Source organism: Sphingomonas sp. S2-65 (genome assembly GCF_021513175.1).
Lineage (GTDB): Bacteria > Pseudomonadota > Alphaproteobacteria > Sphingomonadales > Sphingomonadaceae > Sphingomonas.
Genome location: NZ_CP090953.1, coordinates 1,980,639 through 2,037,500, shown reverse-complemented (window position 1 = coordinate 2,037,500; position 56,862 = coordinate 1,980,639). Strand labels below are relative to the sequence as shown.

The 56,862-nt window shown below is 65.0% G+C and carries 45 protein-coding genes, 2 tRNA genes, 2 rRNA genes and 1 pseudogene (2 of these 50 running past the window's edge); 28 read left to right on the top strand and 22 right to left on the bottom strand.

Annotation, left to right across the window (positions count from 1 at the left end):
- From LZ586_RS09625 to LZ586_RS09615, 3 genes are all read left to right on the top strand, one after another.
- A 23S ribosomal RNA gene (locus LZ586_RS09625) occupies positions 1 to 1,063 on the top strand (it extends 1,731 nt beyond the left edge of the window).
- A 147-nt stretch (positions 1,064 to 1,210) separates the two neighbouring features.
- Positions 1,211 to 1,325, top strand: a 5S ribosomal RNA gene (gene rrf, locus LZ586_RS09620).
- Positions 1,326 to 1,506: 181 nt separating this feature from the next.
- A tRNA-Met gene (locus LZ586_RS09615) sits at positions 1,507 to 1,583 on the top strand.
- A gap of 93 nt (positions 1,584 to 1,676) precedes the next feature.
- Here LZ586_RS09615 and LZ586_RS09610 read toward each other — a convergent pair.
- Together LZ586_RS09610 and LZ586_RS09605 are read right to left on the bottom strand one after the other, a co-directional pair.
- Entirely contained in the window at positions 1,677 to 3,008 is a 1,332-nt protein-coding gene (locus LZ586_RS09610) for a metal-dependent hydrolase family protein (protein WP_235076083.1), read from the bottom strand.
- A 109-nt stretch (positions 3,009 to 3,117) separates the two neighbouring features.
- Positions 3,118 to 3,747 carry a helix-turn-helix domain-containing protein gene (locus tag LZ586_RS09605; RefSeq protein ID WP_235076082.1) on the bottom strand — a complete coding sequence of 210 codons (630 nt, stop codon included), beginning with the start codon at positions 3,745 to 3,747 and terminating at the stop codon, positions 3,118 to 3,120.
- Positions 3,748 to 3,894: 147 nt separating this feature from the next.
- On the opposite strand from LZ586_RS09605, the gene LZ586_RS09600 reads away from it, so the two are divergent.
- The 7 genes from LZ586_RS09600 to LZ586_RS09570 all read left to right on the top strand — a co-directional run bounded on the left by LZ586_RS09600 (position 3,895) and on the right by LZ586_RS09570 (position 14,531).
- Complete coding sequence (locus LZ586_RS09600; RefSeq protein WP_235076081.1) at positions 3,895 to 5,868, top strand: serine hydrolase; 1,974 nt, start codon at positions 3,895 to 3,897, stop codon at positions 5,866 to 5,868.
- Between the two features lie 10 nt (positions 5,869 to 5,878).
- Positions 5,879 to 6,910, top strand: a complete 1,032-nt coding sequence (locus LZ586_RS09595) for a dipeptide epimerase (RefSeq protein ID WP_235076080.1) — start codon at positions 5,879 to 5,881, stop codon at positions 6,908 to 6,910.
- 218 nt (positions 6,911 to 7,128) lie between these two features.
- A complete protein-coding gene (locus LZ586_RS09590) occupies positions 7,129 to 9,471 on the top strand; it encodes a TonB-dependent receptor (RefSeq protein WP_235076079.1) in 2,343 nt (780 codons plus the stop codon).
- Between the two features lie 8 nt (positions 9,472 to 9,479).
- Complete coding sequence (locus LZ586_RS09585; RefSeq protein ID WP_235076078.1) at positions 9,480 to 10,517, top strand: DUF1611 domain-containing protein; 1,038 nt, start codon at positions 9,480 to 9,482, stop codon at positions 10,515 to 10,517.
- Positions 10,514 to 11,644, top strand: a complete 1,131-nt coding sequence (locus LZ586_RS09580) for a hypothetical protein (protein ID WP_235076077.1) — start codon at positions 10,514 to 10,516, stop codon at positions 11,642 to 11,644. Before LZ586_RS09585 ends, LZ586_RS09580 begins: the two co-directional genes overlap by 4 nt.
- Positions 11,641 to 13,218, top strand: coding sequence for a serine hydrolase (locus LZ586_RS09575; RefSeq protein WP_235076076.1), 1,578 nt, complete (start codon positions 11,641 to 11,643; stop codon positions 13,216 to 13,218). Before LZ586_RS09580 ends, LZ586_RS09575 begins: the two co-directional genes overlap by 4 nt.
- Positions 13,215 to 14,531 carry a dipeptidase gene (locus LZ586_RS09570; protein WP_235076075.1) on the top strand — a complete coding sequence of 439 codons (1,317 nt, stop codon included), beginning with the start codon at positions 13,215 to 13,217 and terminating at the stop codon, positions 14,529 to 14,531. The genes LZ586_RS09575 and LZ586_RS09570 overlap by 4 nt, the downstream gene beginning before the upstream one ends.
- On the opposite strand, the gene LZ586_RS09565 is transcribed toward LZ586_RS09570, so the two are convergent.
- Positions 14,528 to 14,995, bottom strand: coding sequence for an Lrp/AsnC family transcriptional regulator (locus LZ586_RS09565; RefSeq protein ID WP_235076074.1), 468 nt, complete (start codon positions 14,993 to 14,995; stop codon positions 14,528 to 14,530). The two genes, LZ586_RS09570 and LZ586_RS09565, sit on opposite strands and share 4 nt — an antisense overlap.
- A 125-nt stretch (positions 14,996 to 15,120) precedes the next feature.
- Here LZ586_RS09565 and LZ586_RS09560 point away from each other — a divergent pair, with 125 nt between their 5' ends.
- From LZ586_RS09560 to LZ586_RS09545, 4 genes are all read left to right on the top strand, one after another.
- The gene (locus LZ586_RS09560; RefSeq protein WP_235076073.1) at positions 15,121 to 16,188 is read left to right on the top strand and encodes a Glu/Leu/Phe/Val family dehydrogenase; all 1,068 of its coding nucleotides are present in this window, start codon (positions 15,121 to 15,123) and stop codon (positions 16,186 to 16,188) included.
- 9 nt (positions 16,189 to 16,197) lie between these two features.
- Positions 16,198 to 16,443 (top strand): hypothetical protein, encoded by a 246-nt coding sequence (locus LZ586_RS09555; protein ID WP_235076072.1) that lies wholly within the window; start codon positions 16,198 to 16,200, stop codon positions 16,441 to 16,443.
- Between the two features lie 167 nt (positions 16,444 to 16,610).
- Complete coding sequence (locus tag LZ586_RS09550) at positions 16,611 to 18,098, top strand: ATPase domain-containing protein (protein WP_235076071.1); 1,488 nt, start codon at positions 16,611 to 16,613, stop codon at positions 18,096 to 18,098.
- Complete coding sequence (locus tag LZ586_RS09545) at positions 18,095 to 20,125, top strand: ATP-binding protein (RefSeq protein WP_235076070.1); 2,031 nt, start codon at positions 18,095 to 18,097, stop codon at positions 20,123 to 20,125. Before LZ586_RS09550 ends, LZ586_RS09545 begins: the two co-directional genes overlap by 4 nt.
- 68 nt (positions 20,126 to 20,193) lie before the next feature.
- Here the strand turns inward: LZ586_RS09545 and LZ586_RS09540 are convergent.
- Positions 20,194 to 20,435: pseudogene (locus tag LZ586_RS09540) on the bottom strand (transposase); the annotation flags it as partial.
- Between the two features lie 132 nt (positions 20,436 to 20,567).
- Here LZ586_RS09540 and LZ586_RS09535 point away from each other — a divergent pair.
- Positions 20,568 to 21,584 (top strand): NAD-dependent epimerase/dehydratase family protein, encoded by a 1,017-nt coding sequence (locus tag LZ586_RS09535; RefSeq protein ID WP_235076069.1) that lies wholly within the window; start codon positions 20,568 to 20,570, stop codon positions 21,582 to 21,584.
- A 383-nt stretch (positions 21,585 to 21,967) separates the two neighbouring features.
- Here LZ586_RS09535 and LZ586_RS09530 read toward each other — a convergent pair whose 3' ends face one another.
- Positions 21,968 to 22,186: a hypothetical protein gene (locus LZ586_RS09530; protein WP_235076068.1), complete on the bottom strand. Its 219-nt coding sequence runs from the start codon at positions 22,184 to 22,186 to the stop codon at positions 21,968 to 21,970.
- 692 nt (positions 22,187 to 22,878) lie between these two features.
- Here LZ586_RS09530 and LZ586_RS09525 point away from each other — a divergent pair.
- Positions 22,879 to 23,538 (top strand): polysaccharide biosynthesis/export family protein, encoded by a 660-nt coding sequence (locus LZ586_RS09525; protein ID WP_319938056.1) that lies wholly within the window; start codon positions 22,879 to 22,881, stop codon positions 23,536 to 23,538.
- A 150-nt stretch (positions 23,539 to 23,688) separates the two neighbouring features.
- Here LZ586_RS09525 and LZ586_RS09520 read toward each other — a convergent pair whose 3' ends face one another.
- Positions 23,689 to 24,858, bottom strand: coding sequence for a hypothetical protein (locus LZ586_RS09520; protein ID WP_235076066.1), 1,170 nt, complete (start codon positions 24,856 to 24,858; stop codon positions 23,689 to 23,691).
- On the opposite strand from LZ586_RS09520, the gene LZ586_RS09515 reads away from it, so the two are divergent.
- From LZ586_RS09515 to LZ586_RS09500, 4 genes are all read left to right on the top strand, one after another.
- Entirely contained in the window at positions 24,842 to 25,762 is a 921-nt protein-coding gene (locus tag LZ586_RS09515) for a polysaccharide biosynthesis tyrosine autokinase (protein ID WP_235076065.1), read from the top strand. The genes LZ586_RS09520 and LZ586_RS09515 overlap by 17 nt on opposite strands.
- Complete coding sequence (locus LZ586_RS09510) at positions 25,725 to 26,996, top strand: hypothetical protein (protein WP_235076064.1); 1,272 nt, start codon at positions 25,725 to 25,727, stop codon at positions 26,994 to 26,996. The genes LZ586_RS09515 and LZ586_RS09510 overlap by 38 nt, the downstream gene beginning before the upstream one ends.
- Positions 26,997 to 27,048: 52 nt before the next feature.
- Positions 27,049 to 27,348 (top strand): hypothetical protein, encoded by a 300-nt coding sequence (locus LZ586_RS09505; RefSeq protein WP_235076063.1) that lies wholly within the window; start codon positions 27,049 to 27,051, stop codon positions 27,346 to 27,348.
- A 359-nt stretch (positions 27,349 to 27,707) separates the two neighbouring features.
- Positions 27,708 to 29,864 carry a tail fiber domain-containing protein gene (locus LZ586_RS09500; RefSeq protein WP_235076062.1) on the top strand — a complete coding sequence of 719 codons (2,157 nt, stop codon included), beginning with the start codon at positions 27,708 to 27,710 and terminating at the stop codon, positions 29,862 to 29,864.
- Positions 29,865 to 31,409: 1,545 nt separating this feature from the next.
- Here the strand turns inward: LZ586_RS09500 and LZ586_RS09495 are convergent.
- Positions 31,410 to 31,500 (bottom strand) — tRNA-Ser (locus LZ586_RS09495).
- Between the two features lie 77 nt (positions 31,501 to 31,577).
- Here LZ586_RS09495 and LZ586_RS09490 point away from each other — a divergent pair.
- Complete coding sequence (locus LZ586_RS09490; protein ID WP_235076061.1) at positions 31,578 to 32,453, top strand: peptidylprolyl isomerase; 876 nt, start codon at positions 31,578 to 31,580, stop codon at positions 32,451 to 32,453.
- A gap of 7 nt (positions 32,454 to 32,460) precedes the next feature.
- On the opposite strand, the gene LZ586_RS09485 is transcribed toward LZ586_RS09490, so the two are convergent.
- The 5 genes from LZ586_RS09485 to LZ586_RS09460 form a co-directional block, all read right to left on the bottom strand.
- Positions 32,461 to 32,871 carry a hypothetical protein gene (locus LZ586_RS09485; protein ID WP_235076060.1) on the bottom strand — a complete coding sequence of 137 codons (411 nt, stop codon included), beginning with the start codon at positions 32,869 to 32,871 and terminating at the stop codon, positions 32,461 to 32,463.
- A 653-nt stretch (positions 32,872 to 33,524) separates the two neighbouring features.
- A complete protein-coding gene (locus tag LZ586_RS09475) occupies positions 33,525 to 34,115 on the bottom strand; it encodes an ABC-type transport auxiliary lipoprotein family protein (RefSeq protein WP_235076059.1) in 591 nt (196 codons plus the stop codon).
- 8 nt (positions 34,116 to 34,123) lie between these two features.
- Positions 34,124 to 35,092, bottom strand: coding sequence for an MlaD family protein (locus LZ586_RS09470; RefSeq protein WP_235076058.1), 969 nt, complete (start codon positions 35,090 to 35,092; stop codon positions 34,124 to 34,126).
- Positions 35,092 to 35,907 carry an ABC transporter ATP-binding protein gene (locus tag LZ586_RS09465; protein ID WP_235076057.1) on the bottom strand — a complete coding sequence of 272 codons (816 nt, stop codon included), beginning with the start codon at positions 35,905 to 35,907 and terminating at the stop codon, positions 35,092 to 35,094. The genes LZ586_RS09470 and LZ586_RS09465 overlap by 1 nt, the downstream gene beginning before the upstream one ends.
- On the bottom strand, positions 35,907 to 37,013 hold the full coding sequence (locus tag LZ586_RS09460) for an ABC transporter permease (protein WP_235076056.1): 1,107 nt from the start codon (positions 37,011 to 37,013) through the stop codon (positions 35,907 to 35,909). Before LZ586_RS09460 ends, LZ586_RS09465 begins: the two co-directional genes overlap by 1 nt.
- An 82-nt stretch (positions 37,014 to 37,095) precedes the next feature.
- Here LZ586_RS09460 and LZ586_RS09455 point away from each other — a divergent pair, with 82 nt between their 5' ends.
- The gene (locus tag LZ586_RS09455; protein WP_235076055.1) at positions 37,096 to 37,767 is read left to right on the top strand and encodes an HAD family hydrolase; all 672 of its coding nucleotides are present in this window, start codon (positions 37,096 to 37,098) and stop codon (positions 37,765 to 37,767) included.
- 53 nt (positions 37,768 to 37,820) lie between these two features.
- Positions 37,821 to 38,291 carry a pyridoxamine 5'-phosphate oxidase family protein gene (locus LZ586_RS09450; RefSeq protein ID WP_235076054.1) on the top strand — a complete coding sequence of 157 codons (471 nt, stop codon included), beginning with the start codon at positions 37,821 to 37,823 and terminating at the stop codon, positions 38,289 to 38,291.
- Between the two features lie 72 nt (positions 38,292 to 38,363).
- Here the strand turns inward: LZ586_RS09450 and LZ586_RS09445 are convergent, their stop codons facing one another.
- The 3 genes from LZ586_RS09445 to LZ586_RS09435 all read right to left on the bottom strand — a co-directional run bounded on the left by LZ586_RS09445 (position 38,364) and on the right by LZ586_RS09435 (position 44,017).
- Positions 38,364 to 39,563, bottom strand: a complete 1,200-nt coding sequence (locus tag LZ586_RS09445) for a DUF445 domain-containing protein (protein ID WP_235076053.1) — start codon at positions 39,561 to 39,563, stop codon at positions 38,364 to 38,366.
- 94 nt (positions 39,564 to 39,657) lie between these two features.
- Positions 39,658 to 42,804, bottom strand: coding sequence for an efflux RND transporter permease subunit (locus tag LZ586_RS09440; RefSeq protein WP_235076052.1), 3,147 nt, complete (start codon positions 42,802 to 42,804; stop codon positions 39,658 to 39,660).
- 13 nt (positions 42,805 to 42,817) lie between these two features.
- Positions 42,818 to 44,017, bottom strand: a complete 1,200-nt coding sequence (locus LZ586_RS09435; RefSeq protein WP_235076051.1) for an efflux RND transporter periplasmic adaptor subunit — start codon at positions 44,015 to 44,017, stop codon at positions 42,818 to 42,820.
- A gap of 284 nt (positions 44,018 to 44,301) precedes the next feature.
- Here LZ586_RS09435 and LZ586_RS09430 point away from each other — a divergent pair, with 284 nt between their 5' ends.
- Complete coding sequence (locus LZ586_RS09430) at positions 44,302 to 45,027, top strand: SIMPL domain-containing protein (RefSeq protein ID WP_235076050.1); 726 nt, start codon at positions 44,302 to 44,304, stop codon at positions 45,025 to 45,027.
- Between the two features lie 79 nt (positions 45,028 to 45,106).
- On the opposite strand, the gene LZ586_RS09425 is transcribed toward LZ586_RS09430, so the two are convergent.
- The 3 genes from LZ586_RS09425 to LZ586_RS09415 all read right to left on the bottom strand — a co-directional run bounded on the left by LZ586_RS09425 (position 45,107) and on the right by LZ586_RS09415 (position 46,148).
- Positions 45,107 to 45,358: a GlsB/YeaQ/YmgE family stress response membrane protein gene (locus LZ586_RS09425; protein WP_235076049.1), complete on the bottom strand. Its 252-nt coding sequence runs from the start codon at positions 45,356 to 45,358 to the stop codon at positions 45,107 to 45,109.
- Between the two features lie 206 nt (positions 45,359 to 45,564).
- Positions 45,565 to 45,864, bottom strand: coding sequence for a DUF1153 domain-containing protein (locus LZ586_RS09420; protein WP_235076048.1), 300 nt, complete (start codon positions 45,862 to 45,864; stop codon positions 45,565 to 45,567).
- 104 nt (positions 45,865 to 45,968) lie between these two features.
- On the bottom strand, positions 45,969 to 46,148 hold the full coding sequence (locus tag LZ586_RS09415; RefSeq protein ID WP_235076047.1) for a hypothetical protein: 180 nt from the start codon (positions 46,146 to 46,148) through the stop codon (positions 45,969 to 45,971).
- A 207-nt stretch (positions 46,149 to 46,355) separates the two neighbouring features.
- On the opposite strand from LZ586_RS09415, the gene mnmA reads away from it, so the two are divergent.
- Positions 46,356 to 47,465, top strand: a complete 1,110-nt coding sequence (gene mnmA, locus LZ586_RS09410) for a tRNA 2-thiouridine(34) synthase MnmA (protein ID WP_235076046.1) — start codon at positions 46,356 to 46,358, stop codon at positions 47,463 to 47,465.
- A 287-nt stretch (positions 47,466 to 47,752) separates the two neighbouring features.
- On the opposite strand, the gene LZ586_RS09405 is transcribed toward mnmA, so the two are convergent.
- Genes LZ586_RS09405 through pdxH form a run of 3 tightly spaced genes read right to left on the bottom strand, consistent with a single transcriptional unit; the run spans position 47,753 to position 50,093 of the window.
- A complete protein-coding gene (locus LZ586_RS09405; RefSeq protein ID WP_235076045.1) occupies positions 47,753 to 48,553 on the bottom strand; it encodes a PhzF family phenazine biosynthesis protein in 801 nt (266 codons plus the stop codon).
- A complete protein-coding gene (locus tag LZ586_RS09400) occupies positions 48,553 to 49,473 on the bottom strand; it encodes a cation diffusion facilitator family transporter (protein ID WP_413777335.1) in 921 nt (306 codons plus the stop codon). The genes LZ586_RS09405 and LZ586_RS09400 overlap by 1 nt, the downstream gene beginning before the upstream one ends.
- A 44-nt stretch (positions 49,474 to 49,517) precedes the next feature.
- Positions 49,518 to 50,093, bottom strand: coding sequence for a pyridoxamine 5'-phosphate oxidase (gene pdxH / locus LZ586_RS09395; protein WP_235076044.1), 576 nt, complete (start codon positions 50,091 to 50,093; stop codon positions 49,518 to 49,520).
- Positions 50,094 to 50,361: 268 nt separating this feature from the next.
- Between pdxH and LZ586_RS09390 the strand changes: the two genes are divergently transcribed.
- From LZ586_RS09390 to LZ586_RS09380, 3 genes are all read left to right on the top strand, one after another.
- Positions 50,362 to 51,291: a Ku protein gene (locus LZ586_RS09390; RefSeq protein ID WP_235076043.1), complete on the top strand. Its 930-nt coding sequence runs from the start codon at positions 50,362 to 50,364 to the stop codon at positions 51,289 to 51,291.
- A 5-nt stretch (positions 51,292 to 51,296) separates the two neighbouring features.
- Complete coding sequence (gene ligD, locus LZ586_RS09385) at positions 51,297 to 53,762, top strand: DNA ligase D (protein ID WP_235076042.1); 2,466 nt, start codon at positions 51,297 to 51,299, stop codon at positions 53,760 to 53,762.
- 128 nt (positions 53,763 to 53,890) lie between these two features.
- A complete protein-coding gene (locus LZ586_RS09380; protein WP_235076041.1) occupies positions 53,891 to 56,407 on the top strand; it encodes a response regulator in 2,517 nt (838 codons plus the stop codon).
- Between the two features lie 129 nt (positions 56,408 to 56,536).
- On the opposite strand, the gene LZ586_RS09375 is transcribed toward LZ586_RS09380, so the two are convergent.
- Positions 56,537 to 56,862, bottom strand: the 3' end of a protein-coding gene (locus tag LZ586_RS09375) for a 2-hydroxyacid dehydrogenase (RefSeq protein ID WP_235076040.1). Its footprint extends 643 nt past the window's final position; the window shows 326 of its 969 coding nt (coding positions 644–969); the start codon falls outside the window, past its right edge; it ends in the stop codon at positions 56,537 to 56,539.

Below are 56,862 nucleotides of genomic sequence, written 5' to 3'. Positions count from 1 at the left end.
ACGACGTATAGGGCCTGACGCCTGCCCGGTGCCTGAAGGTTAAGTGGAGGGGTGCAAGCTCCGAAATGAAGCCCAGGTAAACGGCGGCCGTAACTATAACGGTCCTAAGGTAGCGAAATTCCTTGTCGGGTAAGTTCCGACCTGCACGAATGGCGTAACGACTTCCCCACTGTCTCCAGGACATGCTCAGCGAAATTGAATTCTCCGTGAAGATGCGGAGTACCCGCGGTTAGACGGAAAGACCCCGTGCACCTTTACTGCAGCTTCAGAGTGGCAGTGGAGAACAACTGTGTAGAATAGGTGGGAGGCTTTGAAGCCATGGCGCCAGCCGTGGTGGAGCCACAATGTGAAATACCACCCTGTTGTTCTCTACTGTCTAACCACGCACCGTTATCCGGTGCTGGGACCCTCTGTGGCGGGTAGTTTGACTGGGGCGGTCGCCTCCTAAAGAGTAACGGAGGCGCGCGAAGGTTGGCTCAGGCCGGTTGGAAACCGGCTGTTAGAGTGCAATGGCATAAGCCAGCCTGACTGCGAGACTGACAAGTCGAGCAGAGACGAAAGTCGGTCATAGTGATCCGGTGGTCCCTCGTGGAAGGGCCATCGCTCAACGGATAAAAGGTACGCCGGGGATAACAGGCTGATAACCCCAAGAGCTCATATCGACGGGGTTGTTTGGCACCTCGATGTCGGCTCATCACATCCTGGGGCTGGAGCAGGTCCCAAGGGTTTGGCTGTTCGCCAATTAAAGTGGTACGTGAGCTGGGTTCAGAACGTCGCGAGACAGTTTGGTCCCTATCTGCCGTGGGCGTCGAAATTTGAGAGGAGTTGACCCTAGTACGAGAGGACCGGGTTGAACATACCTCTGGTGTACCAGTCGTTCTGCCAAGAGCGCAGCTGGGTAGCTATGTATGGACGGGATAACCGCTGAAAGCATCTAAGCGGGAAGCCTCCCTCGAGATAAGATTTCTTAGGACGGTCGGAGACCACGACCTTGATAGGCCGGATGTGGAAGTGCGGTAACGCATGGAGCTAACCGGTCCTAATTGTCCTATTCGCGCTTGAGAGTTCCACCATCAACAACAGCCCTGGATAACTTCCAGAGCGCTTGTTCGAAGCGTGATGATTACACACAGCCTGCACGGGCATCGATCGAAACCCCCTGTTCACGGGTCCCCACAAGGGACCCGTTCTGGGCACACCGGCTTCATTGCTTGGTGGCCATAGCGTCTGTGACCCACCCGATCCCATCCCGAACTCGGACGTGAAACCAGACAGCGCCGATGGTACTATCGCTCAAGCGATGGAAGAGTAGGTCGCCGCCAGGCATTGCAGCCGGTGTCCCCCAGAAAAACAGCACGGAAAAAACCCATCCACTTTGTTCGTTGGCCTCAGGCGCCGGCAGCCGCATCCGCGGCTTTAGGCTACCGCGCCAATAAGGCGCGACGGCCAGTCGGCCTTGCGGAAGGCTCGCCTTCCGTTCGTATCCTGAACCGATATCGCAATTGTCGCGGGGTGGAGCAGCCCGGTAGCTCGTCAGGCTCATAACCTGAAGGTCACAGGTTCAAATCCTGTCCCCGCAACCAACACACAAGCCGCCTCGGATAAACCCAAGGCGGCTTTTTTGTGCCCAGCGCACGCCAACCCACCGCAGCGCCTCTATGCGGCCAGGCTTTTCGTCACATGGCGCCGGATCGTTCCTTCGCCACCTTGCCGCGATGCATGACGAAATCGACATGCTCCAACCTGGTCACATCCTGTAGCGGCGAGCCGGATAAGGCGATGATGTCGGCCGCCTTGCCGGGAGCGAGCGTGCCGATCTCGTCGCGTCCGAGCAGGTCGGCAGCCCCAACGGTTGCCGCGGCGATGGCCTGGGTCGGCGTGAGGCCGTTCCTCACCAACAGAGCGAACTCGGTGGCGTTGTCACCATGCTTCGATACGCCGGTATCGGTGCCAAACGCCACCTTCACCCCAGCGGCGTAGGCGCGGCGGTGGCTGGCAGCCATCGCTGCGGCGGCCGCTTCCGCCTTGGCGATCGTCGCCGGGGGCAGTGCTCCCCCACGTGCCTGGGCCAATGCCGCGACAGGAGCGATTTCGGTCGGCACCAGATAGGCGCCCTTCGCCTTGAACAATCTGATCGTCTCGTCGTCGAGGAAGGTGCCGTGTTCGATCGAATCGACACCAGCCTCGAGCGCTGCTTTCGTCCCTTCCGCCGCATGGCTGTGCGCAGCCACCTTCCGCCCCAACGCGTGCGCGGTGTCGACGATCGCCCGCATCTCGTCGGGCGTCATCGCCCGCCCCAAGCCGCCGCTGACGTTCGAAAGCACGCCGCCGGTCGCCGCGAATTTGATTACGCGTGCGCCCAGCGCCACCTGCGCACGCACGGCACGGCGGCAATCGTCCGGGCCATCGCACAGGTTGATCTCTTTGGAATGCACCATGTCGGCAAGGTCCTCGGCAAGGCCATTGCCGTCGTCGCCATGCCCGCCGGTTACGGAGATCATCTCGCCGGCATTGGTGATGGTCGGCCCCTCGACGATCCCGGCATCGATGGCGTCGCGGAGCGCCCGCACGCCGCGCGGATCGCCTCCCAGGTCGCGTACCGAGGTGAAGCCGGCCGCGAGGGTCGCGCGGGCATTGGCGACCGCCGTCATCTGGTTGTCGAACCGGTCCCTGGTCATCGCTTCCAGCCGTGCGCGCATCGGGTCGCCGCCAATGCCCCAAAGGTGAACATGCATGTCCACCATGCCCGGCAGGACGAACGCGTTGCGCAGGTCGATCAGCACCGCCCCCGCGTCGGCGGGTAGAAAGCCGTCGCGTATCTCCACGACCTTCCCGTCCCGAACGATGATCGTGCTGTTGCCGCGCGGAGGTTGACCCGGCCGGTCCAGCAGCGTGCCCGCATGGATATAAGTCGTCCCCGACCGTGCGGGTTGAAGCGGCGCGGTTTGCGCCAGCGCGGGCGCGGCGATGGTCGTCGCGAGTGCGATCAGAAACGGCTTCATCATCATTCTCCCCTGGGGGCAGGGTTGCCGAGGCTTTCATCTTTTGCAAGCCGGGCGATGCCGCGCATGCGTTCAGACCAAGAGCAGAGGAGACATCGCGCCGAGGGCGGGGAGGTTAGGAATGCAGAGTCAACAGAGAGTTCATCAGACCGTCCTCTGCACTCGAGCACACACCGAGCACGACTGCCTCGTCGCATCCCTCGCCGGTGACATAGGCGTGGCCCATGTTGGAATCGATGTAGATCGACTCCCCCGTCTCGAGAGTGACGGGATCGTAGAATTCGGTGTGGACGACGATGCGGCCGCTGACGATGTAGATGAACTCCTCGCCAGAGTGGCGGACCAGGTCGCCAAACTCCTCGACCGACTTGGCGCGGATCCGGGTAATGACCGGTATCATCCGCTTCCGGCGCAGTTCGGTGCAGAGATAATAATAGTCGTAGTTGGCGGTGTTGACCCGCACTGCACGATCCAGGTCGCCGATGCTGCGCCGGGCAGTGACCGGCGAGTCCGCAGCCGAGTCGGCTTCCGCGAACAGTTCGGACATGCGGATGTTGAGGCGCTGGCTCAACTGGAGAAGCTTGTCGTAGGTCAGCGTCAGCCGGTCATTCTCTACCTTGGACAGCGTGGAGACCGGAATGCCGCTGCGCACGCTCATCTCCTTGAGAGTCCAGCGGTTCCGTCCGCGTAGCGCGCGCAACAATGCGCCCAGCGTCGGTTGCTCCGCCTTCAGCCGCGTGGCCATCCAGCACCTCCGTTTGACATTTTTCCGAATAGGATCATCATGTCTCAATCAGGCGTAGCTAGTTCAACGAGGACATAGCCTAGCCGCTGACGCAAACCGGCGCAACGACGGGGCGGTGGCGCAGGCAGACGCACAAGGGGAAGCGCGATGTGGAAACGTTCGCTGAGGATGCTGGCGGCAGGATTGCTGGCCGTCGCCATAGGAGTGCCGGCCTTTACCCAGGCGCCGACGCCGCTCACCCCGATCGCGCAGACACAAGCACCGCCCGCGACGAGCCCCCAACCTACCAGGCCTGTGCTGACCAAGGCCGACGCCGACGCCTGGCTCGACGGCTTCATGCCGTACGCGCTTGCGCGGGGCGATGTCGCCGGCGCAGTCGTCGTGGTCGTCAAAGACGGTCAAGTCGTGACGCAACGCGGCTTCGGCTATGCCGATGTCGCCAAGCGCAAGCCGGTGGATCCCGCAACGACGCTGTTCCGCCCCGGCTCGACATCCAAGCTCTACACCTGGACCGCGGTGATGCAGCTGGTCGAGGCGGGCAAGCTCAATCTCGATGCCGATGTGAACCAGTATCTTGATTTCAAGATTCCGCCCTTCGAGGGCAAGCCGGTCACGCTGCGGAACATCATGACTCACACCGCCGGGTTCGAGGAGATCATCAAGGGCCTCCTGACCTTCGACAAGCCCGTCCCCGCGCTGGGTGCGGTGGTCAAGCACCGCGTTCCCGAACGGATCTATGCGCCGGGAACCACGCCGGCCTATTCCAACTACGCAACCGCGCTTGCCGGCTACATCGTCGAGCGGGTGGCCGGCGTTCCGTTCGACGACTATGTCGAACGCAACATCTTCGGCAGGCTTGGGATGCAATATGCCAGCTTCCGCCAGCCGCTTCCTGCCAGGCTGAAGCCGCATATGTCGCAGGGCTATCTGCTAGGCTCGGGTCCTGCTCAGAAATACGAGTTGATCGGCATGGCACCCGCCGGCGCTTCCGCGATCAGCGGCGGTGACATGGCGAAGTTCATGATCGCCCACCTCAACAATGGCGGGCCGCTGCTCAGCCCGGCGACCGCGCAGTTGATGCACGCGCCGCAGCCGAGCGCCATTCCCGCGGTCAACACCATGGCCCTGGGCTTTTACGAACAGCGTATCAACGGTCACCGCGCGATCGCGCATGGCGGCGACACGGTCTATTTTCACAGTGATCTTTGGATCTTCCCGCAGGACAATATCGGGCTCTATGTCTCGATGAACAGCGACGGCAAGGACGGGGTCACCCGGGTCCTGCGCGGTGCGCTGTTCGAGCAGTTCGCCGACCGGTATCTGCCCGCGGCGAACGACGCGCCGCCTGTCGAGCTGCCGACCGCCAAGGAGCATGCGAAGCTGCTCGTCGGCACTTGGACCAACAGCCGTCGGATCGACTCCAGCTTCGCCAAGGTCATCGGGCTGATTGGCGATACCAAGATCGGCCTCGACGCAGATGGCCGGCCGGTTATTCCTGCACTGACCAGCCCTGGCGGCGCCCCGCGCAAGCTCATCGAAGTGGCGCCGTTCGTCTGGCAGGACGCCTATGGTCATGAACGGCTCGCCGCGCAGGTTATCGACGGCAACGTCGCACGGTGGAGCTTCGGCGAAGTCTCGCCCTTCATGATCTGGTACCGGACGCCCGCCGCGCTGGATTCAGGCTGGCTGATGCCTGCCCTGCTATTCGGCATAGCCATCGTTCTTCTGACTGCGCTCGCTTGGCCGGTCGGCTGGTTCGCGCGCCGGCGCTATGGCGTGCAGCTCGCGCTGCAGGGCGAGGCGCTGCGCACCTATCGCGCGGTGCGGGGCTTTGCATGGCTGGTGCTGGCGGTGCTGATCGGCTGGGCGTTGATCATCACCGGACTTGAGGATTTCGAAAGCCATGGCTCCACCGACTGGCTGATCCTGGTGTTGCAGGTAGCGGGAACGCTAGCTTTCTTCGGGCTCTTCGGGCTCGCGCTATGGAACGCCTGGCTGGTGTGGCGCGGCAAGCGCGGCTGGTTCGCCAAGCTATGGAGCGTCTTGCTGGTGCTGGCCGCCTTCATCATCCTGTGGGTCGGCTTGGTCTACAAGCTGATCTCTTTCGGGACGGAGTTCTAGGCCTGTGGTGATGCGCCTGTCCGTGGGCGTGGCGGTGGAACGGCTTCCCCTTACAAAGCCGTTCCACATCTCCGGTCATGTCTTCACTGAATCGCCCGTAATGGTCCTCACGCTGTGCGATGGCTTGCATAGCGGGCGAGGCGAGGCGAGCGGCACTTATTATCTGGGTGACGACATTCCGGCGATGACGGCAGCGCTGGAGACGGTACGCGATGGACTAGCCAGCGGCATGACGCGCGCCGAGCTCCAGCAGGCGCTGCCTCCTTGTGGCGCGCGGAATGCCGTGGATTGCGCGCTTTGGGAGATCGACGCCAAGCGCGCCGGGGTGCCGGTGTGGAGGCTGGCCGGCCTGCCGGAACCCAAGCCCTTGCTGACCACCTTCACCTTGGGAGCCGACGAGCCCGCAGCGATGGCGGAGGCGGCGCTGGCCTATGGCGGCGCGCGGGCGCTCAAGCTCAAGCTGACTGGCGACCTCGATCTCGATATTGCGCGGGTGCGATCCGTCCGCGCGGCGAGACCGGAATGCTGGATGGCCGTCGACGCCAACCAGGGCTTCGAGGCTGACGCGTTGGAACCGCTGGTCGCGGCGCTGATGGATTGCGGCGTTGCCCTGCTCGAGCAGCCGCTCTCGCGAGGGCGGGAAGCGGACTTGGAGGGGTTCAATTCGTCCATACCGATAGCCGCCGACGAAAGCGCGCTTAGCCTCCAGGACCTGGACGGACTGGTCGGGCGCTTCGACACTGTGAACATCAAGCTCGACAAATGCGGCGGGCTCACCGAGGCGATCGCCATCGCCCGCCGCGCGCGGCAACTAGGCCTCGATGTGATGGTCGGGAACATGGTCGGCTCCAGCCTGGCGATGGCGCCCGCGTTTCTTCTCGGCCAGCTATGCGACGTCGTCGATCTCGACGGCCCGACCTTCCTCGCCGCCGACCGGCGCCCAAGCGTGCTTTATGCGGACGGCTATATCGACTGCCCGGAACAGGTGTGGGGCCACCGTGCGCCGTCCACCGCACCAATCGCAACAAGACTGCAATATTGATTGACTCTTATCTGATCAGGATAATAGCATCCTGATTAGAGAATTGAAGAAGATGCGTATCAGCCAACATCGTGCTCTGGCTTAGTCGCCGGTCGCGCAGTGTAGCTGCAGATGACCTGTCGAAATTCGACGGTGCTGCCGTGCTTCGGCGGCAATCCCGGATGCCCGACACGGAGTAGTTCGAGCGCTGAGCTTCTGGACTCTTGGGGAGAGTTACGATGAACCGCTTCACCTTTTCCGCACGCGCGCTGCTGGCGGCATCAACCGCGGCGGGAACGCTCGCCCTTGCCGGCGGCGCCCATGCGCAGCAGGCAACGGCGCAGCAGGGGATCGCGCCGGACGAAGAGATCGTCGTGACCGCGCAGAAGCGCGAACAAACCCTGCTCGAAGTGCCGCAGTCGATCTCGGTGGTAAGTGCCGAGCGGCTCGAGCGGCAGCAAGCCACGAGCTTCGTCGACTATGCCGCCTTGGTGCCCGGCCTCAGCCTTCAGCAAGGCAATCCCGGCGAGACCCGTGTCGTGCTCCGCGGCATCAATACCGGTGGCGCAAGCCCGACCACCGCGATCTATATCGACGAGACTCCGTTCGGAGCCAGCACCGGCCAGAGCAATGGCGCGGTGCTTGCCGGGGATATCGACCCCTTCGATCTTGAGCGGGTCGAAGTGCTTCGCGGCCCGCAGGGTACTCTTTACGGCGCTAATTCGCTCGGCGGCGTCGTCAAGTTCGTAACCGTGGCGCCGCGCCTTGGAGCGTTTGAGGGGCGCGCACAGGCTGGAATAGAGACGGTGACGGACGGTGACATGGGCTGGAATGCCAACGGCGTCGTCAATATACCACTTGGCCGCATCGCCGCCCTGCGGGTCAGCGGCTTTTACCGTGAGCAAGGCGGATTCATCGACACGCTGGGCATCGATCGTGAGAACGCCAACGACGTCACCAGCTATGGCGGACGCGCTTCGTTGCTGGTGAAGCCCAGCGACTCATTTTCGGTACGGCTGACCGCGTTGGCGCAAAACATCCGCGCCAATTCGCGCGCCGCGTTCGATGCCGACCCCGTAACGCTGGAGCCGCTGGAGACGGACCCGAATACAGGCGCATCAACCGACGGCCGGCTCACGCGGACGCAATATTATCCCGACCGGAATGACGTCGACTATCGCAACTACAATGGCGTGATCGACTGGAACTTGGGGTTCGCCTCGCTCGTCTCCTCGACCAGCTACAGCGAGACGAAGCAGAAGGAAGCGACCGACGCCAGCTATGAGCTTGCGGGCATCGGCGACGCGTTCTTCGGCGATGTGGGTACGCCGGGGCCTCGCGGCATCACACTGCCCGCAGAGGTCTCTTCCAAGAAGTTCACGCAGGAGGTCCGCCTCGCCTCGCCGTCCAGCACGACGGTCGAATGGCTGATCGGCGGTTATTATACGCGCGAGGAAGGGCGCATCTTCCAGCGGTACCTGCCTTTTGCCCTCGACACCGGCGAGGCGCTGGATCCCACGCTGACGCTGCCCTTCGGCCCCGGTGGCGCGGACGCGGTGTTCCCGGAATTCCTGCGTGCGGAACTCGATTCGGTGTACCGAGAATATGCCGGGTTCGGCAGCGTGACGGTGCACCTGGGCCCCCGCTTCGATATCACCGGCGGCGCTCGGTACAGTCATAATGAGCAGCACACCCGCCAGTTGCTCGACGGGGCGCTCCTGCCGCTCTCGGGCTCGCCGATCGGACCCGACATCACCAACGGCCGCTCGTCCGAGGATGTCTTCACTTGGTCGGTGTCGCCGCGCTTCGAGCTGAGCGATCACGCATCGCTCTACGCCCGGGTCGCCAAGGGGTATCGGCCGGGCGGCCCCAACGTCGTGCCCCCGGGCGCGGGCGCCGCCTTCCCCGGCTTCTTCGAAGCGGACACGCTGATCAGCTATGAAGCCGGTATCCGCGGCGAAACTCCCGATCGTCGCTTTGCCCTGGATGCCTCGGTTTATTATCTCGACTGGAGCAACATTCAGGTGCTGGTCGTCTATCAGACCGGCATCGGCCCGATCGGAGCCGACGGAAATGGCGACTCCGCGCGCAGCCAAGGCGCCGAAGTTACCGCCACCTTCCGCCCGACCCGCGGCTTCGACGTAGTGATGAACGTCGCTTACAACGATGCCGCCCTCCGCGACGACCTGCCCGAGGGCAATGGCGGCTTCGCCGGCGATCGGCTGCCATATGCGCCCGAATGGAGCGCCAACCTCTCCGCGGACTATGAGTGGGGTATCGGCGGCGGCACTACGGCGTTTGTCGGCGGCAACGTCCGGCTGGTGAGCGACCAGCAAGCCGATTTCGACGATGCGTACCGCACCGAATATGGCCGCCGGCTGGCAATTGACGGTTATGCGACGGTGGACCTGCGGGCGGGTGCGCGCTTCGGCGCCTTCAACCTGACGGCCTTCGCCAAGAACCTCGCCAATTCGCGCGGGCTGACCAGTGCTGGCGGGTTCGGTACGCGCCCCGGCACTGCGGTTTCCGCTTCGCCGATCCGGCCGCGGACGATCGGTGTCACGCTCGGCGCTGATTTTTGAGCATCTGCATGAGCATGGAGCATCCCGGTCCCGACTTGCGGCCGCTGCCGCAGCCTTACCTCCTGTTCCTCGGCGACGTCACCGAGCGCGGGTTCGCCAAGACCGCGCTGGGGCTGCGCGACTGGGCGCCGGACAAGTGCGTCGGCGAACTCGCGCTTCCTGGTGCGACGGTCACCACCGGCTTGCCGCCGATGACTCCGGCCGAAGCGTACGCCGCGGGTGCCCGCGCGCTGGTGATCGGCGTCGCCAATTCGGGCGGGGTGATCCCGGCGAGCTGGCGCGCGTCGCTGGTCGAGGCGCTTGAGGCCGGGCTCGACATCGTCGCGGGCATGCACATGCGGCTGGCCGACATCCCCGAACTGCGCGACGCGGCGCAGCGGCTGGGGCGGCAGCTGATCGATATCCGTGTGCCGCCGGCGAACATTCCGGTCGCGACCGGGCGCAAGCGTAGCGGCAAGCGGCTGCTGACCGTCGGCACCGATTGCGCGCTCGGCAAGAAATACACCGCATTGGGTCTGGCGCGCGCGTTCGTGGCGCGCGGCGTCGACGCTGATTTTCGCGCTACCGGCCAGACCGGGATCATGATCGCCGGGGGCGGCATGCCGATGGACGCGGTGATCTCCGATTTCGAGGCGGGAGCCGCCGAGATGCTTTCGCCCGACGGAGGGCCGGAGCATTGGGACGTGATCGAAGGGCAGGGCTCGCTGGCGCACCCCGCTTATGCCGCGGTGTCGCTGGGGCTGCTCCATGGTAGCCAGCCGGACGTGTTCGTCGTGTGCCACGAGCCCGGGCGTACCGACATGCTCGGCACCGCCGGCTATCAGGTCGCGACGGTCGAGGAGATCATCGAGCTGACCCTGGCGCTGGGGCGTCGTACCAACCCGAACATCCGCTGCGGCGGGTTCAGCTTCAACACCTCCGCGCTGGACGAGGGTGAGGCGCTGGCACTGATGCGTCGCGAAAGCGCGCGGCTGGGACTGCCTGTGGCCGATCCGATGCGCGGCGGCGCGGCTTTCGACGCGCTGGTCGCGAGCTGCCTGGCATGAGTGGCGCGGCGGCAGGATCGAGCTGGTTCCAGCGCTTCCTGCTGCCCGGCTTCGCTATGAAGGCAGTGATCATCGGCGGCGGCTATGCCACCGGGCGCGAACTCGCCGAATATTTCCTGCCGGCCGGACCATGGGGCGGACTGGCCGGCATGCTGCTGGCGATGCTGCTTTGGAGCGTGATCGCCGCGGCGACCTTCGCCTATGCGCGAATGGTGGGCGCGCTCGATTATCGCGCCTTCTTCGCCGATCTGCTCGGCCCGGCCTGGATCGCGTTCGAGATCGCCTATCTGTTGTTCGTCGTGCTGATCCTCGCGGTGTTCGGGGCGAGCGCGGGGGCGATCGGCGAAGCGATGTTCGGCTGGCCCAGCGTCGCCGGCGCGGTGCTGCTGGCGCTCGGCATCCTGGCGACGGTCTCGCTCGGCAATCGGGCAGTGGAGGGCGTGTTCAAATATGTCTCCTTCCTTCTCTACGGCGTCTATGCGCTGTTCCTGGCGCTCAGCCTGTGGCGCTTCGGCGATCGGATCGCGGCAGGCTTCGCCACGCCCGCGCCATGGGACGGCTGGGCGTCGGGCGGGCTGACCTATGCCAGCTACAACATCATCGGCGCGGTGGTGATCCTGCCGGTGCTGCGCCACCTGACCAGCACCCGCGACGCGGTGATCGCCGGGGTGATCGCGGGCCCGCTGGCGATGGCGCCGGCGATCCTGTTCTTCGTCTGCATGGTCGCCTTCTACCCCGCGATCGGCGCCGAGACGCTGCCGTCGGACTTCCTGCTCCGCCAGCTGAACGCGCCGGTGTTCCACCTGCTGTTCCAGACGATGATCTTCGCGGCGCTGCTGGAGAGCGGCACCGGCGCGGTGCATGCGATCAACGAACGGATCGCCGGAGTGGTCCGGCGCCGCCGCGGCAGCGATCTGGGCGCAGCTTCCCGCGCAACGATCGCCGGCCTGCTGCTGCTGGTGTGCATGTTCGTCGCCGATCGAGTCGGGCTGATCGCGCTGATCGCCAGCGGCTACCGGCTGCTCGCCTGGTTGTTCCTCGCCGTGTTCGTGCTGCCGCTGCTGACGATCGGGTTGGCGCGGCTGGTCCGGCGCCATTCCGTCCCTGCCAAGGAGATCGCCGCATGATCCTGCGCCATCTGTCCGCGCTGCCGCTGCTTGCGCTCGCCGCGCCCGCGCTGGCCGATCCGCCGGCCGGGCTCGACGCCAAGGTCGAGCAGATCCGCCAGCAGACCGGCGCGCCGGGCATTGCCGTCGCCATCGTCGAGCATGGCAAGACCACGCTTGCCAAGGGCTGGGGGGTGCGCAAGCTCGGCGACCCCGCCAAGGTGGATGCCGACACGATCTTCCAGACCGGATCGACTGGCAAGGCATTCACCGCCGCCGCGCTCGCCATCCTGGTCGACCGCGGCAAGATAGGCTGGGACGACGAGGTGATCGACCACATGCCGTGGTTCCGCATGTACGATCCCTGGGTCACGCGCGAGATCACGGTGCGCGACCTGCTGGTCCATCACAGCGGGCTGGGGCTGGGAGCCGGGGACCTGCTGTTCGTGCCGCGCGGGAGCCTGTCACGGAAGGAGACGGTCAAGCGCTTGGCGTACATCAAGCCGGCGACCAGCTTCCGCTCGGGCTATGCCTATGACAATGTCCTCTACACCGTGGCGGGGCAGCTGATCGAGGAAGTCTCCGGCAGGAGCTGGGAAGAGTTCATGGCGCAGGAGGTGCTCAAGCGGGGCGGGATGCGCAGCGCCACCGCGACCTACGAGGCGCGCTGGGCGACGCGCGACCGGGCGTTTCCACATGCCCGGATCGGCGGCGTGCTGCGCGGCGACGGGCCGAATTCGGTGCTCGACGAACGCGAGGAATTAGGGCGGGCGGCGGCGCCGGCCGGCGGGCTCGCGCTCAGCGCCAACGATCTTGCGCAGTGGCTCAAGATCCAGCTCGGCCATGGCGCGCTGCCCGGCGGCGGGCGACTGTTCAGCGAGGCGCAGGCTGCAGAGATGTGGAAGGGCGTCACCGTCCAGCCGATCACGCCCTATCCCGGCAGTCTGGCGCCGCTGACGCCCAAGTTCAGCACCTATGCGCTGGGCTGGGAAGTCGAGGACTATCGCGGCGCGCGGATCATCTCGCACGGCGGCGGGGTGTTCGGATCGATCACGCACATCATCCTGCTGCCCGACCAGGATGTCGGCATCGCCGTCGTCGTCAATTCGGAGGACGTGGCGCTGCTGCGCGGCGTCGCCCACCTGCTGGCCGACCATTATCTCGGCGTGCCCGACCAGGACTGGCCCAAGCGGTTCGGTGAATTCATGGCCACGCGCATGGCCGGCGGCAAGGCGGCGCTGGCCACGGCGAAGGCTACACCCGCCAAGGTCGGCCCGTCACTGCCGGCCGGGCGCTATGTCGGGACCTATCGCGATCCCTGGTATGGCGACGTCGCCGTCACCAGCGCGGCGGACGGTCTGCGCATCGACTTCAAGACCACGCCGCGCATGGCCGGCAAGCTGGTCCATTGGCAGTACGACACCTTCGTCACGCGCTTCGACGACAAGTCGATCGAGCCGGCCTATGTCACCTTCGCGCTCGACGCGCAGGGCAAGGTGGCGCGGGTATCGATGCAGCCGGAAAGCCCGATCGCCGATTTCAGCTACGATTATCGCGATCTCGACCTGCGGCCGGTACCGGAGATGACAGAATGAGAAGTACTTTTTTCAGTCCTCCCCCGGAGGGGAAGGGGGACCAGCCGCAGGCTGGGGGAGGGGTAGTCGCCACAGGCGGTATCGCTCGCGGACAATACCCCTCCACCGCTTCGCGGTCCCCCTCCCCCTCCGGGGGAGGATTAGCGCTAGCTCTGTCCCTGCTGCTTTCCGGCTGCGCGGCGACGCAACATGCGGGGTCGGCGCGCACGCATGCCGATTTCCTGACGCTCGACACCCATCTCGACACGCCGCTGCACTTCGCCCGGCCAGGCTGGAGCTTTGCCGGGCACCATGATCCGGCGACCGACCTGGTGCAGGTCGATATCGAGCGGATGGAGGCTGGCGCGCTGGATGGCGGCTTCTTCGCGATCTATACCGAACAGGGGCCGCTCACGGCCAAGGGCTATGCCGATGCGCTCGCCTTCGCGCGGGGCCGCTCGGACCTGATCGACACGACGCTGGCCAAATTCCCCGACCGGATCGGCCGGGCGCTCACCCCGGAAGACGCGCGGCGGCTGGACGGCGCGGGCAAGCTGGTCGCGTTCAAGAGCATGGAGAACAGCTACCCGTTGGGCGAGGACCTCTCGCTGCTCCAGGAGTTCCACAAGCGCGGCGTGCGGCTCGCGGGCCCGGTGCACGGCGCCAACAACCAGTTCGCCGATTCCTCCGGAGACAAGGCCAAATGGGGCGGTCTCTCTCCCCTCGGGCGCAAATGGGTGGTGGAGATGAATCGGCTGGGGATGGTCATCGACGCGAGCCATGCCTCGGACGCGGCGTTCGACCAGATGCTCGAACAGTCGAAGACGCCGTTGCTGCTCTCGCATTCCAGCGGGCGTTGGGCGTTCGATCATCCCCGCAACCTCGACGATGGCCGCATCCGCAAGCTGGCGGCGAAGGGTGGGGCGATCTGCGTCAGCACGATCTTCCTGTCCAACATGAACATGGGGCCGGAACGCGAGGCGCTGTTCACGCAGTACGAGCATCTCGACGGAATGACTCCCGCGCAACAGGCCGACCACGCTCGCAAGTGGCGCGCGCTGGATGCGACCGCGCCGTTGTGGAACGCCGATTTCGAGCGCTATATGGCGATGGTGCTCCATGTCATCGGCGTGGCCGGGGTCGACCATGTCTGTTTCGGGGCGGACTGGGATGGCGGCGGCGGGCTGGCGGGGATCGACGATATCTCGGCATTGCCCAAGGTGACCGAGCGGCTGCGCGCGGCCGGCTATTCGGACGCGGACCTCGCCAAGATGTGGAGCGGCAACATCCTGCGGGTCCTCGGTGAAGCCGAACGTGCCGGTGGCACGCGTTAGGAGATCGGCAGCGCGGTCGTCGCCTTCACTTGCGACAGCGCGACAGTCGAATTGATCTCCTGGATGCCAGTCAGCTTCGAAAGCTTGGTGAAGAAGAAGCGTTCATAGGCATCGATGTCGGCCGCGACGATCCGCAGCATGAAGTCGAACACACCCATCAGTACATAGGCCTCTAGCACCTCGGGGAACGACCGGATCGCCGCGGCGAACTCGTCGAGATTGGCACGGCCATGGGCGTTCAATTTGACTTGGGCAAAGATGTGCGCGTTCAGGCCGACCTTTTGCCGATCGACCAATGCGACCCGCCGAGTGATGATCCCTTCCTTTTCCAGCCGGTCGACGCGGCGCCAGCAGGGCGAACTGGACAGCCCCACCATCTCGCCGAGCTTGGCGGTGGGTATGCTGGCATCCTCCTGCAGGACGTGCAGGATCTTGCGTTCGAACGCGTCGAGTTTCTGAGGCAATTCTGTTCTCCCAAACGCAAGAACGCGAAACGATCGTCCTGGCTCTGGCGCTTATGCAGTAGAGTTAGGGCACATTCTTCCGCCACGCCATGCAAGATTGACCTTGCCTCTCAAGGAGCCAGTCCATGGTCGATGTCCCGCATGATTCCGCCACCCCGCCCGAGAACGTCTACCTCCTCCAGGATGCCGACACCGGACTCGACGGCGTGATCGTGCTGCATTCGACGCGGCGGGGGCCTGCCGCCGGTGGATGCCGGGTCTGGCGCTATGCCGACCGGGCGCAGATGGTCGGCGATGCGATGCGGCTCGCCGAGGCGATGACCTACAAGAACGCGCTGGCCGATTTGCCGCTGGGCGGAGGAAAGGCGGTGCTGAACCTGCCGGCAGGCAATGTGAACAGGCCCAGGCTGTTCGCTGCGTTCGGCCGGGCGGTGGCCAGGCTGGAGGGCGCCTATGTCACCGCGGAGGATGTCGGGACCAGTGTCGCAGACATGGAAATGGTTCGCGCCGAGACCCGGCACGTTGCCGGGCTGTCGCCACAGGGCGGCAGGCCCGGGGGTGATCCTTCGCCCTGGACCGCCCTGGGCGTGTTCGCCTCGATGCAAGAGGCCGCTCGGCGCCGGCTGGGCGGTGACCTCCAGGGAGTTACGGTGGCAGTGCAGGGGCTCGGCAATGTCGGTGCCGCACTGTGCGCACTGCTGCACGATGCCGGCGCACGGCTGATCGTCGCCGAGCCGCGGCCCGGGGTCGCGGCCGAACTCGCCTGCCGGTTCGGAGCCGAGATCATGAACCGGGACGCGATCCTCGATGCCCGTTGCGAGATCTTCGCGCCGTGTGCCTTGGGCGGCGTCCTCGATCGCCGCGGCGTCGAACGGCTTCGCGCGCAGGTCGTGTGCGGCGGCGCCAACAACGTCCTCGCAACCTTGGAGGACGGAGACCGCCTGGCCGATCGCGGGATCCTCTACGCCCCCGATTACGTCGTGAACGCCGGCGGGATCATCAACGTGGCCGCCGAATATCTCGGCTGGAGCGCGGCGATGGCGGCCGAACGGGTGCAGGCTACCGGACAGCGCCTTGCGCAGGTCCTGGATCATGCCGAACGCCAGGGGCTCGCGCCGCACCGCGCGGCGGACGCACTGGCGCGCGCGCGGATTACGCTGGTTTCACTCGGGCCGGCTCGCAAAGCCGCTTGAGCCAGGCGCATGCGGTTCGATATCGTCGCGGAAGCGCGTGCCGGCTTGTTGTGCAGGCTGATCGGCATGATCGCGCAGCACGACGCAATTGCGCCCGAGGTCCAGGTAACGGTCACGGCGGAAACGATGCTGGCGAGGATCGATATCCAGGATGTTCCGGACGTCGCCTGCGTCGTAATCGCGCACAAGATGGCGCGCTGCATCGGCGTGGATAGCGTGACCGTTGACGGGGTCCTGTTGAGCCTCTCCGGATAGCGGCGGTTCACCGCACGATCCGCGCTGCGCGTCTGCCGACGGTGGCGATCTACGCGCGGGGCGAGCGGCACAATGCCACCGCGATGAAACCCGTGCCTTTCTTTCCCGTTCCTGTGCTAGCGCCTCGTTGAAGCGGGGCGAGTCCGTGTCCACAGGGAGGAAGATTAGTGCAGCAAGAGGCTCCGGTGGATGCGCGGACGGGGATCGTCGGCCTCGACGATGTGCTGAGTGGCGGACTCCAGCGTAGCCGGACGTTTCTTCTGGAAGGCAACCCGGGCACCGGCAAGACGACGATCGCGATGCAGTTCCTGATGGCCGGCGCGCAATTGGGGGAGCGCTGCCTGTATATCACTTTGTCCGAGACCGAGGACGAACTACGGTCGTCGGCCGCCTCGCATGGGTGGCAGCTCGCCGGTATAGAAGTCTTTGAACTGATCCCGCCGGAGAACCTTCTCGACGAGGACCAGCAGCAGAGCCTGCTATACTCGTCGGATCTGGAGCTGGGGGAAACCACTAGGCGGATATTCGAAGCGTTCGAGCGATTGCAGCCCGAACGGGTCGTGCTCGACAGCCTGTCCGAAATCCGGCTGCTGGCGCAGAGCTCGCTGCGCTATCGCCGGCAGATCCTGGCTCTCAAGCACTATTTCGCGAAGAGCGGTGCGACGGTGCTGATGCTCGACGATCTCACCACCGACGTGAACGACAAGACCGTGCACTCAGTCGCGCACGGCGTCATCCGGCTGGAGGAACTCGCGCCCGAATATGGCGCCGAGCGCCGCCGCATGCGCGTGGTCAAATATCGAGGACGGCGCTTTCGCGGCGGCTTCCACGACATCACGATCGAGACCGGCGGACTGTGCGTTTACCCCCGCCTCATATCTGCCGAGCACAAGACAGACTTCGCGCGCGAGGTCCTAGCGACGGATTCGCCCGAGCTCAACGACTTGTTGGGGGGCGGCGTCGAATGCGGATCGAGCGTACTCGTGCTTGGTCCGGCGGGCACCGGCAAGAGCATCCTGTCGCTGACGTTCCTGAAGACCGCCGCCCAGCGTGGCGAGCGTGCGGCGATGTTCGTGTTCGACGAGGAGGTCGGCTCCCTGATCCAGCGGGCGAACGGGCTGGGCATCGATCTTCGGGCGATGATGGACAGCGGCGCGCTGGTGCTCGAGCAAGTCGATGCCGCCGAACTGACCCCCGGCGAGTTTTCCGCCCGGGTCCGGCGCTGCGTCGAGGAGCAGGGTGCGCGGACGATCGTGGTCGACAGCCTGAATGGCTACCAGGCGGCCATGCCGGGCGAGCACGCGCTGGTGCTCCACCTCCACGAGCTCCTTCAATATCTGAACAGGCAGGGGACAACGACCTTCCTGACCGTCGCGCAGCACGGTCTGGTCGGCGACATGCAGTCGCCAGTGAACATCACCTACCTGGCCGACACGGTCATCCTGTTGCGCTATTTCGAGGCGACGGGCCGGGTGCGCCGCGCCATTTCTGTGGTGAAGAAGCGTACCGGCCCGCATGAGGACACGATCCGCGAATACCGGATCGGCAGCCGCGGCGTGACGCTCGGCGAGCCCCTTACCAGGTTCCAGGGCATCCTCCGCGGCGTGCCGGAACTCCTTGGAAACGGAGATGTCTTGAAGAACGGCGACGCGTGAAGCGCACCACGCTTTCGGAACGCGCGCTCGTGCTCGCGCCGCGCGGCCGTGACGCGGCGATCGCAGTTGACATGGTGCGCGAGGCCGGGCTCGACGCGGCCGCCTGTCCCTCACTGCCCGCGCTGATCACTGAGCTCGACCGCGGCGCGGCCTTGGTCATCGTCACCGAGGAAGCGGTCGACACCGCCGATCTGCGCCCGCTATCCACTTGGATCGCGGATCAGGAGGAATGGTCCGACCTTCCGTTCATTCTGCTGACCAGCCGCGGGGGCGGGCTCGAGCGCAACCCCGCCGCCAGCCGCTATCTCGGCCTTCTCGGCAACGTCACCTTCCTGGAGCGGCCATTCCATCCGACGACCCTGATCAGCCTCGCGCGATCGGCGCTGCGCGGCCGGCAGCGGCAATATGAGGCGCGTGCCCGGCTGGTCGCGCTCCGCGAAGGCGAGGCACGCTACCGCACGCTGTTCGAAGCGATCGACGTCGGCTTTTGCATCATCGAGATGCTGTTCGATGGCGACCGCGCCATCGACTACCGGTTCGTCGAGGTGAACCCCGCCTTTGCGCGACAGACCGGTCTGTCGGACGCCGCCGGCAAGTGCATCCGCGACCTCGCCCCGGCTCTGGAACAGCATTGGTTCGACATCTATGGAAAGGTGGCCAAGACGGGCGAGCCGGTGCGCTTCGAAAACGAAGCCGCGGCGCTCGGATACTGGTACGACGTACACGCGTTTCGCGTCGGCCGCCCTGAGGAGCGCCGCGTCGCCGTCCTGTTCAACGACGTTTCGGAGCGGCGCAACGCCGAGCTCGCGCTCCGGGAGCTCAACAACTCGCTCGGCCGCCGGGTCAGCGACGCGATCGCCGAGCGCGAAATGGCCCTGGCGCAGCTGCACGAGGCGCAGAAGCTCGAGACGGTCGGCCAGCTGACCGGCGGCGTCGCGCACGACTTCAACAATCTTCTCACGCCGATCACCGGCGCGCTCGACCTTCTCGGACGGCGCTATGGCGATGATCCACGCTCGACTCGCCTGATCGAAGGTGCGCTGGAATCCGCCGAGCGCGCCAAGATACTCGTGCAGCGGCTGCTGCAGTTCGCGCGGCGACAGGCGCTGGAGACACGCGCGGTCGATATCGCCGCGCTGATCGGCGGCATGCGCGACCTGATCTCCAGCTCGGTCGCCGGCTTGGTCGAGCTCACGATCCTTGCCCCCGACGATCTGCCGCCCGCTTCGGCCGATCCCAACCAGCTCGAACTTGCGATCCTGAACCTGTGCGTCAATGCCCGCGACGCGATGCCGGCGGGCGGCTCCCTCACCGTGGCGGCGGAGCAGGCCGTGGTCGGTCCGCTTTCGGCGTCCACGCTGTCTCCGGGCAACTATCTGCGGCTCTCGGTGATCGACACCGGCATCGGCATGGACGAGGCGACGCTCGCGCGCGCGGTCGAGCCTTTCTATTCGACCAAGGAGCTCGGCAAGGGAACAGGCCTGGGACTTTCGATGGTGCATGGCCTGGCGGCGCAGCTCGGCGGCGCCTTCGTCCTGACCAGCGCGCCCGGCCGCGGCACCCGCGCGGACCTTTATCTTCCGGTCGCGCAAGGTGCGGTAGACGAAGCGCCGCGGCGGCTGCCTGCGCTTGAAGACAGCCCTGGGCGGCCACTGTCCATCCTTCTGGTCGACGATGAGGATCTGGTGCGCGCCGGCACCGCGGAAATGCTCCGGGAGATGGGGCATGAAGTCATCGAAGCCTCCGGCGGAGCCGAGGCCCTGGCCGCGCTGCAGGACGGCCTGGCCCTCGACGCGGTCGTTACCGACTACATGATGCCACGCATGAACGGAGGCGAACTCGCGGCCCAATTGCGTGCACGGCGCCCGGGCCTGCCGGTGCTTGTCGTAACGGGCTATGCGGGCGGGGACCTCGAGATCAACCTACCCCAACTCCCCAAGCCCTTCAGGCAGGCCGACCTGGCGGCGGCGCTGATCGAGCTGGTAGGACCCGGGCACATCGTGCAGCTCGCCGGGCGGGCGACCTGACGCGGGGTTGACGGGGGGCGGGGGCGGAATAAGCTAAGGTTTCGACCTAAGATACTGAGATATAAGATACGGCGTAGCCGCTCAACCCTGCTGTTTGGGCTCGATATGGCCGTTGCTAGGAAATCGCGACTGCGGATCAGCTTCCGCTTCGCGGATCCATTTTTTTTCGCAACATATTTCCGTGCAGGTCTTGCTCGCGCGCGGCCTGCGCCACCGTCACGCGGCGTTCGTGGACCAGCTTCACCGCTTCTAGCTTAAACTCTCGACTGAACTTCCGTACTGAATTGTCACCCTCCGGTTCCGAAAACACGTTGTCTCAGTGTTTACGAACGGGCAGCAGCTCACGCAGTCGGCTCCTCGCGCGGTTATTGAGGGCTTACCATCATGCAAGGGGAGGGCTATGGGCCCTTCACATTTGCGCTGGGTAACAAGAGGGGGGCACATGGAAAGCAACAGTGGCGGTAAGCGCGTCCTTGTAACGGGAGCGGCGGGATTTATCGGCTTCCACACGTGCGGACGTCTTCTTCAGCAAGGCAATACCATCCTCGGCATTGACAATTTCTCGACCTATTACGACGTGGCGCTCAAGGAAGCGCGCACGAGCATTCTAAAGAACCACGCCGACTATGACATCGCCCGCGTATCGATAGAAGACGTCGACACGTTCGCCGCCGCCTGGGCGAACTTCAAGCCGGAAGTGGTAGTTCACCTGGCCGCCCAGGCGGGCGTGCGGTATTCGATCGACGAGCCGCGCAGCTATATCGGCGCCAATATCATCGGCACGCACAATGTTCTCGAACTCGCCCGTCATTACCCGGTAAAGCACCTGCTCGCCGCCTCGACGAGCTCGGTATACGGCGCCAACACGCAGATGCCTTTTACCGAGACGCAGCGCACGCAAACACCACTCAGCCTCTACGCCGCGACCAAAGGTGCGACCGAACTGATGGGCCACAGCTACAGCCACCTCTTCGGAACGCCTATGACCTTTTTCCGCTTTTTCACGGTGTACGGTCCGTGGGGCCGGCCTGACATGGCGTTGTTCAAGTTCACCAAGGCGATCCTCGCGGGCGAACCGATCGATGTCTATAACAACGGCAACATGGTGCGGGACTTCACCTACATCGACGATCTGGCTGAATCGATCGTGCGCCTGGCCGACGCGGTGCCGGGTCGGGAGCCCGTAGAGGGCGACAGCCTTTCTCCGGTGGCTCCGTTCCGAACCGTGAATATTGGCGCTGGCACCGCCACGCAGTTGATGGACTATGTCGCCGCCTTGGAGCAGGCGCTTGGCTGCGAGGCGATCAAGAACTTTATGCCGATGCAGGCCGGCGACGTTCCCGCCACCGAGGCCTCTGCAGATTTACTCCGTCGTCTCACCGGCTACAAGCCCGATACCTCCCCGAGCATTGGCGTACCTCGCTTCACAAAGTGGTTCAGAGAGTATTATCGTGTCTGAGCCGGTGTAGCGGGCTTGAGACTGGCTGTGGCTGAACTGGAAAGCGAGGCTCGCTGCCGGGATCCGGTGCGCGAGCCGTCAGCGGCCACGCGATGTATCTGCCTTAACGTCGGTCGCGTCCGCAGCCCTCTCGTCCTGTAATGTTTCCGCTCAGCCAGCCCACTTGGATCGTCTTCGCGACCAGCGAAGCCGCGGCCGGCGCATAGATCGGCATCATGTTTCGAGTAGCAGTTCGACGAGATCGAGACGATCCTAGAACACGTCGGCTGGGGGCGCAGAACGCAAACGGCCGGCGCCGCACGCGGCGGCCGCCACATCTAACTCGAGCGGCTCGGCCCAATGCTTGTCGCCGAAGAAGCGGCGCTCGGCCCCTGACATCCCGGCTAATCCGCCTCGGCTCCCGGCCACGACACCTCCTCCGGCGTAGTGACGATGCCGTTGATGATCATATCAAGCGATCGCGGGAAGAGCTGGCTCCCGAAGCCGCTTAGCAGCCAATCGCTCTCGTCACCCAGCGCGAGCTCATCGCCGGCTGCGATGATGGATGGACGATGCCCTCGGCACCCCGAGGAGCGTTTCATCAAGCTGGCCAGAATGGACATACGCGTTGTCTGACGAGGGTAGAAGGCGGGGAAATAGCCCTGCACGAAGGAAGTGCACGCGTCGTCGCAGCTCCTGGATATGCGCGCAGCGCGATGTCAGTGGCCGTAATGTTTGATGCCTCGGCGGCGCAACTTGGCGCGCTTGCGCTGGCGTCCGATGACAATGCTCGCGATCGCGGTGCCAATAAGTATCACCGCGATTAGTCCGTATGCGATCGTTTCTCTCAAACTCATTAAGCCGCTACCCGCTGCAGTCGCAGCGAAACTGCGCTTCCCCAGTTGCGATATTATAATCCTGTGAAATCCGTCAACCGTGCGCGGCGGCAAAAGATGGATAATTCATGTCTTTCAGGATCCAGACAACCCGGCGAACGGGATCGGCCCTTCTGATCCAGATTTCGGATTGATCCAGCGTCGTCAATGGTCGGGTAGCAGGTTCAATCCAATCCGTGCCGCATCAGATCCGGATGGCGTCTCTCGCCGCCTTCCCCATGGTGGGGGCAATTGCTGTCGCCATGGTCGGAGCGTCCGATATCGTGCGCGTCTTGTGGGCCGGGGTCGAAGGCGCTTAGGCACTTCCTTGCTCTTCTTGGCGGAGACGGTTATGGGCCGGAAACAGTCACCCTGAGATGTCCTCCCTTATGCCTCGTATCGTATTGGCCGTGTTGTCGGCAGCGCTGCTATCTGCGTGTGTGCATGAGGAGCCGCTGGTATCGAGTGATCGGTTGTCGGTGGTTTCTGGTGCTGGTGGGTTGCCGGCGCCTGAGCGGGAGGATTTGACGGCGGGGGATCGTCCAGCTTTGATCGGTCCGTTGGATACGATCGTGGTGGACGTGTTTAACGTTCCTGATTTGAGCCGCGAGATGCAGGTGGATGCGAGCGGGCGGATAGCGATGCCGCTGGTGGGGACGGTGGATGCGCGGGGCAAGACGGCTGGCGAGTTGGCGTCGGCGGTGGAAGCTGCGCTGCGCGGGCGTTATGTCCGCAATCCCGAAGTGACGGTCAACATCAAGAGCTCGGTGAGCCAGGTGGTGACGGTGGACGGCCAGGTGGTGGAGCCCGGGTTGTATCCGGTGACCAACCAGATGACGTTGATGCGTGCGATCGCCTCGGCCAAGGGGTTGGCGGAGTTTGCGCGGCAGGAGGATGTGGTGATCTTGCGCACGGTATCGGGGCGGCGGATGGCAGGGTTGTACAACATCGCGTCGATCCGGCGCGGGGCGTATGACGATCCGGCGATCTATGCCAACGATGTGATTGTGGTGGGTGATTCGCCGCAGCGGCGCAGGTTCCGCGACGTGGTGTCGCTGGCGCCGCTGCTAGCGGCGCCGCTGATTGCGTTTTTGCAGTAACGGCTGGAGTTTGATGAACCTGGTAACAAAAACGCCGCGCGGTGATGCGCCGGGGGCGGTCGCCTTCGAGTCGCGCGCTGAGGCGCGTGTCGGCGAGGCGGAGCGCGCGTCGGTGATCCGGCAGTATCTGCGGATTGCGCTGCGCTGGCGCTATGTGGTCCTGGGCGCGGTGGTGGCGGCGGTGCTGCTGGGGCTGATCGTGACGCTGCTGATGACGCCGAAATACACGGCGGTGGCATCGGTGGAGATCGCACGCGAGTCAGCAAGGTGACCGGCATCGAGGGCGTGGAGCGCGAGGCGGGGACGTTCGACCAGGAGTTCTACCAGACCCAATATGGCCTGTTGCGCTCGCGCGCGCTTGCCGAGCGGGTCGCCAACCGGCTGCGGCTGGTGGACGATCTGCGCTTTTTCGAGCGGTTCGGCTATACGCGCGAGACACCGGCGTTCCAAGTGATCGGCGGGCGCTATGTCGCCGCGGGGCGCGACGAGCGGCGGCGGGTCGCCGGCGAGATCCTGCTCAAGAACCTGTCGATCGATCCGATCCGCTTCTCGCGGCTGGTGAGCATCGGGTTCAGCAGCTCGGACGCGGCCTTTTCCGCGCAGGTGGCGAATGCCTGGGCAGAGAACTTCATCCAGACCAATTTGGAGCGCAAGGTCCAGGCGACGTCCTATGGCCGCAACCTGCTCGAGCGCCAGCTGGTGCTCCAGAAGGAGAAGCTCGACGAGTCGCAGCGCCAGCTGGTGGGCTATGCCTCGCAGGAGCAGATCATCAACCTGCCGGTGCAGTCGAGCGACAACCGCACGACGTCGGAGCGCTCGATCGTGGCCGACGATCTTGCCGCGCTCAACGCGTCGCTGGCGCAGGCGACGGCCGAGCGGATACAGGCGGAGGCGCGCTATCGTCAGGCGGGGCGCGCCGGAGACTCGGCCGAGGCGCTGCGCAACATCGCGATCAACAACCTGCGCCAGAAGCGCGCTGAGCTTTCGGCCGAATATCAGCGGCTGATGGTGCAGTTCGAACCTGGATACCCCTCGGCCAAGGCTCTGCAGTCGCAGATTGCCCAGCTCGACCGCTCGATCGCGCGCGAGGAGAGCCGTGTGACGGGATCGCAGCTTGCCGACTATCGTGAGGCCCAGGAGCGCGAGAATGCGCTGGCGGCCAAGGTGAATCAGCTCAAGGCGAGCTATCTCGACAATCGCCGGCGCAGCATCCAGTACAATATCTACCAACAGGAAGTGGATACCAACCGCGCGCTGTATGACGGGCTGCTCCAGCGCTATAAGGAGATCGGCATCGCAGGGGGTGGGGATCAACAACATCTCGGTAGTGGATGCCGCCGACGTGCCGCAAAAGCCGTCGAGTCCGCGGATACTGATCAACCTGGCGGTGTCGCTGCTGGCGGGCTTGGCGCTGGGCGGAGTGCTGGCGTTGGCGCTCGAGCAGATGGACGAGGCGATCGCCGATCCCGGCGAGGTCGAGCGCCGGCTGGGGCTGCCGCTGCTGGGCTCGGTGCCCAAGGTGACCGGCGACACTACGCCGCGCGACGCGCTGCTCGACCGCAAGTCGGAACTGATCGACGCCTATCTGGCGGTGCAGACCAACCTCGCCTTCACCACCGAGCACGGCGTGCCGCGCTCGTTCGCGGTGACCTCGACGCGGCCGGCCGAAGGCAAGTCGACGACGGCGCTGGCGCTGGCGACGACGCTGACCCGAGCGAACCGCAAGGTGATCCTGATCGACGGCGACATGCGCTCGCCCTCGGTGCACGAACTGGGCGGAGTGAACCACGATCGCGGGCTCAGCAACTTCCTGGCCGGCGAAGACGAGATCGCGTCGCTGACCTTTGCGATGGCCGATCTCGGCTTCACGGCGATGTCGGCAGGACCGATCCCGCCCAATGCGGCCGAACTGCTGACCGGCAACCGGCTCACGCTGCTGATCGAACGGCTGCTCGAAAGCTACGACCACGTCGTGATCGACTCGCCGCCGGTGATGGGGTTGGCCGACGCGCCGCTGATCGCCAGCCGCGTCGAGGGGATCATCTATGCCGTCGAATCGCATGGCATCCGGTCGACCTTGGTCAAAACAGCGCTCGGCCGCCTCGCCAGCGCCAACGCCCATGTCATCGGCGCCGTGCTCACCAAATTCGAAGCCAAGCGCGCCCATTACGGCTATGGCTACGATTATGGATACAGCTACGGACGACGCGACGATCATGCGTAAACGGCGGGTTTCTGCTAAGGGTGTCTTCCCGACTGCCTCGTGGAGCGAATGGTGCGTTCGGATCGTCCTGCTTCTGCTTGTCGCCACGCTGGGATATTATAGCACGACCTTTTCGCTCGCTCAGGTGATGGCCAAGCGAGACCCTGCCGTAGCATACATGCTAGCCCCATATGACGGGCGCATCGTGGCGCTATATGCCTCCTCGCTGGCCGGTCCGGAAGCCGACAAGGCGCAACGTGTCCATGCGGACCAGCTCGCCCGCCAAGCATTGGTTGAAGATCCGACGGCGGTGGCTGCCGTCGCCACTCTGGGCATCGACGCCGAGGTGCGCAAGGATCCCGGCCTTGCGCGCAAGCTGTTCGCCTATGCGCAGACGCTCACCCGGCGCGACTTACGGACGCAGCTTTGGTCGATCGAAGACGCGGTAGGTCGTGGGAATGTTCCTCAAGCGCTTAAGTGGTACGATATCACGTTGCGTACCGGCCCCGAAATGGGCGCGCTGCTCTTCCCTGTTCTCGCCTCCGCAAGCGAAGATCCTTCGATCCAGGCTGAACTGGTTCGGACACTTGCCCGGCGTCCGCCGTGGAGCGAGCACTTTCTGAACTTCGTGCCGGGCAACGCTTCGGACCCGCGAACTACGGCTATCTTATTTCGGAATCTTCTACGCGCGGGCGCGGCCGTTCCCGAAAGAGCACGCGCCGTAACCGTCGATGCGCTGATTGCTAAACGCCATTATGACGAAGCTTGGAATTACTATCTGTCGCTTCGCCCTGGAGCGGATCGGCGGAGTTTACGCGATCCCCATTTCCAATCGTTGCCTGCCATTCCTACTCAACTCGATTGGGTTGCGCTGAACGACGACGGAATGACCACGGCAATCGAGGACGGCGGGTTTGGTTTTGAGGCGCCTTCTGGGGGCGGCGGACCGATGCTAAGGCAAAATCTCTTGCTTCCACCCGGGATATATCGATTCGGTGGGCAAAGTGGGGAGCTCGAGCCAGCCGAAGGAGCATTGCCCTATTGGACGGTATCTTGCCAGGGTGGCCAAGAGCTGGCGCGCATAGAGCTTTCCAGCTCGAACAAGGGACGGGGTCAATTTTCGGGAACGATTGTGGTCCCCCGTGACTGCCCGGTCCAAACTCTGACACTTGTCGCACGACCAACAGACTCAGTAGGTGGATTGTCGGGGCGCATCTACCAGGCCCAGCTGATGCCGGCGCGTGCGCGGCCCTAGCCCAATGAGAGGTGGCGACGTGCATTTGTACTTATGGGCCGCTTGCCTTGCGATGGTTGCACCCTCCGCGCTCGCGCAATCCGCGGGGCCATCTCAAGACCAAGGCCGTTCCAGTGGGCAGGGCAGCGTCTCGACTTCCGCTGTCGGCGAAGTTGGCAAGCGCTTAACGCGCTCACAAACGGGCGCCGCGCCGATGGCGCGTATCTCCAATCGGATCCAAAATCGCATCCAGTCGCGTTTGCGCAACCGGATTGATCGCAACTACGACTCGCAAAAGGATGCGGCTTCTCCCTTTGCGGAAGCCGAAAACCGCGCGCAAAATACTTCTCAGCCGCAGGCGCCCGAGTCCTGAATGACGCAGAGGGCGCTGGCCGCGAGTTGCGCCAGATGGCAGCGCAGCGATCTTGATTCCGCCATACCAGCCTACCGAGCGCAGCGTGCCGATATGAAGCGGGTTAGAGTAGCGGCGACCTTGCACGTGGGAAGGGTCAGAGGCGCTGATCGCGGCCGCGGTGCTCCGCTGTAAGGCCAGCGAGGGCCCCTCAAGGCATCTTTCGTAATCGTGCCTTCGATCTGGCTCCGCTACCGTTTGGGCGATTTGAGGGAGACACGACTCAGTCCGTAGTTGGACAAGCATTGCACCCTTTTCCTCAGTAAGGTCCTGAGGGAGCAGGGTGTGCGTTCTGCCCTAGTAAATCCCTGGAGACTCGAGTGCCCGATCTGCCCCGCGCAACACGCCGATCTCTGCTGGCCGCCCTGTCGGCAGCGCCGATTACGAGCTTGGCGCAGACATCGAATGCACCTGAAGATAGGACGGGCATCACTCCGTCCACCCGGGTGCTGGCGGCCGAACCGAGCAGTTTCAGGCAAGCCGGCGATGGCGCGATCGGCCGCACGCTCGTTGGCAAACTGCAGGACGTTGTCTCCGTCGAAGATTATGGCGCGGTCGGTGATGGCGTCAGTCAGGATCGACCGTCCTTTACCAAAGCCGCGGCAGCGCTGGCGCAGGGCGGCCCGATTGATATCGGGTCAGGTGATCACCTTGTGGGTGAGCAGTTTTTCGGCCCGGCGCGCGGCAACGTTCACGCTTTCGATCACGCCGTCATCGGTCGTGCGGAAATCATCGGGAATACGAGCTTCGTCAGAAATCCGGCGAGCGGGTGGACGCTCACGAACTTTAGATCAGACAATCCTGGTATCTCGCATTCGGCCGGTGGGAGTGCCAGGGCGAAATGTATTGTGGAAGTCGCGGCCTACACGACGTATTTGATATCGATCTCGCTAGAAACTACCGCCGTTGGAGGAATTGCATTCCTCCTGAACAACGTGCCGCTGTTCAACGACGACGATGTCAGCTTTATTAGAACAGGTGCTGACACATACCAATTCGTTGTTTTCTCTTATGCTACAGCCGGTGCGGTGCCCTTCGAGCTGAGGTCAGATAATCTTTGGGCGGGTGTCGTCAAAAGTGTGTCGATGATCAAGGTGGAGCGTGAAGCGCCATACGACTTTCTGAGCATTGCATCAGACAAGAAGGACTTCGATGCTCCATTCGGAATAAAATTTGGTCGATTTCTCTCAGGCAATATCGCTATTGGAGATAGATTAACCAGCTCTCTTTTGTCCAATAAAGCGGCTTGGAACATTGCACTTGGACCGAGGGCGCTATCCACGACCATAGATGGATTCGAGAATACGGCAATTGGCGCTTTCACGCTCGAGTATAATCAAGCAGATAGGAATACTGCGGGCGGATACTCCGCTTTCAGGTACAATACCAAAGGCGATCGCAACACCGGATGGGGATACAAAACGTTCGGACGAAATTCTATCGGTAGTAATAACACCGGTGTAGGATTCTGGGCGAGTATGTACAATCAGACGGGAAGTGACAACTCGTCCTTCGGTGCGTTGGCGGCCTATTACAACTCCCATGGGAAGTTCAACTCCGCGTTCGGTTCTCAGGCTGGTTTCAAGAATGATGGCGGCACGGCCAACACATATGTTGGTGCGATCGCTGGACCGTATACCGATGGTACGACAACCTTTTCGTATAGTTATTCCACCTGTCTTGGTGCAGAGAGCAGGGGATATGGTGACAATACGACTGCTGTCGGCTGCCAGGCGCGTTGCGGTTCCGATCCGCACGCCGGCGGTGCAGCAATAGACACCGCGGCTGTCGCTTTCGGTTTCAGGGCCGTCGCTGGCAAGAACAATGCGGTCGCAATCGGCGGCAATGCTCTCGCAACGGAAGTAAGTAGTACTGCAATTGGTGACAGCGCTTCTTGCATTGGTGCCTTTGGTACTTCTCTGGGCTTCGGCACCAAGGCGACCGAGAAGTCTGTTACAGTGGGTGCAGAGGCGGGAGGAAATCTCGTTGGTACAAGCAATGTCAGTCTCGGCTATCGGGCAAATTGTTTCGCAGCGCCTACAAAGCGGAGCAACGTCGTCGCGATCGGTGCGGGTGCATCGTGCAACGCGGACGACCAAGTCACGATCGGCAACGCGGGCGTGCAACAGATCCGTGCAGCCGTCGCCACGATCACGACTCCGTCCGACAGGCGCGATCAAAAGAACATCAAGCGCATCGACCCTAACTTTGCTTGCGGGATCGTCGCGGCGCTTACGCCGGCGCGATGGGAATGGAACATGCGCGATGGACACGAGCGAGGAGGAGTCGAAACGGGCTTTATCGCGCAAGACCTTGTTGCGGTTCAGAATGCAAAGGACGCTGCCTGGCTAGGATTGGTTAGTAGTACCGATCCGGACAGGCTCGAAGTTTCATCCGGAAAGCTGCTGCCGATATTGGCGGCTGCGCTACAGGATGCACTGAAGAGAATAGAGGTGCTTGAAGCCGAGCGGCGATGACGTGAGCGTAAACGGTATGCGTACGATCCGGTCTGCCTGTGGGATCCTATGCGCGTTTACGGGACGCTCGCCAGGCTGATCTGCCGTTCGCGCCGAACGGCCGGCCGCATCCTGCCGTGTCGACGAGGCAAAAGCGCCTCCAACCCGCGGACCCACAACGAAGATGCCGCCGCCGGAAGCCAGCCGGTGGCCCCGTGTCGATACCACCGAACAGTCTCTTCGCGCTGGTATCCCATCACTGTCGAGACGATGCGAGATGAAACGCAAACCTAACTCTACTTCGAGATGGCGTCCCTGCGTCCTCCTAGGCGACAATCTCATTTCCATCTATCCGGGTCGGCCTTTGCCCTCATGGTTTGTCCGGTGTCACACATGTTAGTTTTGGCATGCGGGCTGCGATCCGCTCGGGCCTTGCCGAACTCAGCGAAAAGGTGCGCGCAACGGCACTCCGCATAATGGCGAATGTCACCATGCCGGCAGTCGCAAGCGCGATGCGGTTCCTGAGCATCCGCGGTTCTGCTCGGCGACCGAACAGGATCGCGCGATAATCGCCTCGAAACAGCTGGCGGCTACCTCCATGGCTGCGGCGGCGGCCTTTAAATGACGTTGATCTTCCGCGCGGCTGCTTTCGGCTGCCGCCATGAACTAGCTCGCCGAGCGGGAGGTGTTCATTGTCGGCCTCCCGGATACGCGCTCAGCCCAGACGCACATATGTTCCAGACGCTTGCTGATCGGCGTCAAGCTCGGGCGTAAACGGGCTGCGAGGTCCGTTCGTCGGTAAGACGTTCTACGGCTGGGCAGAGCGAGCCGATTTCGCCATGCGGTTCGGCGAACGCATGCGCGGCGAGGTTGGTGCCGACCTGGGGACGCTGTTCTGTGTCATGTTGCAGGTTCTATTTCCCTAAGCAGCGACCACGCGAGAGGCCAAGCCAGTCTTGGATGCTGTGGGACATTGAAGCCCCCGCGCATGCCCGGATTCTCAGCGCAGGAAACTTTTTTTGGATCAGCGACTCTGCTCAGGCATTACGCTCCATGCTCTCGCCAAGCGCCATCATCTGCTGACCGATCGCGCGAGCACCAGTCAGCCCACCGGAATGACGAAGCGGGCGATGAGCCTAGCGAGCCTCTGCGAGTCTCCAACGAACCGGTACGCCCGGCGCTGCGGGCTGGCGCGCAGTTCGGCCCCCACGGTAATCGCCAGAATAGCGCGATGGTGCGGCCCTGCCTGGCCTCTTCGATCATACCCATGTCCCGCACGAGCGCTGCGCGATTGCGCGCGGCATCCGGCTGCACGGCATTGAGCGCGTCACGTGCCTTGTCAGGCAACTCACGAACCAGGCCGTCACCGTCAGAGTAGCGCTGCGGCTCAACGAGTGCTCGGGCCTTCAATGCAATAAGCTTTCCATCGCGTCTCACCCATTCTGCTAAACACCTGAGTGAGATAGTGCTGGATGTGCTGAAACTCAGCAGGACGAAAAACGGATGATTTCAGCCGCTATCTAGCAGTTTACAGGAGTTTTGGTGATCCCACAAACGGGGCATAAATGGCGGAGCGGGAGGGATTCGAACCCTCGATACGGTTTTGCCGTATACTCACTTTCCAGGCGAGCGCCTTCGACCACTCGGCCACCGCTCCGCATGCTCTGGAACGCGCGGCCCTACCGTGTGCGGGCGGGCTAGGCAAGCCGGGTCTGTCATGTCAGTCTCGCCGCCATGCTCAAGCTCAGCGCCGCGCTCGCCGCCTTCGCCCTTTCGTGGCCCGCTTTGGCGCAGACCGCGCCGCCGCCGCCTTCGCCGGCGGATGCCATCCCCGCCGACTGGAAGCCGATTCCCGACGGCGAGATCCTGGTGATGACCCTGCGCGGCGGGCATCAGGTCTTCATCCGCCTCGCGCCGCGTTATGCCCCCGCGCATGTCGGCAACATCCGCCGCCTGGCCGAGGCGCATTGGTGGGACGGCACCAGCGTCAACCGCGTCCAGGACAATTACGTCACCCAATGGGGCGACGCGACCGAAACCAAGCCGCTGCCGCCGATGGTCATCGCCAATCCGCCCGCTGAATATGAATGGACCCGCTTCGACGGGGTGACCGCGTTCGCCAGGCCGGATTCCTACGCCGCCCGCACCGGCCACAGCGCCGATGGCTGGCCGCTCGCGACCGACGGCAAGACCAGCTGGCTGACGCATTGCTACGGCATGGTCGGGGTTGGCCGCGACCTGGCTCCCAGCACCGGCAGCGGCGCGGAGCTCTATACGGTGATCGGCCACGCCCCGCGGCATCTCGACCGCAACATCGCGCTGGTCGGCCGCGTGATCGAAGGCATGCAGTGGCTCTCCAGCCTGCCACGCGGCACCGGCGATCTCGGCGTCTACGAAAGCGCCGGCGAGCGCACCCCGATCCTCTCGGTCCGCCTCGCCAGCCAGCTGCCCGAAGACGAGCGCCCGCGCTTCCAGTACCGCGCCACCGACAATGAACGCTTCGCCGCCTGGGTCCGCACGCGCGAGAACCGCACGCCGCCCTTCTTCACCGTGCCGGCGGGCGGCGCCGACATCTGCAACGCCCAGGCACCGATCCGCCGCGCGCAATAGGGGGTTTCTAATCCGGCGCGAGCCGAGCAAGCATCCAGGGGCGGTAGCCCGTCCGCCAAGCCACCCCTAAGCCGTCACCCTGGCCTTGTGCCGGGGTCCACCGCGCGGCAGGCGCCGAACGATCGGCAAAGGCATCGCAGGCGAGGAAGCGGACCCCGGCACCAGGCCGGGTGCCCGCGTCGGAGTTGTGGAGCCTCGGCGCCCTCCCGCACCGCTCTAGCGCCAACGCCCGACCCACTCCGCCACCTGCCGGAACCTGGTTGGCGGCCTGATTCAGCGCCGCGCCCACCAGTGCCGGCGCTATCACCACCACCGACACCCGCGCCTCGAAGTCCGCCAAGCCACCCCCAAAGCCGTCACCCCGGCCCTGTGCCGGGGTCCACCGCGCGGCAGGCGCCGGACAATCGGCAAAGGGCATCGCAGGCCGGGAAGCGGCCCCAGCACCGGGCCGTGGTGACCGCGGCGGGAGTTGTGGAGCCTCCGCGCCTTACCGTACCGCCCTGGCGCCTCAACGCCCGACCCACTCCGCCACCTGCCCCGAAACCTGATGGGCAACCTGGTTTAGCGCCGCGCCCACCAATGCCGGCGCGATCACCGCCACCGGCACCCGCGCCTCGAAGTCCGCCAAGCCAACCCCAAGCCGTCACCCCGGCCTTGTGCCGGGGTCCACCGCGCGGCAGGCGCCGAACAATCGGCAAAGGGCATCGCAGGGGGGAAAGTGGACCCCGGCACCAGGCCGGGTGACCGCGGCGGAGTTGTGGAGCCTCCGCGCCCGTACCGCCCTAGCGCCTCAACGCCCGACCCACTCCGCCACTTGCGCCGAAACCTGGTCGGCAGCCTGGTTGAGCGCCGCGCCCACCGATGCCGGCTCGATCGCCACCGGCACCCGCGCCTTGAAGTCCGCTAAGCCACCCCCAAGCCGTCACCCCGGCCTTGTGCCGGGGTCCACCGCGCGGCAGGCGCCGAACGATCGGCAAAGGGATCGCAGGCGGGAAGTGGACCCCGGCACCAGGCCGGGTGACCGCGGCGGAGTTGTGGAGCCTCCGCGCCCTCCCGTACCGCCCTAGCGCCTCAGCGCCCGACCCACTCTGCCACTTGTGCCGAAACCTGGTTGGCGGCTTGGTTGAGCGCCGCGCCCACCGGCGCCGGCTCGATCGCCGCCACCGGCACGCGCGCCTCGAAGCGGCGCTTCTCGATCACGGTCTCGGGCCCGCGGGTCAGCGCCGCGTCATAGGTCACCACCGCCTCGTTGGTGTCGGCATCGATGCCGAAGGCGCGCAGCTCGCCCTGGAGGTACGCGCCGGGGTCGAGCTGCGATTGCCGCGTGCTCAGCACCAGCCGCCCGGTCTGCGCGGTGATCGTGTCGCCGAGCAGCCGTGCGAACAGCTGCGAAGGCCGCTCCACCCATTGCGCGTCCTTGACGTACGCGACCGCCGTCCCGCCCGAGCGCACCGGAACCCGCGACGCGGCGAGCTCCTGCGGAACCGAGGGCACCGAAATGGTGATGGTCGCGGCGATGTTGGAGCGCTGCGATTCGCCCACCGGCAGCTGCACCGCCGGGTTCAGCGTCAGCAGCGATTCGGGCGTCTTCGCGCCGAACGAGATGCAGCCCGACAGCAGCGCGGCAAGCGGAAGGGCGAGGAGCGGGGCGAGCTTCTTCATGGGGGTCCTCACTTCTTCTTCGGCTCATAATCGGGCAGCTTGGGCGAGCCGATCAGGCTCGATGCGCCGCCCTGGTCGAGTTTCTCCGCCACCGAGGCAAGCGACGTCGACATGATGCGCAGGTCCTGCACCAGCTGGCCGACCTCGGGGATCGTCTTCTTCGAGAATGCCTGAAGCCCCGGCCGCGCATCGCCGATCGTCGAATCCAGCGTCTCGACGCTGCGGCCGGCGGCCTGGATGGTCTTGTTCAGGTTCGCGATGGTCGGCTTGATGTCCTCGGCCAGCACGCCGTTGGTGGTTGCCGCCAGTTCGCCGATCTGTTGCGAGGCGATGCCTGCCTTCTGGATCGCGATCCGCGTCTCGGCCAGCGTTGCGGCGATCTCGGGCCCGCGGTCGGCCAGCGCGCGAGTCAGGCGGTTGGTGTTGGCCAGGATGCCGGCGATCGAATTCTGGTTGCGGTCGCCGAGCAAGTCGCCCAGCCGCTCGGTCAGCGTCGAGATGCGCTCGAGCAGCCGCGGCGCCGAGCTCAGCAGCGCGCCAAGGCCACCCGCCTTGGTCGGGATGATCGGCACGCCCAGCGGGCAGGCCACCCTGGGGTTCTGTTCGGGGCAGCGGATCGGTGGCGCGCCCTTGGTCGCGCCGTCCAGCTGGACCGTGCTCGGCCCGGTGAAGCTGCCCTGGATCGACGCGGTGGTCCCTTCCAGGATCGGCACCTCGGGCTTCACGCTGATGCGTACCCGCACCAGGCTGGGATCGGGTGCCCAGAAGGATATTTCCTTCACCTGGCCCGATGGCACGCCCGAGAAGTTGACCGCCGAGCCTGCGCTCAGCCCGTCCACCGCCTGCTTGAAGAAGATGTCGTATTGCCGCTCGTCGCCGCCGCTCAGCCTGGCGAGCCAGACGATGAACAATGCCAGCACCGCCAGCAGGATCAGCACGACGCTGCCGACCAGTACATGGTTCGAACGCGTTTCCATCAGAGCCTCTTGTCCTGCGACGCCGGCTGGTTGCCGGCACTGGCGACCGCGGCGCGACCGCGCGGACCGTTGAAATATTCCTGGATCCAGGGATGATCCAGCGCGAGCAGTTCGTCGATCGTGCCCACGGCGATCACCTTCTTGTCGGCGAGCACCGCCACCCGGTCGCAGATCGCGTATAGCGAATCCAGGTCATGGGTGATCAGGAACACGGTCAGCCCCAGCGTCTTCTGGAGCGACAGCGTCAATTCGTCGAACGCCGCCGCGCCGATCGGGTCCAGCCCGGCGGTCGGCTCGTCGAGGAACAGCAATTCGGGATCGAGCGCCAGCGCCCGCGCCAGGCCGGCGCGCTTCTTCATGCCGCCCGACAGCTCGGACGGATATTTGGGCGCGGCGTTCGGCTGCAGCCCGGTCATCACCACCTTGTACGCGGCGATTTCCTGGAGCAGCGCTTCGTTGAGCCCGGGGTAGAATTCCTTGATCGGCACCTGGACATTCTCGGACACCGTCAGCGTCGAGAACAGCGCGCCGCCCTGGAACAGCACGCCCCATCGCTTGCGGATGTTGATCGCTTCGGTCTCTTCGCGGCCGATCGTGTTCTCGCCGAACACTTCGATCGTCCCTTCGATCGGAGTCTGCAGCCCGACAATCGACCGCATCAGCACCGACTTGCCGGTACCCGATCCGCCGACCACGCCCAGGATCTCGCCCCGGCGCACGTCCAGGTCCAGCCCGTCATGAACGATCTGCTCGCCAAAGCCGTTCTTGAGGCCGCGTACGCGGATAAGCGTTTCTTGCTGTTCGCCGCGCGCCATCAGATCCAACCGATCTCGCTGAAGAACACCGCGAAGAACGCGTCCACCACGATCACCAGGAAGATCGCCTGGACCACGGCGGTGGTGGTGCGGTTGCCCACCTGTTCGGCGTCGCCTTCGACCTGCATGCCCTGGAAGCATCCCGATACGGCGATGATCAATCCGAACACCGGCGCCTTGACCAGCCCGACCCACAGGTCGGTCAGCGGCACCACTTCGCGGATGCGCTGGATGAAGGTGACCGGCGGGATCCCCAGGCTGACCCAGGACAGCAGGCACCCGCCCATGATCGCGATCAGCGAGGCATAGAATCCGAGCAGCGGCATCATCAGCACGACCGACAGCGTGCGCGGCACCACCAGCGCCTCCATCGGCGACACGCCGATCGTGCGCATCGCGTCGATCTCTTCGGTCAGCTTCATCGTGCCGAGCTGCGCGGCGAACGCGGAGCCCGATCGTCCGGCGACCATGATCGCGGTCATCAGCACGCCAAGCTCGCGCAGCGTGATCCGCCCGACCAGGTTGATCGTATAGACCTCGGCGCCGAACTGGCGAAGCTGCACCGCGCCTTGCTGGGCGATGACGATGCCGATCAGGAAGCTCATCAGCCCGATGATGCCCAGCGCCGATACGCCGACCACTTCGAACCGCTGCACCGTCGCGTTGAAGCGGAAGCGCTTGGGGTGGGTGAACACGTTCCAGAACGCGATCAGCGTCGCGCCCAGAAAGCCGAGCAGGCCGACCATGGTGCGCCCCGACTGGACCACCGCGTCGCCGACTTCGCCCAGCATCCGGGTGAACGGATCGGCCGCCCTGGGGGCCAGCTCCACCGGATGTTCGGCGGCGGCGACCTGCTCCAGCAAATGCTGCTCGTCGGGCTCCAGCCCGGCCACTTCGCTGTGGTGATCGCGCGCGAAGCGGTGGATCAGCCACGCGCCGACCGTGTCGAGTCGCTCCACACCGCTCAGGTCCAGCCGTGCAACCGGGCCTTCCACGGCGTCGAGCCGCTGCGGCAGATCGCGCAAACAGGCGAGTGACAGATTTCCGGAGAAACGGAGCGTGCCGCCTCCGTCCTCGATTCGTTCAAAATCGGCGCTGCCCCTCATGACCTGCACCTTTCGGCGATTTGCCGCGCCACGGCAAGCATAAGCGCTGGCATGCCCCGCGCGGCCGCGCCTAGATGCGCCGATGCAGCACCTGGCGATCTACGACATGGACAAGACCATCACCGCGGCGCCGACCTGGACGCGGTTCCTGGTCCACGCCGCCCGCCAGCGCGCGCCGTGGCGTCTCGCGCTGCTGCCGGTCGCCGGAGCGGGGGCGCTGGCCTATGCGCTCCGCCGCATTAATCGCGCCGCGCTCAAGCAATGGTCGCACCGCCTGCTGCTCGGCCGGACCCTTTCTGCCGCCGATCTCGCGGGGGTGTCGGACAGTTTCGCCGAGCATGAGGCCGAACATGGCGTGCTGCACGGCGCGCTCGATCGCATCGCTGCGGATCGCGCCGCGGGCTATCGCCTCGTCCTCGCGACCGCGTCGCATGGCTATTATGCCGAAGCCATTGGCCGCCGGCTCGGCTTCGATGACGTCGTCGCCACCCAGGCGCGGCGCGATCCCCGCGGCGACATCCTTTCGCTGCTCGACGGCGAGAATTGCTACGGCGCGGCCAAGCTCCGCATGGTCGAGGCGTGGCTGGCGGGGCAGGGGATCGCGCGCGCCGACTGCCACGTCCGCGCTTATTCGGATCACGTTTCGGACGCGCCGCTGCTCGCCTGGGCCGACGAGCCCTTCGCGGTCAACGCGCACGCCCCGCTGCGGACGATGGCGGCGGTGCAGGGCTGGCCGCTGCTCGACTGGCGGTAAGAACCTTCGGCGTGCGGCACGCGTTAGGCTGCGGAACCTTGAAGGAGTTGCGCATGCCCAAGACCCTTGGCGAACTCGCCGGCATCATGAAGGACATCGACTTCGCGATGCTCTCCACCCATTCCGACGGCGGCACCATCGCCGGCCGGCCGATGAGCAACAACCGCGACGTCGCCTATGACGGCGACAGCTGGTATTTCGCCTATGCCGATACCCGCGTCGTCCGCGAGCTCCGCGCCAATCCCCGGGTCGGGCTCGGCTTCCATGGTAAGGGCGGGATGCTCGGCATGAAGCCGGTGTTCCTCCATGTCGAGGGCGAGGCCACGATCATCCAGGACAAGGCGCAGTTCGAGGCGCATTGGACCTCGGATCTTGAGCGCTGGTTCGAAAACGGCGTCGAAACGCCGGGTTTGGCGCTGATTCACGTGCGCGGGACGCGTCTTCACTATTGGGATGGCGAGGAACAGGGGGAACTGGTGCTGGCCGGCGCCACCGCCGACACCGTCGCGACGCCCACTAGCTGAAAGAATTCAACGGGATAACGGCAAGGGGCGGCAAGCGCCGCCCTCTTGCTCCAGGCTCAACAAGATAGTCGCCTAGACCAGCACATCCACCGCATGGATCCCCATTCCCACTAGTCCGCCGACCACCGTCCCGTTGATCCTGATATATTGCAAATCGCGCCCAACCGCGTTTTCCAGGCGCCCCGTCACCGTGTCGGCGTCCCAGCCGCGGATGGTATCCGACACCAGCCGCACGATGCCGTCGCCATAGTCCGACGCCGCGCCCACCGCCGCCCGGCGGGTGAATCGGTTGATCGTCGCCGCCAGCCGCGCGTCGGCCTGCAAGGTTTCGCCAAGCTGGCGCATCGTTCCGCCGAACGCGCCGGTCAGCAGCGCATCGGGATTGCGCGCGACCCGCAGCAGCGCCGCGCGCCCTGATTCCCAGATCCCCAGCCACCAGTCGGCCAGCGCCGGATTGTCGAGCAGCTCGTTCTTGAACGCCTCGACCCGCGCGCGTTTTTCGGCATCGTGCTGCAGATCCTGCGCGAACTGCGCCAATCCCTCTTCCGCTTTCGCACGCAGCGGATGATCGGGCTCCTCCGCCATCGCCGCGATCAGCTTGTTCAGCCCGTCGATGATCTTGTTGGCCAGCGTTTCGTCCAATCCCGTCCACCGCATCACCGCGCCGGAACGTTCGTGGACCATCGCCCGGATCAGATGCTCGTTGGCCTCCAGCACCTTGGCGGCCCAACGGATCATGCCGTCGAGCAGTGGGCGGTGGCGATCCTCGCGCATCGCGGTTTCCAGCGCCCGGCCAAGCAGCGGCGCGATTTCCAAGGCCCGCAGCCGGCCGGCGAGCGCCTGCTTGGCCATGCCGCCAAGCCGCTCCTGGTCCAGCGCCTCGAGCATGTCCGCCGCCAGCCGCCCGATGCCCGCGCGCAGCCGCCCGCGCCCGCCACTCGGATCTGCTAGCCAGCGCCCGGCAGCCCGCGCCACATCGACCCGCTGCATCCTCCGCGCCACGACCGAAGGGATTAGGAAATTGTCGCGGAGGAATGCACCCAGCGTATCGGCGATGCGATCCTTGTTGCGGGGAATGATCGCGGTGTGCGGGATGGGCAGGTGGAGCGGGTGCCGGAACAGCGCAGTCACGGCGAACCAATCGGCCAGCCCGCCCACCATCGCCGCTTCGGCAAATGCCCGCACGAACCCGATCGCGGGATGCACGCCCTCATAATGTCGGCTCGTCAGGAATACCGCCGCCATCAGCACCAGCAGTCCGGTGGCGAGCATTCGCACCCGCCTCAGCCCCTCGGGCACGGCATCAACGGAAAGGGGAGCGGGTGATGGTCTCACCCGCTCCCCAATTCTCGAACCGCCGGCAAGTTCATTCCGCAGGTTGCGGCGTGTCGTCCCCAGGCTTGTGCTCGATCAGACCGCCATGCGTTCCGATCAGCTTGCCATCGTCCCCCGGGCGGAACGTGAGCAGCCGCTTGCCGAGGCGCGGCCCCAGCCACTGCTCGAGACCCACCGCAAGGCTGAAGATCGCCGGAACGATCACCAACGTCAGCACCGTGGATACGATCAGCCCGCCGATCACGACGATGCCCATCGGCGCCCGCCAGGACGAGTCGCCGCTCAGCGACAGCGCCGTCGGGACCATGCCCGCGACCATCGCCACCGTCGTCATGACGATCGGCTGAGCACGCTTGTGACCCGCATCCAGGACCGCGTCGAACTTGCGCACCCCTTTGTCCATTTCCTCCAGCGCGAAGTCGATCAGCAGGATCGAGTTCTTGGCGACGATGCCGAACAGCATCAGGATCCCGATGAACACCGGCAGCGACAGCGGATTACCGGTGAGCATCAGCGCGATCAGCCCGCCCAGTGGTGCGAGCAGCAGCGACCCCATGTTGACCAGCGGCGACATGAAGCGGCGGTACAGCAGCACCAGGACCGCGAAGACCAGGAAGATGCCCGATGCGAGCGCGACGAAGAAGTTGTTCAGCATCTCCGCCTGCCACTTGGCTTGGCCGACCGTCATCTGGCCGACCCCGACCGGAAGGTTCTTCATGATCGGCAGCTGGTTGATCTTCTGCATCACCTCGTTGTTGACGTACGGCTTGCCCGTCGCCGGGTTCATCGCCAGGTCGGCGCCGACGATGAGGCGGCGCTGCAGGTTCAGTCGCTCGATCTTGGTCGGGCCAGCGCCGAAGCCGATTTCGGCCACTACCGACAGCGGCACCGATCCGCCGGTCTGGGTCTGCACCGGCATGTTCTGGATCGTGGAGAGGCGGGCACGGGCGTCTTCGTTGATCGCCACCCGGATCGGGATCTGGCGATCCGACAGCGAGAATTTGGCGCTGTTCTGATCGATGTCGCCCAGCGTCGCGATCCGGATCGCACTCGACAGCGCCGAGGTGGTCACGCCCAGGTTCGCGGCCAAGTCGAGCCGCGGCTTGATGATAATCTCAGGCCGCTGCAGGTCGCCGCTGATCCGCGGGGCCACGACTTCCGGCATGCTGGCCATCTGCTTGACAAGCTGGTTGGCCGTCGCGTTGAGCAGCGCGGGATCCTCGCCGCCCAGCGTCACGGTCAGGTCGCGTCCCGACGAGCCCCAGCCGAACTGCGAGCGGAAGTTCACGCGCGCATCGGGAATCGCGATGAGCTGCGGCGCCAGCCGCTTCTCGAATTCGGTCGAGGTTTCGGTACGGTCTTCCTTCAGGTTCGCGGTCACTCGGCCATTGCCGACGAAGCTGCGGGCATAGACATTGGCGACGTTCGGCTGACCCTGAAGCAGATCCGCAACGCGCGTCACGACTTGCTCCGTCGCCTCCAATGGTGTCCCCGGCACCATCTCGATCGTGGCGGTCACGCTCTCCTGGTCCTGAGCGGGCTGGAAGGTCATCGGCAGCATCGCAAAGCAGGCGATCGTCGCGCCGAACGCGATCACGAAGCTCAGCACCGCCGACCAGCGGTGCAGCAGCGTCCAGCGCAACAGCTTCATATAGCCGTTCATCAGCATGCCTTCGCCGTGGCTGGCATGGCCGTGCGCCTTGAGGAAATAGGCGGCAATCATCGGCGTCAGCAGACGCGCGACGGCAAGGCTCATCAGCACCGATGCGACGACGGTCAGGCCGAAGTTCTTGAAGAACTGGCCGGAGATCCCGGGCATCAGTCCAACCGGCAGGAACACCGCGACGATCGACATGGTGGTGGCCAGCACGGCGACGCCGATCTCGTCGGCGGCGTCGATCGATGCCTGGTAGGCCGATTTACCCATCCGCATGTGGCGGACGATGTTCTCGATTTCCACGATCGCGTCGTCGACCAGCACGCCCGCCACCAGGCTGAGCGCGAGCAGCGTCATCTGGTTCAGCGTGAAGCCCAGCATCTCCATGAACCAGAAGCTGGGGATCGCCGAGAGGGGGATCGCCAAGGCCGAGATCAGCGTCGCACGCCAGTCGCGCAGGAACAGGAACACGACGATGACCGCCAGCACTGCGCCTTCCACCATCGCCTCCATGGCGGTGTGGAACTGCTCCTCGGCATATTTGGAATTGTTGTTGAGTAGCTCGAAGTGCACCTTCGGATTGCGCTTTTCCAGTTCCTGGAGCTTCTTCTCGGCGTCGTGAAACACTTCGACGTCCGAGGCACCCTTGGCGCGCTTGATATCGAACGAGATCACCGGATGGCCATTATATTCGGCAGCGCTGCGCTGCTCGGCATAGGCATCCTTCACCATCGCGATGTCGGCCAGCCGCACGGTGCGGCCCGCTCCGGTCGAGATTTGAGACTGACCCAGCGAATAAGCATCCTTGGCGTTGCCGATGACGCGTACAGACTGTTCGAAGCCCGAGATTTCGGCGCGGCCGCCCGCAGCGTTCAGGTTGACCTGGCGCAGCTGCTGATTCACTTGGCTGGCAGTCAGCCCGACGCCCTGCAACTTGGCGGGGTCCAGGATCACGCGGATCTCGCGGTTGACGCCGCCATTGCGGTCCACCGCGCTCATGCCGGAAACCGACAGCAGCTCCTTGGACACCTGATTGTCGATGTACCAGCTGAGCTCTTCCACCGTCATGTCAGGCGCGACGGCGGTGAAGCTGGCAATGTCGTTGTCGCTGGCGGTGTCCACTCGGCCGACCTGCGGCTCCAGGATGCCGTCGGGCAAGTCGCCGCGGATCTGCTGGATAGCGGAACGCACGTCCTCGACTGCCCGGTCGATCGGGGTGCCGATGTCGAGCTGGACGACCGTCTGGGTGCTGCCTTCCGAAACGGTGGAGTTGATCTCGTCGATGCCCTGCAGGCTGCGGACCGCCGATTCGACCTTCTGCGTGATCTGGTTCTCGAGTTCGCTGGGCGCGGCGCCCGGCTGGCTGATCGCGATCCACACGATGGGGAAGTCGATGTCGGGATCGTTGTTCACGTCCATCCGCGCGAAGCTGACGAGCCCCGCGATGGTCAGCGCGATGAACAGCACGATAGGGGGCACCGGGTTGCGGATCGCCCAGGCCGAGATGTTCCGGAAGCTCATGGCAGCGTCGCCCTTATTTCAGCTTCTGAAGGTTCGGGATGACCTTCTGGCCTGGATTGAGGAAGGCGCCGGCGGTCAGCACCACGCGTTCGTTGCCCGAAAGCCCGCTGGTGATCGCCACGCCCTGTTCGGTCACGTCTCCGGTGGTAACGGGTGCGCGTACCGCCACATTCTGGGCATTGACCGTGTACACGTAATTTCCCTGCCCGTCGCTCTGAACCGCTGACTGCGGCAGCACGACGGCGGTGACGCCGCCGGCGACGATCCGCGCGCTGGCAAACCCGCCGGGGCGCAATGCCGGATTATACTTCAGGGACACTCGGGCGATGCCCTGGCGCGATTGAGGGTCGATGATGGGAGATACCTGCCACACTTCGCCCGTGAAGGTCTGGCTCATCCCGGTCGGCGTCACTTCGGCACGCGCGCCGACGCGCAGCTTCTGAAGGTCGGTTTCGGCCAGCTGCGTACGCAGCTCCATCTGCCCGCCCATCGCCATGCGGAAAAGGACACCCGATCCGGAACTGACGATCTGGCCTGGCTCCACCTGGCGCGTCAGCACCAGCCCGGCCGCCGGCGCGCGAACGTCCAAGCGCCGGTTGCGAGCCTGGGTTTCCGAGAACTGCGCCTGCGACACGCGCAGCCGCGCCTGCGCCTGGTCGCGCGCCGCGGTCTTGCGGTCGATGTCCGCCTTGGAGATGAACCCGTTCGCGACAAGCCGCTGGGCGCGGTCCAGTTCCGCCTGGGCGAGGCGAAGATCGGCCTGCGCCACCCGGATCGAGGCGGCCAGCGATTCGGCAGTCTGCGTCTGTACCGACCGGTCTACCGTCGCCAGCACCTGGCCTGCGCCGACCCAGCTGCCCGGCTCGACCAGAACGCGCGTGACGATGCCACCTTCGCCGGCGACTCCTACCGGCATCTCGCGGCGCGCCGCCAGGCTGCCGGTGCCGGTCACCACCGTCTCCATCGTCGTCTTGCCCGGAACCGCGACGGTCACCGTCGGGTTCTGTGAACTACCCTGGGCGGCCGCGGCGCCCTTAGCTGCTCCCTTGGGCGCAGCGCCGTCCTTGCGGCTCACGGCTAGGACGGCGACAATGCCGACCACCACGATCGCGATGCCGAGGATCCAGATCCAGCGGCGGCTGCGCCGCGGCGTCTCTTCGCCCGTATACTCCAGCCGATCCTGCCGTCCGAACATCCTACCCTCATAGTTCATGTGCGCATCCACACGGCCAGAGGCCGCCCCCCGCTTGTGCAGAACTGTATTATATGAATAAGGCACCCTCTACAAGTGCCGTTTCGCGCCCTGCCCATGGCTTGCCCGTGTCGTGCGTTTTCCGCAAGTGCCAGTGGTTCGATCGCTGCGAGGGGGGGCACGGCTCCTCTGGGCATTCACCCTTTCGCCGGCGTTACGTCCACCCTATCGCCGCCTCGTTCAGCCGCCGTTCGGTCCGGCCCCGGCACGATCCGCTTGCACTGACTTTCAAGGGAGAAATATCGATGATCCGCCTCGCGTTGCTAGCTACCACCGCCGCGCTCGGCGCGGCAGCCGCAAGCCTGCCCGCAGCCGCGCAGGACATGCGCCCGTTTCTGCCAGCCGATGGGGCGGTGCTGGACGTGGCGGCCGAGGGCAGCACCACGCGCGTGCCCGATCTCGCGCTGATCCAGGCCGGGGTCGTCACCCAGGCGGGCAGCGCGGCGGAGGCGATGCAACAGAACAGCGCGCGGATGGCGAGCGTCATCGCGGCATTGCGCAAGGCCGGTGTCGCCGAACGCGACCTCCAGACTGCCGCGGTTTCGCTCAACCCCGTCTATCGCAACGAGGATAATCAGCCCCCGGTGATCACCGGCTACCAGGCGTCGAACCAGCTCACCGTGCGCTTTCGCGAGATCGCCAAGAGCGGCGCGATCCTCGACACGCTGGTGCGGCAGGGCGCAAACAACATCTCGGGTCCCAACCTGACGCTCGACAAGCCGGAAGCCGCGATGGACGAGGCGCGCGCCGATGCCATCGCAAAGGCCCGCGCCCGCGCCGAGCTTTACGCCCGCGCCGCGGGGCTGCGCGTGGATCGTATCCTGGCGATTTCCGAAGGTGGCTCGATCGGGCCGCAGGAGATCATCGTGTCCGGAACCCGCCGCGGCGCGTTCGCCGCGGCCGACACGCAAGTGCTGCCCGGCGAGCGCGAGGTCAGCATCAACGTCTCCGTCCGCTTCCTCCTGAAGTAATCAGGGACCCAGGCGGAGCACGCATGAAAAAGGGGCCGCCCATCAAGGGCAGCCCCTTTTTTGTTACCAAGTCTCGTGCTTAGCGAACGGAGCCGCGACGAACGAGGTTGACGATCGCGAGGAGGATGATCGCACCCACCAGCGAAGTCAGGAACGTGGTGACGGTGATACCGTCGTTGATGCCGGCGCCGAACAGCAGGCTGGCAATGAACGCGCCGACGATGCCGACGATGACGTTCAGGAAGATGCCCTGCGAAGCATCAGTGCGCATCACGATGCTTGCCAGCCAGCCGACAACGCCGCCGATGACGAGCCAAACAATAAGACCCATGACTAGTCCCTCCGTTGTTAGCCCGGCGGGCCGGGCGATGTAGGGAGAAATCGTCATCACTCATGTTGGTTCCGTCACGAAATTTTGACCGGGGTCGCGGAACCTTCGGATTGTCAACTTGAGAGCGCTGTAAAAGCGGCTCGAAGCGGCGAGATGCGGCCAGAACCAGCCCAACCCAAGCCGGCTGCGGTAACCCTCCCTGGCGCTCAGAACTTCTGCTGGCGCTCGTACAAGGAGCGGTAATGCTGGATGCGCGTCACGCGTAGTCCCGGCATGCCCGAGCGGTCGATCGCCCGCTGCCAGCCAGCGAACTCTTCCACGGTCAGTCCGTAGCGTTCGCAGACTTCATCCACGCTCAGCAATCCGCCATTCACCGCGGCCACGACTTCTGCCTTGCGCCGCACGACCCAGCGGGTGGTGCTGGGCGGGGGCAGCGTATCGAGGGTCAGCGGCTCGCCGAGGGGGCCGATGACCTTTGCGGGACGGATCTTCTGATTTTCAATCATTTCTACTGCCTCTTCGGGGCTTCTGCCCCAGCTACGCAACTCGCATCCCCTAGGTATCCGCCGGTGCTTGAACATCGGCTAAAACGCCTAGGTAAACGCCATCTTCATTCCTCTGGTCGGCCTCTCAGCGCCCAGGCGGCCGTACGGTGGAAACAGCCATGACCCGGCGCCAGCAACGTGTCGGCAGGCGCTGCCCTGCCGATGCGCGCCTGGACCCGTGCCGTAGGGCTTGCCGCCTGGCGTGCCGCCACGCCCACCAGCAGCACCGCCAGTTCGGTCGGCATGGCGGTGACCGCCACATCGCGATCCAGTCTGGCAAAGCTCAGGTCCAAGGCAATTCATTCCCGTGCGACTTCGTGGGATCACCGGCTCTAGCGATCCCGAGTGAAAGCGCGGTAAAGGCGACGCACACGATCGCTTAACTTACGTTGCCATTGGGTTAGGCTGCGCGCGCTGGAACAATCCGGCGGGAAAGCCTATGTGCGTGGACGATGATCCCCGCCGATTTCCAGCTTCCCCAGCCGCTTGCCGCGCGGCGCATCGTCGTCGCCATGTCGGGCGGGGTCGACTCCTCGGTCGTGGCCGCCTTGGCCGCGGCGAGCGGGGCGGAGACGATCGGCGTCACGCTCCAGCTCTATGATCATGGCGAAGCGGTGGGCCGCGCAGGCTCCTGCTGTGCCGGACGCGACATCCGCGATGCTCGCGCCGTCTGCGACAAGCTTGGCATCGCGCACTACGTCTTCGATCATGCGTCGAGCTTCAAGGAGACCGTGATCGACGATTTCGCCGACGAGTATCTCGCTGGCCGCACCCCGATCCCGTGCGTGAAGTGCAACATGGGCCCCAAATTCACCGATCTGTTCGCGCTTGCCCGCGATCTTGGTGCCGATTGCCTGGCGACCGGTCATTATGTCCGCCGGGTCCAGGGCGCGCAGGGTCCCGAACTCCACCGCGCGATCGATCCCGCGCGCGACCAGAGCTACTTCCTGTTCGCCACAACTGCCGCGCAGCTAGATTTCCTGCGCTTTCCTCTCGGCGGCATGCCCAAGGCCCAGGTGCGCGAACTCGCTGCCGAACTGGGCCTGGGCGTCGCGGCCAAGCCTGACAGCCAGGACATCTGCTTCGTTCCCGACCGCGACTATGCCAGCCTGGTCAAGAAGCTGCGGCCGGAGGCCGAAACCAGCGGCGACATCGTCGATGAGAGCGGACGCGTGCTCGGCCAGCATAAGGGGCTGATCCACTTCACCGTCGGCCAGCGCCGCGGGCTCGAGATCGGCGGCGCCGCCGAGCCCTATTACGTGCTTCGCCTCGACGCGCAGTCTCGCCAGGTGATCGTCGGCCCCAAGCGCGCCCTCGCCGTCCGCGCCGCGCGCATCGACAAGGTCAATTGGCTGGCCGGGGATTATCGCGGCGAAATGACCGTCAAGGTCCGCAGCCTCGCCAAGCCAGTGCCTGCCCGCTTCGACGGCGATCGCGTGGTGTTCGAGCTCCCCGAATATGGCGTGGCCCCGGGGCAGGCCGCGGTGCTCTACGCCGGCGACCGCGTCCTCGGCGGCGGCTGGATCCAGCAAACCGAACGCGCCGAACTCGCGCTGGCTTGAAATCCTTCGGGAAAGTCACTCCGCCAAAAGCGGTGAGGGGTAGGCCCCGCCAGCGCCGCCCCATGAGGAGAATACCCCTCCGTCACGCTAGCGCGCGCCACCTCCCCCTCCGGGGGAGGATTGGTCCACACGGGGCGCGCCCAACAAACTCCTCCCCCGGAGGGGAAGGGGGAGGGGGACCAGCGAAGCTGGTGGGGGGGTAGTTTCCACAGGCGATGGGCCATGAGGAGAATACGCCTCGCTCGCGCCAGTCCGCGTCACCTCCCCCTTGCGGGAGGAGGACTGGCTCAGGCGAAAAACCGCCCTTCGATCACGGTCACACAGCGACCGCCCAGCACCACCCGGTTCCCCTCGACCAGACACCCGACATGCCCACCACGCGCGCTCGCCTGAAACGCCGTGAACCGGTTCCGCCCCAGCCGCTTCGCCCAATAAGGTGCGAGCACCGCATGTGCCGATCCGGTCACCGGATCCTCGTCCAGCCCTACCGCCGGCGCGAACACGCGGCTCACCACGTCCACGCCACCGTCGCCCGGTGCGGTCACGATGTTGAGCGTGTTGCCCGTCGCCGCCAGCGCGCGGAAGTCGGGGGTCAGGCCCCGCACGATCTCGGCGCTCTCGACCACGGTCAGATCGTAGCCGCGCGGATGCCACAGCGTCTCGCCCTCGACCCTCAGCGCGTCGAGCAGTCCAGGCACCTCGGCCGGCTCGGGCGGATAAGCCGGCAGCGCCATGGCATAGCCGTCGCCGTCGCCGTCGCGGGCTACCTCCAGCACGCCGGACTGGCGAGTGCGGAACGTCACGCGCTCGCGTGCCGCGTCACTCGACAGCAGATAGTGCCCGCTCGCCAGCGTCGCATGGCCACACAGCTCGACTTCCACCGCCGGGGTGAACCAGCGCAGCTCGAAATCGGCTTCTCCGCTCGCATCGGCGACGAAGAAGGCCGTTTCCGACAAATTGTTTTCCGCCGCGATCCGCTGCAGCACCGCGTCGTCCAGCCAGGCCTCCAGCGGCACCACCGCCGCAGGATTGCCGGTGAACGCCCGATCGGCAAAGGCATCGATCTGGGCAAAGGGCAGGGCAGGCATCAGCGCTTCCGGAACCAGTGTGGCGTTACGTCCTGCTCGACCAGCGGATTGTCGGTATCGACATGACCCTCTGGATCGAGGTGGATCAGCACTTCGGTACGCGGGAAGGCGGCATGCAGCGCGTCCTCCACTTCCTCCACCACATCATGTGCGTCGGCGACGTTCATGTCGCGCGCGACCACCATGTGGAACTGCGCAAAGGCGTGCCCGCCCGATCGCCGCGTGCGGAAATCGTGAATGCCGCGCACTTCGGGATTGCCGATCGCCACTTCGACGAAGCGGGCCCGCTCGTCTTCGGGCCATTCCTTGTCCATCAACTGGTCGATCGCCTCGGCGGACGCCTTGAACGCGCCCCAGCCGAGCCACACCGCGATGACGATGCCGAACACCGCGTCGGCTCCGTTCAGCGCCAGATACCGTTCCAGCACCAGCGCCAGGATCACCGACAGGTTGAGCAGGATGTCGCCCTGATAGTGCAGGCTGTCCGCCTGGATCGCGACCGATCCGGTCTCGGCGATGATCCGCCGCTGGTACGACACCAAGACCAAGGTCGCGGCGATCGCCACGATCGACACCGCAATGCCCAGCCCGGGATCGGACACCGGCGCCTCGCGCTGGAACGACTGGATCGCCCGCCAGCCGATCGCGCCCGCCGATGCCGTCACCAAAGCCACCTGGAACAGCGCCGCCAGCGCTTCGGCCTTGCCATGGCCGAACCGGTGGTCGTGATCTGCCGGAGTCGCCGCCAGCCGCACGCCGTACAACGTCACCAGCGACGCCAGCACGTCCAGGCTCGAATCCGCCAGACTGCCCAGCAGGGCGACCGAATTGGTCTGCCATGCGGCGATCGCCTTGAGGGTCAGCAGCAGGATGGCAGTGGTCGCGCTGGCCACCGCCGCGCGTGCCGTGGTCTCGCTCAGCAGGCTCCGCTTGGGCTTGGGCGCTTCCAGATGAACCGGCGCGTTCACGGAAACAGCAACCCTTCGCTCCAGCCTGCGCCGTCGCGCACGAACAAACGCCGCTCGTGCAGCCGGTGCGCACGGTCCTGCCAGAACTCGATCCGCTCCGGGACTACCCGATATCCGCCCCAATGCGGCGGGCGCGGCACGTCGCCGCCTTCGAACCGCGCCTGTACCTCTACAAAGCGCGCCTCGAAGGTAGCGCGAGCATCCAGCGGCCGCGACTGGTCCGATGCCCATGCCCCCAGTTGCGAGTCGCGCCCACGGCTGGCGAAATAGGCGTCGGACTCCGCATCGCTTGCTTGCGTAACGGCACCCTCGATGCGCACCTGGCGCCGCAGCGACTTCCAGTGGAACAGCAGCGCCGCCCGCGGGCTGGTCGCCAGGTCGGCCGCCTTGCGGCTCTCGCCATTGGTGTAGAACACGAAGCCATCGGCTCCATGCCCCTTCAGCAGCACCATGCGCACCGCAGGCTGCCCGCGCCCGTCCACCGTCGCCAGCGCCATGGCATTCGGATCGTTGGGCTCGCTCGCCTGCGCCTCGGCGAACCAGGCGTCGAACAGGCTGATGGGATCGGTCATGCGAGCCCCTTACACAATCTCCCCCAAAAGGGGGAGGGGCGCACTTCGATCCTCCCCCGCCAGTTTCCCAAATCCTCCCCCGGAGGGGGAGGGGGACCAGCGAAGCTGGTGGAGGGGTAGTGTCCACGGGCGACACGGCTTGTGGCGATTACCCCTCCACCACGCGCCTGCGCCGCGGTTCCCCTCCCCCTTGCGGGGGAGGATTAGTAATGCGGAACGACTCCCTCCCTCGCGCTTTGAATCGGCCTCGCAACGACGGAGAACGGGAATGGCCGCACGCGCCTATTGGCAGGGACAGATCCGGTTGGCGCTGGTCTCCATTCCCGTCGAAATCTATTCCGCCACCAAATCCGGCGCGCAGATCAGCTTCCACCAGATCCACGAACCCAGCGGCAAGCGGATCAAGTACGAAAAGGTCGCCCCCGGCATCGGCGCGGTCGATGTCGACGAGATCGTGAAGGGCTTCGAGGTGGAGAAGGGCGAGTATGTCCTGCTCGAGCAGGACGAGATCGACGCGGTGAAGCTCGAGTCCAAAAAGACTCTGGAGCTCACCCAGTTCGTCGACGCCGACGAGATCGACGTGCTCTATTACGAGAAGCCCTATTTCGTCGTGCCCGCAGACGACCTCGCCGAGGAAGCCTTCATCGTGCTGCGCGAAGCGCTCCGCCGCGCCCGAAAAGTCGGGCTCGGCCAGCTCGCCATGCGGGGCCGCGAATATGTCGTCAGCCTCAAGCCGTGCGGCCGCGGCATGGTGCTGGAGACGCTGCGCTACGCTGACGAGGTCAACAAGGCCCAGGGTTATTTTCGCGACATTCCCGATTCGGAGCCGGATGCCGAACTGCTCGATTTGGCCACCACGCTGATCGACAAGAAGGCGTCGAAGTTCGATCCTCAGGAATTCCACGACCGCTATGTCGACGCGCTCAAGGAACTGATCGAGCGCAAGAAAAAGGCCAAGGGCAAGAAGATCCTGGAGGACGTCGGCGACGAGGCGCCCAGCCGCGGCTCCAACGTGGTCGATCTGATGGCCGCGCTCAAGAAGTCGCTCGAGAAGCCCGGCGCCGCCAAGGACCCGGAGGTCAAGAAGGCGCCGGCCAAGAAGAGCACGCCCAAGGCCGCCAATGACAAGCCTGCGGCCCCGCGTGCGGGCAGCCGCAGCACCGCCGCCAAAAAGGCGCCGGCGCGCAAGCGGGCGTGACGCGGATGGCCAAGCTGGACCCTCTCGCCCGATACAATGCCAAGCGCGACTTCACCAAGACCGCCGAGCCTTCGGGTGCGGTAGCCTCGACCGGCGGCAACCGCTTCATCGTCCAGAAGCACGACGCCACGCGCCTGCACTGGGACTTCCGCCTCGAAGTCGACGGCGTGCTCAAGAGCTGGGCGGTCACCCGCGGGCCGAGCCTCGACCCCGACGAAAAGCGCCTCGCCGTCCGCACCGAAGACCACCCGCTCTCCTACGCCGATTTCGAGGGGACGATCCCCAAGGGCGAATATGGCGGCGGCACGGTCATGCTGTGGGATGATGGTTTCTGGGAGCCGATCGAGGGCAAGTCGGCCAAGGACCTGGAGAAAGGCCATCTCCATTTTCGCCTGGATGGCGAGCGGATGAAGGGCGAGTGGCTGCTGATCCGCCTCAAGCCCCGGGGCAAGGAGAAGAACGAGAACTGGCTGCTGCGCAAGATCAACGACGGCTTTGCCGGTGCGACCGACGTGCTGGTCGAAACCGGCCTGACCAGCGTCCACACCGGGCGCACCATGCAGGAAATCGCCGAGGGCAAGAAGGTCGCCAAGAAGAAGCCGGCTACCCGTGCCGCGCCTGCCGCTCCGTCATCCCCGCGCAAGCGCGCAGCCAGCGTCAAGCTCCCCGATTTCACTGCCCCGCAGCTCGCTACGCTGGTCGACACCGTCCCCACCGGCACCGCCTGGCTGCACGAAGTAAAGTATGACGGATACCGCGCGCTGGTCGCGTCGAACGGTGAATCCGCGCGGATTTACACGCGTTCAGGGCTGGATTGGACGGAAAAATTTCCCGGAATCGCGCAATCCGCCGCCAAATTGCCGTCCGGAACGCTCCTCGACGGCGAAATCGTCGCCTTCAAGGACGGCAAGCCCGACTTCTCGACGCTCCAGGAAGCCATCTCTGCTGGCGGTAACGACCTGACTCTCTTCGCTTTCGACCTGCTGGCAAGTGGCGGCGAGGACGTCACCAAGCTCCCCCAGCTAGAGCGCAAGGAACGTCTCCGCAGCGTCATCGAGAACGTCAACCCGCGTATCCAATTCTCCGAACACATCATCGGCAACGGCGAAAAGTTGTTCGAAACTATGTGTGCCCAAGGATATGAGGGCGTCGTCTCCAAACGCGCCGACGCGCCCTACCGCGGCACCCGCACCAAGTCCTGGCTCAAGATCAAATGTACGCGGCGGCAGGAATTCGTGATCATCGGCTGGACGCCCTCCGCCGCCAAGGGACGCGGCTTCCGCTCGCTGCTGCTCGGGCTAAACGCGCCCGAGGGCCTTCGCTATGCCGGCAAGGTCGGCACCGGCTTCAGCACGGCTACGCTCCACGACCTGCGCGAACGCTTCGACAAGATCGCGACAGACAAGCCCGCCGCTGCTGTACCCAGGGCGGAGGCCCGCGGCGCGCAGTGGATCAAGCCAGAGCTCGTGGCCGAAATCGCCTTTGCCGAATTTACCGCCGAGAATGTCGTCCGCCACGCCAGCTTCCTCGGCCTGCGCGAGGACAAGAAGGCCAGTGAGGTCGTCCCGGAAACACCCACGCCGCTACCCGCAGCGCCGACGCTGCCCGAGACCCACATCAAGATCAGCAATCGCGAGCGCGTGATCTACCCCGAGTCTGGTCTTACCAAGGGCGAACTCGCCGATTATTACCAGGCGATCGCCCCCGCTGCGCTGCGCTGGCTCGCCAACCGGCCGATCAGCCTGGTCCGCTGTCCCCAGGGCCGCGCCAAGCATTGCTTCTTCCAGAAGCACGATGCCGGCAGCTTCGGTGAGGACGTCCACCACGTCGACGTACGCGAGAAGGATGGCTCGGTGCAGCCCTACCTATATCTGGACGATGTCGACGGCATCATGGCCTGCGTCCAGATGGGCACGATCGAATTCCATGGCTGGGGCAGCCTGGTCGCAGACATCGAGAAGCCGGACCGCCTCGTCTTCGATCTCGATCCCGACGAGGGGCTAGACTTCGAGCTCGTGAAGAAGGCGGCGGAAGACCTGAAGGGCCATCTCGCCGATATCGGCCTGACCAGTTGGCCGCTGCTCTCCGGCGGCAAGGGCGTCCATGTCGTCGTGCCCCTCGTGCCGAAAGCCGACTGGCCCGAAGTCCGCTCCTTCGCCGAGCGCTTCGCCCGCGCCCTCGCCCAAGCCGATCCCGATCGCTACACCGCCAACCTCAAAAAGGTCACGCGCAAGGGCAAGATCTTCATCGACTATCTTCGCAATCAGCGCGGCGCCACCGCCGTCCTTCCTTATGTCGCCCGCGCTCGGGAGAATGCGCCAGTTTCCGCGCCCATCACCTGGAGCGAACTGCGGGACCTCGAATCTGCCAAGCGCTTCACCATCCGCGACGCGCCCGAGCTGCTCGAACGCGCCGCCAGCCGTGCGCTCGCCGGCTGGGGCGAAGCCGACCAAACCTTGCCGGACCTTTGAGCCACCGGCCTGCGTGTGACGGTCTACAATCTTCTTGAACTTCAACGTTCTTCCGCGATAGCGAACCACCAAGTACACCCGTGCTCAAACGGGATCCCAGCGCCGCAACTGGAAGATCAACGCTCATTATGCCGCAATCCGTTGATTTCGAAGCCGTATTTTCGCGCTCCGCCAACCCTTATGTTCTGGTGGACCGCCAGTTCACGCTGATCGCGATGAACGACGCATATTGCATCGCGACCGGCCGCGCCCGTGCCGATCTTCTCGGCCGCAATATGTTCGAGGCGTTCCCGAGCGATCCCGGTTCGGAAAGCTACCGTCTGCTTCATGGCTCGCTCAGCCGGGTCGCGGAAAGCGGCGCGCCGGACCACCTCCCGCTCATCCGCTACGATATCCCGCTGGCCGGTGGCCTCGGCTCGGAAGAGCGCTATTGGAGCGCCACCCACACCCCGGTTCCCAACCGTGCGGGTGAAACCGCGTACATCCTTCAGCACACCGTCGACGTCACCGAGCTCCAGCGGCTACGCGCGCTCGCCCGGGATGCCGGCAGCAGCAACAATCTGGTCGAAGCCGGCGTCTTCCAGCGGGCGCAGGCGGTACAGCGGGACAATCTGGCACTCGAACAGGAACGCGCCTTTCTCCGCAGCCTGTTTGTTCAGACCCCCGGCTTCATCGCGGTGCTAAGCGGCCCTGATCATGTCTTCACGCTCGCAAACGACGCATATCACCGTGTCGTCGGCCGCGAAAACGTAGTCGGCCAATCCGTGCGCGAGGCGCTGCCCGAAGTCGTGGAGCAGGGCTTTCTCGATCTGCTTGACCGGGTTTACCAGACCGGCCAGCCCTTTGTCGGGCGAGGGGTGCGCCTGGTGCTCTCCGATGCCGGCTCCCCAGCCGCGGAGCGCTACATCGACTTTATCTATCAGCCGATCCTCGACCCGACGGGGGCGGTGACCGGTATCTTCGTCCAAGGCAACGACGTCACCGAGCAGCACTACGCGACCGAGCAACTGCGTCGCTTGAACGAAACGCTCGAAACGCGGATCGTCACGGAAATCGCCGAACGCCGCCAAGCCGAAGCCGCACTCCAGCAGGCGCAGAAAATGGAGGCGATCGGCAAGCTTACGGGCGGTGTCGCGCACGACTTCAACAATTTGCTCCAGGTCGTCTCAGGGAATCTCCAGCTGCTCGCGAAGGACGTGGCCGGGAACGACCGTGCCGAGCGCCGCGTGACCAACGCGCTCGCTGGGGTCAGCCGCGGCGCCAAGCTTGCCGCCCAGCTGCTCGCCTTCGGTCGTCGCCAGCCGCTCGAGCCCAAGGTCGTGAACATCGGCCGCTTTGTCTACGGGATGGAGGACATGCTCCGCCGGGCCATCGGCGATGCGGTCGAAGTCGAGACCGTCGTGTCGGGCGGCTTGTGGAACACCTTTGTCGATCCGGGCCAGGTCGAGAACGCCTTGCTCAACCTCGCAATCAACGCGCGCGACGCCATGGATGGCCAGGGCAAGCTGACGATCGAAGTCGGCAACGCCCATCTGGATGACAATTATGCCCGTACCCATGCCGAAGTGACGCCAGGCCAATACGTCCTGCTCGCCGTCACCGACACCGGTCAGGGCATCGGCCCTGACATCTTGACCCAGGTGTTCGAGCCGTTCTTCTCCACGAAGCCGGAGGGCAAGGGCACCGGGCTCGGCCTTTCGATGGTCTATGGTTTCGTCAAGCAATCCGGCGGCCATGTGAAGATCTATTCGGAGGTGGGGCAGGGCACGACCGTGAAGCTCTACCTCCCCCGCGCACTCCAGGCCGAAGAAGTCGGCGAACTGGCCGATACTGGCCCGGTGGTCGGTGGCAGCGAGACGATCCTGGTCGCCGAGGACGATGACGAGGTCCGCGCCACCGCAATCGACCTGCTCACTGAACTGGGCTACCGCGTGCTCAAGGCGCGGGACGCGGCTTCCGCGCTCGCCATCGTCGAAAGCGGCGTGGCGATCGACCTGCTCTTCACCGACGTCGTCATGCCTGGAACGCTCAAGAGTCCCGAGCTCGCCCGTATCACCCGCGATCGTTACCCAGACGTCGCCGTCCTGTTCACGTCCGGCTACACCGAGAACTCGATCGTCCATGGCGGGCGTCTGGACGAAGGCGTCGATCTCCTTTCGAAACCCTATACCCGCGAGATGCTGGCACGAAAGGTGCGCTACGTCCTCGCCAACCAGCGTCAGCGCGGCGCGAGCGTATCCGAGCAGAAGCTGGCGCTCTCCAACATGTCCGCGCCCGACGCTGCGCCGGCCCGCCTCAGCATCCTGCTGGTCGAGGACGACACACTGATCCGCGCCAACACCGCCGAACTGCTCCAGCATCTCGGGCACACCGTGGTGGAAGCTGCCAGTGCCGAGGATGCGACGACCGCACTCCAGACCGTGCCGATCGACATCCTGTTCACCGACGTCGAACTTCCCGGCATTTCGGGCTCCGTGCTGGCGACCCGCGCCCGCGAACTGCGCCCCCATGTCGGCGTGATCTTCGCCACCGGCAACGATCATGTCGCCGGGTTGGAGGGCGAGGGCGCGGTGCTGCTGCGCAAACCCTATGACGGCCCCGCTATCGCCGAAGCTCTCACCAAGGCAAGGCGCGTACACGCCTGAACTCTAACTTGACCAGTAACCGACCCGTCCCCCGCGGGGGCGGGAGCCAGCTTCTCGCGAACGCCACTGCGACCGGGCCCGGCCTCCGCCGGGGAGCAGGCTTATTGCAGGTGGATCGAACCCTGGTACCTATCCGGCAAACAGATGCGCGGTCTCCGGCACGCTGGTCACCGGGCGCCCTTCGGCGAACCACTGCACCAGATTATCTACCAGCAACTGCCCCATTGCGGCCCGGGTCTGCACCGATCCCGACCCGATATGCGGCAGCAGCACCAGGTTGGGCAGATCGAGCAGCGCCTGCGGCACGCGGGGCTCGTCGGCATAGACGTCCAGCCCTGCGGACAGGATCGTCCCCGACTGCAACGCCGCGATCAGCGCCGCTTCGTCGACTACGCTTCCGCGTGCGACGTTGATCAGGATGCCCTGGGGACCCAGCGCCGCCAGCACCTCGGCAT

What these genes read in the sequence shown, in the direction of transcription:
- LZ586_RS09430 (WP_235076050.1), top strand. Translation starts at nt 44,302, where the DNA reads ATGATCCGCCTCGCGTTGCTAGCTACCACCGCCGCGCTCGGCGCGGCA.
- LZ586_RS09435 (WP_235076051.1), bottom strand. Translation starts at nt 44,017, where the DNA reads ATGAACTATGAGGGTAGGATGTTCGGACGGCAGGATCGGCTGGAGTAT.
- LZ586_RS09440 (WP_235076052.1), bottom strand. Translation starts at nt 42,804, where the DNA reads ATGAGCTTCCGGAACATCTCGGCCTGGGCGATCCGCAACCCGGTGCCC.
- LZ586_RS09605 (WP_235076082.1), bottom strand. Translation starts at nt 3,747, where the DNA reads ATGGCCACGCGGCTGAAGGCGGAGCAACCGACGCTGGGCGCATTGTTG.
- LZ586_RS09445 (WP_235076053.1), bottom strand. Translation starts at nt 39,563, where the DNA reads ATGCTCGCCACCGGACTGCTGGTGCTGATGGCGGCGGTATTCCTGACG.
- LZ586_RS09455 (WP_235076055.1), top strand. Translation starts at nt 37,096, where the DNA reads ATGCAGCACCTGGCGATCTACGACATGGACAAGACCATCACCGCGGCG.
- LZ586_RS09470 (WP_235076058.1), bottom strand. Translation starts at nt 35,092, where the DNA reads ATGGAAACGCGTTCGAACCATGTACTGGTCGGCAGCGTCGTGCTGATC.
- LZ586_RS09460 (WP_235076056.1), bottom strand. Translation starts at nt 37,013, where the DNA reads ATGAGGGGCAGCGCCGATTTTGAACGAATCGAGGACGGAGGCGGCACG.
- LZ586_RS09570 (WP_235076075.1), top strand. Translation starts at nt 13,215, where the DNA reads ATGAGAAGTACTTTTTTCAGTCCTCCCCCGGAGGGGAAGGGGGACCAG.
- LZ586_RS09555 (WP_235076072.1), top strand. Translation starts at nt 16,198, where the DNA reads ATGCGGTTCGATATCGTCGCGGAAGCGCGTGCCGGCTTGTTGTGCAGG.
- LZ586_RS09560 (WP_235076073.1), top strand. Translation starts at nt 15,121, where the DNA reads ATGGTCGATGTCCCGCATGATTCCGCCACCCCGCCCGAGAACGTCTAC.
- ligD (WP_235076042.1), top strand. Translation starts at nt 51,297, where the DNA reads ATGGCCAAGCTGGACCCTCTCGCCCGATACAATGCCAAGCGCGACTTC.
- LZ586_RS09425 (WP_235076049.1), bottom strand. Translation starts at nt 45,358, where the DNA reads ATGGGTCTTATTGTTTGGCTCGTCATCGGCGGCGTTGTCGGCTGGCTG.
- LZ586_RS09590 (WP_235076079.1), top strand. Translation starts at nt 7,129, where the DNA reads ATGAACCGCTTCACCTTTTCCGCACGCGCGCTGCTGGCGGCATCAACC.
- LZ586_RS09450 (WP_235076054.1), top strand. Translation starts at nt 37,821, where the DNA reads ATGCCCAAGACCCTTGGCGAACTCGCCGGCATCATGAAGGACATCGAC.
- LZ586_RS09510 (WP_235076064.1), top strand. Translation starts at nt 25,725, where the DNA reads ATGGATACAGCTACGGACGACGCGACGATCATGCGTAAACGGCGGGTT.
- LZ586_RS09490 (WP_235076061.1), top strand. Translation starts at nt 31,578, where the DNA reads ATGCTCAAGCTCAGCGCCGCGCTCGCCGCCTTCGCCCTTTCGTGGCCC.
- LZ586_RS09415 (WP_235076047.1), bottom strand. Translation starts at nt 46,148, where the DNA reads ATGCCGACCGAACTGGCGGTGCTGCTGGTGGGCGTGGCGGCACGCCAG.
- pdxH (WP_235076044.1), bottom strand. Translation starts at nt 50,093, where the DNA reads ATGACCGATCCCATCAGCCTGTTCGACGCCTGGTTCGCCGAGGCGCAG.
- LZ586_RS09505 (WP_235076063.1), top strand. Translation starts at nt 27,049, where the DNA reads ATGGTTGCACCCTCCGCGCTCGCGCAATCCGCGGGGCCATCTCAAGAC.
- LZ586_RS09535 (WP_235076069.1), top strand. Translation starts at nt 20,568, where the DNA reads ATGGAAAGCAACAGTGGCGGTAAGCGCGTCCTTGTAACGGGAGCGGCG.
- LZ586_RS09405 (WP_235076045.1), bottom strand. Translation starts at nt 48,553, where the DNA reads ATGCCTGCCCTGCCCTTTGCCCAGATCGATGCCTTTGCCGATCGGGCG.
- LZ586_RS09485 (WP_235076060.1), bottom strand. Translation starts at nt 32,871, where the DNA reads ATGCCCTTTGCCGATTGTCCGGCGCCTGCCGCGCGGTGGACCCCGGCA.
- mnmA (WP_235076046.1), top strand. Translation starts at nt 46,356, where the DNA reads ATGATCCCCGCCGATTTCCAGCTTCCCCAGCCGCTTGCCGCGCGGCGC.
- LZ586_RS09390 (WP_235076043.1), top strand. Translation starts at nt 50,362, where the DNA reads ATGGCCGCACGCGCCTATTGGCAGGGACAGATCCGGTTGGCGCTGGTC.
- LZ586_RS09600 (WP_235076081.1), top strand. Translation starts at nt 3,895, where the DNA reads ATGTGGAAACGTTCGCTGAGGATGCTGGCGGCAGGATTGCTGGCCGTC.
- LZ586_RS09580 (WP_235076077.1), top strand. Translation starts at nt 10,514, where the DNA reads ATGAGTGGCGCGGCGGCAGGATCGAGCTGGTTCCAGCGCTTCCTGCTG.
- LZ586_RS09475 (WP_235076059.1), bottom strand. Translation starts at nt 34,115, where the DNA reads ATGAAGAAGCTCGCCCCGCTCCTCGCCCTTCCGCTTGCCGCGCTGCTG.
- LZ586_RS09465 (WP_235076057.1), bottom strand. Translation starts at nt 35,907, where the DNA reads ATGGCGCGCGGCGAACAGCAAGAAACGCTTATCCGCGTACGCGGCCTC.
- LZ586_RS09610 (WP_235076083.1), bottom strand. Translation starts at nt 3,008, where the DNA reads ATGATGATGAAGCCGTTTCTGATCGCACTCGCGACGACCATCGCCGCG.
- LZ586_RS09380 (WP_235076041.1), top strand. Translation starts at nt 53,891, where the DNA reads ATGCCGCAATCCGTTGATTTCGAAGCCGTATTTTCGCGCTCCGCCAAC.
- LZ586_RS09585 (WP_235076078.1), top strand. Translation starts at nt 9,480, where the DNA reads ATGAGCATGGAGCATCCCGGTCCCGACTTGCGGCCGCTGCCGCAGCCT.
- LZ586_RS09520 (WP_235076066.1), bottom strand. Translation starts at nt 24,858, where the DNA reads ATGTTGTTGATCCCCACCCCCTGCGATGCCGATCTCCTTATAGCGCTG.
- LZ586_RS09575 (WP_235076076.1), top strand. Translation starts at nt 11,641, where the DNA reads ATGATCCTGCGCCATCTGTCCGCGCTGCCGCTGCTTGCGCTCGCCGCG.
- LZ586_RS09530 (WP_235076068.1), bottom strand. Translation starts at nt 22,186, where the DNA reads ATGTCCATTCTGGCCAGCTTGATGAAACGCTCCTCGGGGTGCCGAGGG.
- LZ586_RS09420 (WP_235076048.1), bottom strand. Translation starts at nt 45,864, where the DNA reads ATGATTGAAAATCAGAAGATCCGTCCCGCAAAGGTCATCGGCCCCCTC.
- LZ586_RS09595 (WP_235076080.1), top strand. Translation starts at nt 5,879, where the DNA reads ATGCGCCTGTCCGTGGGCGTGGCGGTGGAACGGCTTCCCCTTACAAAG.